This window comes from Kitasatospora sp. NBC_00374 (genome assembly GCF_041434935.1).
Classification (GTDB): Bacteria; Actinomycetota; Actinomycetes; order Streptomycetales; family Streptomycetaceae; genus Kitasatospora.
This window is the reverse complement of sequence record NZ_CP107964.1, coordinates 3,268,399-3,325,239: the sequence shown is the minus strand read 5'-3', so window position 1 is coordinate 3,325,239 and position 56,841 is coordinate 3,268,399. Positions and strand designations below refer to the sequence as shown.

Below are 56,841 nucleotides of genomic sequence, written 5' to 3'. Positions count from 1 at the left end.
GCCGGCCTGCTGCGCGACGGGGGCGGCGGGGGCGACGGGCGCGGCGGAGGCCGTCGGGGACGGCTCGTGGCTGTGCGTGGCACCGCTGCCCGGTGCGGGGGTGGGCGCCGAGCCGGCCGGTGCGCCGCTGCCGTCGAAGACCACGTCGGAGCAGGAGTAGAACGCCTCGGGGCTGTCGGAGCGCTGCCAGATCGCGTAGATCAGCTGGCGCCCCTTCTTGCCGGCCGGCACCTTGCCCGGCAGCACGTACTGGCCGTTGGAGACGGTCGGGTCGGTGACGGTCAGGAACGGCGCGGACTCCAGCGAGGACCAGGCGAGCGGCTTGGCCGGGTCGTAGCCGTCCTTGGTGATGAACAGCTGGAAGGTGCCCCGGTGCGGGGCGGTGACGTGGTACCGGAAGGTGAAGTCGGCCCCGGCGGTGAGGTTGGTGGCCGGCCAGTCGGCGCGGGCCAGGTCCAGCCCGGCGAACTCGGGGTCGGCGGCGCTGCACAGTTTGCCGTCCGGGATCAGCTCGTGGTGGCGGCCGGCCGCGGTGCCGATCCGCACGGCGTTCCAGTCGTACATCGCCTGGGTGCCGCCGGCGGCGATCGCGGCCGTGCAGGCGGCGGACTTCGGATGCTCGGGGCCCTCCAGGTAGCAGCCCTCGACCCGGCTGAGCGGGTTCTGCATCGAGCCGTGCGCCGAGGCGGTACCGGATCCGAGGGTGCCGGCGAGGGCGCAGCCGGCGAGGGCCACGGCGGTGGCCGTGAGGCGGCGGGCGGACATGGCGGTGCTCCTTCGGGTGGTCCGTCCGGGCCGGGTGCGCGGGAGCGGCCGGGACGGGGATGAGGGTGGGTGCAGGGAGTGGGGGTGCCCCGGGGACGAAGCTAGCCGGGCCGGGACGGGAAATGACGGCTGCTCAGCGGCGTTAGGGACGGCTTAATGGAGCCTTGAGGCAGCGGGCCGGCAGGCCGCCCTCGTCCGGTGGGCGGGCGGGTACTGCCGTCGGGCAGGTGTGCGGATTAGGGTGGTGCCGTTGGGGCAGCCAGCAGTGACCCGGCCGACCGGGTGCCCCGGGCGGCGGGGTGCAGTTTCCGTACGACCACCGCACGAGCTCTGGAGACACGCACGTGGCAGACCGCAAGCCCATCGAATCCTGGCTGACCGACATGGACGGCGTCCTCATCCACGAGGGCACCCCGATCCCCGGGGCGCAGGAGTTCCTCCGCCGGCTGCGGGAGTCCGGCAAGCCGTTCCTGGTGCTGACCAACAACTCCATCTACACGCCGCGCGACCTCAGTGCCCGCCTCGCCGGGATGGGCCTGGAGGTGCCGGAGGAGTGCATCTGGACCTCCGCGCTGGCGACCGCCAAGTTCCTCAAGGGCCAGCGCCCGGGCGGCACGGCGTACGTGATCGGCGAGGCCGGTCTGACCACCGCGCTCTACCAGGCCGGCTACGTGCTGACCGACAACAACCCGGACTACGTGGTGCTGGGCGAGACCCGCACCTACAGCTTCGAGGCGCTGACCAAGGCGATCCGTCTGATCAACGCCGGTGCCCGGTTCATCTGCACGAACCCGGACGAGACCGGCCCGTCCACCGAGGGCGTGCTGCCGGCCACCGGTTCGGTCGCGGCGCTGATCACCAAGGCCACCGGGGTGGACCCGTACTTCGTCGGCAAGCCCAACCCGCTGATGATGCGGGAGGCGCTGAACACGGCCGGTGCACACTCCGAGTCCGCCGTCATGATCGGTGACCGGATGGACACCGACATCGTGGCGGGCATGGAGGCCGGTATGGAGACCATCCTGGTGCTCACCGGTCTGACCGCCGAGAACGACGTCGAGCGGTTCCCGTACCGCCCGACCCGGGTGGTCAAGTCGATCGCCGACCTGATCGACCAGATCTGACCGACCGGGACCGACCGGTCGGTACCCGAAGCCCTGCCGCCCCTGCCCGGGGCGGCGGGGCTTCGTCGGTACGAGGGGGGAAATTCGTGGGCGAGCAACCGGTGGGGACCGGCGAGAAGCGGGTGACCTGGGCGGAGCTCTACTTCGACCTGGTCTTCGTGTTCGCCGTCACCCAGGTGTCGCAGCTGCTGCACCACCACCACGACTGGGCGGGGGTCGGCGAGGCGCTGGTCGCGTTCGTGCCCGTGTACTGGTGCTGGGTCGGGACGACGGTGCAGGCGAACATCCGGGACGTGGACGGTGTCGGCGGCCGGCTGGGGATCTTCGCGGTCGGCCTCGGCGGGCTGTTCATGGCACTGGCGCTGCCCGGGGCGTACGGCTCCCGCGGCGTGCTGTTCGGCGCGGCGTACTGGCTCTCGCGGCTGGTGCTGTTGGCGCAGGTGGGCCGGATCCGGGGTGCCTGGCAGGGCCCGTACGGGGTCGGCGCGCTGGTCAGCGGGCCGCTGATGGTGGCGGGCGGGCTGGTGGAGGACGGCCCGCGGGTGGCTCTGTGGGCGCTGGCGGCCTGCTGCGACCTGGCCGCCCCGCTGGCCTTCCGGAGCCGGCTGGCCAAGGTGCGGTACGACCCGGCGCACCTGCCGGAGCGGTTCGGCCTCTTCCTGCTGGTGGCGCTCGGCGAGTCGATCGTCGGGATCGGCGGCCCGGTCGCCCAGTCGCGGCTGCACCCGGCCCAACTGGTCTCGGTGGCGCTGGCCTTCGTGATCTCCTGTGGGCTGTGGTGGCTCTACTTCGGGTACGCCGCGGACGCGATGCGGTTCGCGCTGGAGCGGGCCGAGTCCCGGCGGGACCTGATCCGCTGGGTCTTCTCGTACGGTCACCTGGCCCTGATCGCCGGGGTGATCGCGGTCGCCGTCGGCTTCGGCGAGACGGTGGCCGAGCCGGGTGCGGCGCTGGGGGCGGGCCCGCTCGGGCTGCTGTACGGGGGCTGCGCGCTGTACCTGCTGAGTTTCTGCTACACCCGAAAGATGATGTTCGGGGTGGTCTCGCCGACCAGACTGGCGGCCGCGGCGCTGGTGCTGGTGCTGCTGCCGCTGATGGTCCGGCTGCCGGCCCTGGCGGCGCTGGGGGTGCTGGCGGCCGTGCTGGTCGGCCTCAACGCCTGGGAGCAGCTGCGGGTGCGGCGCTCCGCGCGGTCCGGGTCGGCGGGCGCGGCCGCGTAGTGTCGGTGGGGCTGTGTAGCGTTCTGTGTCGAAGGAAGTCGTGCGTCCGGGGCGGCCGTGCTGGTTCGCGTCCGGTGGTGGGAGGTTGATGTCGTGACGGATGTTGCCGAGGTGGCCGTGGGTACTGCGCTTCAGGTGCCCGAGTCCTGGCGCGAGGTGCTGGCGGACGAGCTGGACAAGCCGTACTTCGCCGAGCTGGACGCCTTCGTGGCCGCCCAGCGGGCCGAGCACGAGGTCTTCCCGCCGGCCGGGCAGGAGTTCTCCGCGCTGGAGGCGACGCCGTACGACAAGGTCCGGGTGCTGATCCTCGGCCAGGACCCGTACCACGACAACGGCCAGGCGCACGGCATGAGCTTCTCGGTGCTGCCCGGGGTCAGGACCCCGCCCTCGCTGCGCAACATGTTCAAGGAGCTGGACGCCGACCTCGGCGTCCCGGCCCCCGACAACGGCTACCTGATGCCCTGGGCCGAGCAGGGGGTGCTGCTGCTCAACGCGGTGCTCACGGTGCGGGCGCACGAGGCGAACTCGCACAAGGCCAAGGGCTGGGAGAAGTTCACCGACGCGGTGATCAGGGCGGTCAGCGCGCGCGAGGAGCCGGTCGTCTTCGTGCTCTGGGGCAACTACGCCAAGAAGAAGCTGCCGCTGATCGACACCGAGCGGCACGTGGTGGTGCAGGGGGCGCACCCCTCGCCGCTGTCGGCCAAGCTGTTCTTCGGCAGCCGCCCGTTCTCGCAGATCAACCAGGCGCTGGAGCAGTTCGGCAGCGAGCCGGTCGACTGGCAGGTGCCGAACCTCTCGGCCTGACGCCCGCCCTGGGGGCCACCGCCACGCACGGGGGAGCGGAGTGTGGGCCGCCCACACTCCGCTCGGCGGCACTCAGCCCGCGGCGCCCAGGAATCCGGCCCAGCCGCCGGCGGGCGCCTGGCCGACGCCCAGCGTGCGCAGCTTGCGGATCGTCGACTGGTCCTGGACCTCCAGCCACTCCACCAGCTGCCGGAACGACACCAGCCGGACGTCCGGCTTGGCGGCGATCGTCCTGATGGTCTCCTCGACGGCGTCCATGTAGATCCCGCCGTTCCACTGCTCGAAGTGGTTGCCGATGAACAGCGGCGCCCGGTTGGTGGTGTACGCGCGGTCGAAGCCGGCCAGGTACGCGTCGCGGGCCTGGGTGCGCCAGTCCGCGTACCGGGCGGGGTCGCCCTTGGTGCTGCCGCCGGACTGGTTGGCGAGGATGTTGTAGTCCATCGAGAGCACCTGGAAGTTGTGCCCGGGGAACGGCAGGCCCTGCAGCGGGAAGTCCCAGATCTTGCCGTCCTGGACCTTCTGCGGCCAGATCTGCAGGCCGCCCGGCGAGCTGGCGTCGTACTTCCAGCCGAGCTTCGCGGCGGTCGGCAGCAGCGCTTTCTGCCCCTCCAGACAGGGGGTGCGGGCGCCGATCAGCTCCTTGCGGTAGTCGAAGGGCAGCGGGTCGACGTCGGTGAAGCCGGTGTTGGTCCGCCACTTGGTGACGAAGGAGACGGCCTGCTCGATCTCGCTCTCCCAGTCCTCCGGCGTCCACTTGTTGACGCCGTTGCCGTCCGCGCGGGTCGAGCAGAAGTGTCCGTTGAAGTGGGTGCCTATCTCGTGGCCGGCCGACCAGGCCTGGCTGATCAGCTTGACGGTGTTCTTGACCGCGCCCGCCGAGAGGTAGGGGATGTCGGAGGCGCCGGCCGGGTGCTTGGGCGGCTGGTAGAGGCCGGACTTCTCCTTCGGCAGCGTGTAGATGCCGGACAGGAAGAAGGTCATCGCGGCCTTGTGGTCGGCGGCGACCTTGAGGAAGCGGGCGAACTGCCCGTCGTCGGTGGCGCCGGCGCCGTCCCAGGAGAACACCACGAACTGCGGGGGCGTCTCACCGGGCTTCAGCTTCTCGGGCTTGGGCTGGTTCGGCTGCGGACCGGTGTCGGAGGTGGAACCGTCGCCGATCGGGGTGCCCTTCGGGGACTCCTTCGCGGTGGCGGTGCCCGGTCCACCCGACCCCTTGCTGTCCGACCCGGGGAGCGAGGCCCGGCCGGACCCGCCGCCGGAACAGGCGGTGACCGCCCCGAGTGCCGCGGTGGCCGCCGTGGCACTCAGCACTGTCCTGCGCGAGATGCTGCTCATGTGGTCTCCCCTGCCGCGATGAGTCCGACTGCTCGGCGAACCTCCGGGGAACCCGCAGGCTCTCCGGAGGTCAAGTGATAGCAAAACTGGACATTTGATCCGTATTGGCATCCACAGGATGTCACGAGCGCCTGGGAGCGGTCAGCCTCGGGGTACCCGTCACCGGCTCACACGTACCGGACTCGGGCGCGGATTCGGCGGGCCCGTTTCTGTTGCGATTCCGGGACAGAACCGGAGCCCACGGAGCCGCCGCCACGGCCCGGGTGACGGCGGCTCGGGTGACGGCGGCTCGGGCCGCGCCGGGCGAGGGCCGGGAAGACGGGGGATCAGGTGCGCGAGGGCCGGGCGGGCGAGGGGCCGGGTCGACCGGGGGCGGGCCGGCGAGGGCTCAGACCGCGACCGCGACCCGGCGCCGCCGGGCCCAGCGGGCCACCACGGTGCTGACGGCGGTGGCCGCCGCGCACGACACGGCCAGGCTCAGCCACGCGGTGTCGAACCAGTGGCTGTTCAGCCACCCCAGGCTGACGATGTACGCGGCCCAGAGCAGCGCGGCCACGGCGGACCAGCGCAGGAAGCCGGACCGGTCGGGGGAGTGCCCCACCGCGAGGTCCAGCACCGTCCGCCCGGCGGGCACGAACCGGGCGATGATCACGATCGCGGCCGCCGTCCGGCTGGAGCGCCCGGCGAAGCTGCGCTGCATCCGTTCGACACTCGCCGCCAGCTTCGGGCGGTGCTCCAGGCGGCGCTGTACGGCGGGCGCGCCGCGCCGGGCCAGGTTCAGCAGCAGCAGGTCGCCGAGGAAGGACGCGACCGCCACCCCGGCCGCGAGCAGCAGGGGCGCTCCGTCGACCTGGGAGGTTCTCAGTACGGCGAGGATCACCAGGCTGCCACTGGGGATGAACGGCAGGAAGGCGTCGCCGAGCACGGCGCAGAGTGCCAAGGCGCAGATCCACGATGAGCCGATGACGGCGGCGGCGTCCAAGGTCGTACTCCCTCCAGACCGCCCCCAGGGGAGAGCAGCTGCGAGGGACAACGCTAGCGGGTCGACGTTTCATGCCATGAAGCACCCCCGGTGGCGCAGGTCACACCGCGACCTCGCGGCCGTCCGGACATGGCACGGCCCCTGGGTCGGGGTGTCCGTCCCAGGGGCCCGCATCGATCGGACGGCGCTGGTCCAGCCCGTCGATCTTGCGCATGAGCGCGGCACTGGATGAGTGGCCCGCACTGATCAACAAGGTTGCCCGACGATCCGCCCGCCCGCGACCCCCCGGGCCTGGCGACTTGCGGCCCTGGCGTGAAGTCGCCAGGCGTCGCCGCCCGCTGTCGGAGCGTCAGGAGACGGCGCGCCCGGGACACCGGGCCGGGGAACACCCGGGAGCCGCCGCCGGTTGTCTCCCCCATCGACACGACCGGCACGGAGAACGGCTCCCCGGCACCTGGAGGACGGACGGCATGACCACTGTGGAAGGCGACCCGATCCGCGGCCGCGCCCGAGGCACGGCGCCCGCGCCGCTGTCGATCCTCGACCTCGCCACCGTCGGCGTCGGCTCGACCCCCGGCCAGGCCCTCGCGGCCACCACCGAACTGGCCCGCAGCGCCGAGGAGTGGGGCTACCACCGCTTCTGGGTCGCGGAGCACCACGGCATGCCGGGCGTCGCCAGCTCCACCCCGGCCGTCCTGCTCGCCCACCTCGGTGCCCACACCCGCACGCTGCGGCTCGGCTCGGGCGGCGTGATGCTGCCCAACCACGCCCCGCTGGCCGTCGCCGAGCAGTTCGGCCTGCTGGAGGCCCTGCATCCGGGCCGGATCGACCTGGGCCTCGGCCGCGCCCCCGGTACCGACCAGGCCACCGCCCGGGCCCTGCGCCGGGGCACCGCGGACGGCGCCGACGACTTCCCGCAGCAACTCGCCGAGCTGACCCACTTCCTGGACGGCGACTTCCCGCCCGGCCACCCGTACGCCGGGCTGAGCGCCGTCCCCCGCAACGCCGGTCGCCCGCCGCTCTGGCTGCTCGGCTCCTCCGGGTTCAGCGCCCAGCTGGCCGGCCGGCTCGGCCTGCCGTTCGCGTTCGCGCACCACTTCAGTGCGGCCAACACCGTGCCGGCCCTGGACCTCTACCGGTCGAGCTTCCGGCCCTCCGCGGTGCTCGACGAGCCGTACGCGCTGATCGGCGTGAGCGCGGTGGCCGCCGACGACGCGGAGCGGGCCCGCTACCTCGCGCGCTCGGCCGGACTGGCGATGCTGCGGCTCCGGCAGGGCCGGCCGGGCCTGATCCCCACCCCCGAGGAGGCCGCGGACCACCCCTACAGCCCCGCCGAGGCCGACTTCCTCGACAGCTGGCTCGCCAACGTGGTGCTCGGCGCGCCGGGCGAGGTCGCGGACGGCCTGGAGCTGCTCCGCAAGCGGACCGGGGCGGACGAGCTGATGGTCACCTCCCACATCCACGGGCAGGAGCGCCGGCTGCGCTCGTACGGCCTGATCGCCGAGGCCTACGGCCTGACCGCGACCGGCTGACACGGCCGGGCCGGGGGCGCTCGCCGGGCCGGGGAGGGCGGCCGCCGGGGCGGGCGCGGGCCGGGATGTCTCAGGACGAGCGGCCCTCGCGCAGTATCGCCGCGACCACCCCGGCCTCGCCCGGCCGGGCGAAGTACCAGCCCTGCGCGGTGTCACAGCCGGTCAGCCGCAGGCGCTCGGCCTGGGCGGCGTTCTCGATGCCCTCGGCGGTGACCGTCAGGCCCAGGGCGTGGGCGAGCTGCACCATCGCGCCGACGATCTGCTCGTCCGCGGTGTCCCGGCGGGCCCGGCGCTCCGGGTCGTCCGCGAGCGGGTCGCCCTCGGCCCGGCCCGCCGACGGGCCGGTGGAGTCACGGAAGCCCTCGATGAAGGTGCCGTCCAGCTTGAGCACGTGCACCGGGAGACGGGAGAGGTAGGCGAGGTTGGAGTAGCCCGTCCCGAAGTCGTCGATGGCGATGCGCACGCCCATGTCGGCCAGCGCCTGCAGGGCCTGCAACGGGCGGCCGCCGGGGCCGAGCACCGCGCTCTCGGTGATCTCCAGCTGGAGCAGCCGGGCGGGCAGGCCGGTGGTCTCCAGCACCTGGGCGACGTCCGCGACGACGTCCGAGTCCCAGATCTGCCGGGCGGCCAGGTTGACGCTGACGAACGTCTCGGTGTCGGGGAACTCGGCCAGCCACTGCACGGCCTGCCGGCAGGACTCCTCCAGCACCCACCGGCCCAGCGGCACGATCGCCCCGGACTCCTCGGCGAGCGGGATGAAGCGGTCCGGCGAGAGCGTGCCGTACCGGGGATGCTGCCAGCGGACCAGCGCCTCGGCGCCGCGGACCGCGCCGTCCGAGAGGCCGACCAGCGGCTGGTACTCCACCGTGAACTCGCCGCGCTCCAGGGCCGGCCGCAGTGCGGAGGCCAGCCGCTGGCGGGTCAGCTGGTGGGCGCCGCGGTCCGGGTCGTAGAGCGTCCAGCGGGCCCGGCCGTCGGCCTTGGACCAGTACAGGGTGGAGTCCGCGTCCCGGAGCAGGTCGATCGGGGTGGTCTGGTCGACCGGCCGCTCGACCACGCCGACCGAGGCGGTCACCGTCAGCTGGTGGCCCGCCACCTCGAAGGGCTGCTCCAGGGCCTCGACCAGCTGGGCGGCCAGTTCGGTGAGCTGCTCGCTGCCACGGCTGCCGGTGATCAGCAGCGCGAACTCGTCGCCGCCGAGCCGGGCGAGCATGCGGTCCTCGCCCGGGGCCGCGTCCCGCTCCGCGCCCAGGGCGAAGCGGTTCTCCAGCCGTTCGGCGACGGCCACCAGCAGCTGGTCGCCGACGTGGTGCCCGAGCATCTCGTTGATCGCGGCGAACCCGTCCAGGTCCACGTAGCACAGGCCCATCCGCGGGCCGTCCCCGCCGGCCGCCGCCTGCTGGGCGGCCGCGGCCTGGAACGCGGTGTCCAGCCGTTCGAAGAAGAGGGCCCGGTTGGGCAGCCGGGTGAGCGGGTCGTGCAGGGTCTGGTAGGCGAGTCGGTCGCCGAGCAGGCGCTGCTCGGTGACGTCCTCGACCATGGCCAGGGTGTAGAGCGGCTGCCCGGAGCCGTCCCGGATCAGCGAGATGGTGACCTTGCTCCACACGGATCTGCCGTCGCGGTGCTTGAGCTGCTTCTCCACCCGCAGCCGGTCGGTCTCGCCGCGCAGCAGTTCGAGGTAGAGCCGCCGGGGAGTGTCCTCCGGGTCGATGATCTGGTGGATGTGCATCCGTACCAGTTCGCCGACCTCGCGACCGATCATGGCGGCGAAGGCCGGGTTGGCCTCGATGATGTGGTCGTCGGCGTCGATCAGCGCCATGCCGATCCCGGCGTCCGCGAACGCCGCCCGGAACCGGGACTCGCTCGCCCGCAGCGCCGACAGCAGCCGCTGGGTGCCCCCGCCCACCGGTGCGCCGCAGGTGGGACAGGTCGCCGGCGCGCTGTCGTACGACTGGTGCGGATCGGGCGCGGGGTGCGCCTCGTGCGCCCGGTGGCCGGCCTCGTGCCGCACGCCCAGGCGAGATCCGTCGGCCCCCTCGTTCCGGCCCGGCACGGCACGCTCCCGTCCGCTGCTCACGCTGATCCGGTCGGCTGCCCGTACCGGGGTGGACGGCTCCCGGAGCCGGCGGCGCCGCGGGCCCGGCCCGAGGTGATCGGGACGGCGTGCGGGGCGCACTCGGCGGCGAACAGGCCACTGCCGCTGATCATAGGCGGCGGGAAGAACCGGAGGCGACCGCCGCCAGGGTGATTCGCGGGATTCCCGCGAGGCGGCCCCCGGGAACGCGGCCGCCCCCGGGACGGACCGTCAGATGCGGTCCCGGGGGCGGTGCGAGGAGCCGACGGACGCTCAGGCGAGCTCGGCGGTCAGGGTGATGGTGGTGCCGGTCAGCGCCTGGCTCACCGGGCAGTTCGCCTTGGCGTCCTCGGCGGCCTTCACGAAGCCGGCCTCGTCGAGACCGGGCACCTCGCCCCTGACGGTGAGGTGGACGCCGGTGATCCCGGTCCCGGGCTGGAAGGTCACGTCGGCCTTGGTGGTCAGCTTGGTGGGCGGCGTGCCGGCCCCGGCCAGACCGTGCGAGAGCGCCATCGAGAAGCACGCGGAGTGCGCGGCGGCGATCAGCTCCTCCGGGCTGGTCTTCCCGTTCGCGGCCTCGGTGCGGGCCGGCCAGGAGACGGGGTACTGGCCGATGCCGGAGGAGTCGAACGTCACCAGGCCGTTGCCTTCGAGCAGGTTGCCTTCCCACTCGGTGTGCGCGGTGCGGGTGGTTGCCACGATCAGGTACCTCCTGTGCTGAGGGAACTGCTGGGTCGTCACTTCCGGTGGTGCGGGGACCAGCCTACGGGGCGACCGGGGGCGCCACGGCGCCTTGGGGCACGGGCCGCCGAAGACGTTCCACATGCCGGACGACCAGCGGGAAAACAGCGGCCCGCCGGGCGGCCCCTGTTAGATTTGGCCGGGGCCCGAGCCCGACCGTCCAGGGGTCGGCCGGGCGCCGACCAGCCCGCCAGCGCCACCCGCCAGACCCGGAGCCACCCGATGACGGATCAGCCCACGAACTCCTCCGCACCAGCCTCGGAGAAGGTCGACGAGGAAGTCTGGGCCGAGCTGACCAGCCTGCGCCAGAGCATCGACAACGTCGACGCCGCGGTGGTCCACATGCTGGCCGAGCGGTTCAAGGCGACCCAGCGGGTCGGCCGGCTCAAGGCCGAGCACCGGCTCCCGGCGGCCGACCCGGCCCGGGAGCGGGAGCAGATCACCCGCCTGCGCGAACTCGCGGCCGGGGCGCACCTGGACCCGGTGTTCGCGGAGAAGTTCCTCACCTTCATCATCGCCGAGGTGATCAGGCACCACGAGGCGATCGCCGGCGAACCGCTCGGCGACTGACCGGCCCGGGCCGTGTCGGCTCCGGATAAGGACGAGATTTCGTGGTGGATCCCGGTCGGCGTTAGCGTGCTGTTCTCCCACCCTCTCCCCGCAGGCGGCCCGATCCGTGACCCAGCCCGGCGCAGCAGCTGAACAGCAGTCCCCGGCATCCGCCCGACGACGACGGCCCTGGTGGGTGGAGATCCCCGGCATGGTCGCGGTCGGCCTGGTGGTCGCCCTGCTCATCAAGACCTGCCTGTTCCAGGTGTTCTCGATCCCCACCGGGTCGATGGAGAACACCCTGCGGGTGGGGGACCGGGTGGCGGTCAACAAGCTGGCCCCGCTGTTCGGCTGGGAGCCCGAGGACGGCGAGCCGGTGGTCTTCCGCGACCCCGGTGGCTGGCTGCCCCCGCAGCCGGAGGACGGCAACCCGGTCTCCGAGGCGGTCGGCGGCACCCTGAGCTTCGTCGGCCTCCTTCCGCCGAAGGACGACAACTACCTGGTCAAGCGGGTGATCGCGACGGCCGGGCAGACCGTCGGGTGCCACGGCACGACGCTCACGGTGGACGGCCGGGCGGTCAGCGAGCCCTACCTGCACGCCGGGGACGACTCATGCTCGGGCCTGGACTTCGGCCCGCTGACCGTCCCGGCGGGGCACCTCTGGGTCGAGGGCGACCACCGCAGCGACTCGGCCGACTCCCGGTACCACCGGGACGGCCCGGCCGGTGGCGCGGTGCCGGTGTCCGACGTGGTCGGACCGGCCTCGGCGGTGGTCTGGCCGCTCGGTCACCTGGACTGGTTCGGCTGGACCGGCCGCTGATCCCGCAGCTCGTCCGCGCCGGTGGGCGGTAGCGGGTCTGATCCGGTCACGGCCACGGCCTGGTCGAGGGCCCGCGCCGGGTCGTCCGCCGGCTTGCTGCTCTGGGCGGCGAACGCGCCCGCGAGGACCATCGCACCGCCCACCAGCTGCGGCAGCCCCAGATGCTCGCCGAGCAGCACCCAGGCGAGTACGGTGGCGACCACGGCCTCCAGGTTGGCGACCACCCCGGCCACCGGTGGGGACAGGTGCTGCACGGCCACCACCCCGGTCAGGTAGGCCAGGACGGTCGCCACCAGGACCATCCACGCGGCCGGCAGCAGGGCGGGCAGGTGGTGGCCGTTCATGGTCACCTGTCCGGCCAGCACCCCCCAGTCGGCCGTCCAGGGCCGGGTGAAGGCGGTCAGCACCACGGCGCCGATGAGCAGCCCGAACGCGCTGACGGCGAGCGGGTCGATCGGGCGCTCGCCCCGGCGGCCGGCGTCGGCCAGGACGAAGTAGCCGACCTGGCAGCAGGCGGCGCCCAGGGCGAACAGGACGCCGAGCGGGTCGAACCCCAGACCGTTCCAGACCTCGACCACGCAGGCCAGGCCGCCGACCGCGACGGCGGCGCCGACGGCCGCGCCGCGGGAGATCGGCCTGCGCTGGACGAACTTGACGTAGCCGAGCAGCAGGGGCGGCCCGAGGTACTCGATCAGCAGGGCGACGCCGACCGGGATGCGGGCGATCGCGGCGAAGTAGCAGGCCTGGACGCCGGCCACCGCGAGCAGGCCGAAGCCGATCAGCACCCCCGGCCGCTGCAGCACCGCCGCCCGGTGCCGCCAGGCCAGCGGCAGCAGCACCAGCGCCGCACCGGCGACCCGCAGCCAGACCACGTGCTGGGACGAGAGACCGGCCTCGATGAGGGGTTTCGCCGCCGTTCCCGAGCCGCCGAAGGCGAAGGCGGAGACGAGGGCGAGGGTCAGGCCGAGGGAGCGGGCCGAGCTGCGGGAGGAGGGTGTCGAGCTGTGCACCTGCGCATTGTGCCAGTCGGCACACGGTCTACGTAAGGTGCAATCCAGCGATTTGGTCCTGCCGCAGTCCTGCCGCAGCCCTGTCGCGGCCCTGCCTCGCGACCGCGGTGCCGACTACCCGGCCGGGACCGGACGGGTGGCCCGGCCGGTCGCGGTCGACTGGTCGGTGACGCTCCCGCTGTCCGTGCCCGGCGTGGCCGAGGCCCGTCCGGGCTTCACGGGGGCGCCGCTCGGCGAGCTGCCGGCCGAGGGTGAGCGGCCCGGGTTGCGGCCCGGCCCGGAGTTGCGGTCGGCGCCCCAGGAGGGCTGGTCCGACGGCGTGGGGGTCGGGGACGGGGTGTCCGCCGGGGCGGGCGGCTGGCTGCTGGGGGTCGACGGCGGGGTGACGGCCGGCGGCCTGCGGTCGGCGGCCGGCGTGGGGAAGGACCTGACCGGCTGACCGGCCAGCGCCGACTTCATGTACTGGGTCCAGATCTGCGCCGGGAACCGTCCGCCGGCGGCGCTGCCGGCCCCGCCGACGCCGTTCAGCGAGACCTGCGCGCCGTCCGCCGGGTCCTGGCCGAACAGGCCGACCGCCGTCACCAGCTCCGGCGTGTAGCCGACGAAGTACACCGACTTGGCGTCGTCCGTGGTGCCGGTCTTGCCCGCGGCCGGCCGGCCCAGCTCCTGCGCGCGGTAGCCGGTGCCGCCGGAGTCGGAGACCACGCCCTGCAGGATCGAGGTGACCGTCCGCGCGGTCTGCTTGCCGACCGCCTGGGTGACCTTGTGCTCCGGCAGGGCCATCTGCTCGCCGCCGTGCTCCAGTGAGCCCACCAGCCACGGGGTGATCTGCTGCCCGTCGTTGTCGAGCGTCGCGTAGACCCCGGCCATCTCCAGCGCGCTCGGCGAGGCCACGCCGAGCGGGATCGCGCCCTGGGCCTTCAGCCCCGGGGTGTCGGCGGGCAGCCCGAGGGCGACGGCGGTGGAGCGGACGGTCTCCAGACCGGCGTCCTGCGCCAGCTGGGCGTAGACCGAGTTCACCGACCAGTCGGTGGCCTGCTGGAGGGTGATCGGGCCGTAGCCGCGCTCGCCCTCGTTCTTCGGCGCGAACGGGACGCCCTGGCCGCCCTGGACCGGGCGGCGGTTGGCGCCGTCGTAGACCGTGTCGGCGGTGATCCGCTGGCCGGACTGCGTGCGGGCGCCGCTGTCGAGCGCGGCGGCCAGGGCGATCGGCTTGAAGGTCGAGCCGACCTGGTAGTCCTGCCGGGTGGCGTTGTTGATCCAGTGCTTGGTCGCGTCGGCGCCGCCGTAGAGCGCGACCACCGCGCCGGTCTTCGGGTCGACCGAGACGGCGCCCGCCTGCGCGGCGGCGTCCGGCTTGCGGGCGTCCGGCTTGAGGTTGGCGGTGAGCTGGTCGGCCACGGCGTCCTGCAGCTGCTGCTGGCGCTTGGGGTCGACACTCAGCCGGACGGTGTAGCCGCCCTGGGCGAGCTGCGCGTCGGTGACGATGTCGTGCGAGGTCAGGTAGTCGGTGGCGGCGGTCACCAGGTAGCCGGCCTGGCCGGAGAGGCCGGGGGCGCTGCGCGGCTTGAGCACCTCGGGGAAGGTGATCGCGGCGCGCTCCTCGGCGGACAGCCACTTCTCCTGGACCATGCCGTCCAGCACCCAGTTCCAGCGGTCGAGCGCGTTCTGCTTGCCTTGCGGAGTGGCGGTCGAGACGTCGTACGCGCTCGGCGCGTTCAGCAGCGCCGCCAGGTACGCGCCCTGGGCGGGGGTGAGCTGGGCGGCGTCGACCCCGAAGTAGGCCTGCGAGGCGGCCTGGATGCCGTAGGCGCCGCGCCCGTAGTACGAGGTGTTGAGGTAGCCCGCCAGCACCTCGTCCTTGCTCTGCGTCGCGTCGACCTTGATCGCGATGAAGACCTCCTTCACCTTGCGGCCGACGGTCTGCTTCTGGTTGAGGTAGGTGTTCTTGACGTACTGCTGGGTGATGGTCGAGCCGCCCTGGGTGCCGCCGCCGGACACCGTGGCCAGTGCGGCCCGGGTCATGCCCTTGAGGTTGACCGCGCCCTCGCTGTAGAAGCTCCGGTCCTCGGCGGCCAGCGCCGCGTGCTGGGCGGCGGGGGAGACCCGGTCGAGCCCGACGTTCTGGCGGTTGGTCTGGCCGGTCCGGGTGAGCAGCGAGCCGTCCTGGTAGAGCCAGGTGTTGCTCTGCGCGGTCGCCGCGGCGTGCGCGTCCGGCACCTTGACCAGGGTGATCCCCAGCACGAACAGCCCGACGCCGAGCAGCGTCGAGGCGACCAGCCCGGCCAGCGTCATCCGCCACGTCGGTATCAGCCGGCGCCAGCCGGTCCGGCGGGGGCGGCGGGTGGCACGCGGTCGGCGGCGGCCGGCCTGCTCGGTTGTTCGGGGCACCGGAGAACCTCCCTGCGAGCCCCGTGACGGTCGCTCACCCGGTTGACGATATGGACCGATCCATCCTGCCTGATCAACTTCGCAGGTGTTGGTGACCTATGTCCCAATTCTTCCCACTCGTGGGCAAAATCCCTGGTAGGCCCGCCCTCCGGCCCGGGTAAGGTGCCGGAACTCACCCGATCCAGCGCACCGGGAGCACCACCATGACCAGCCGGCCGAGCCTCCTGTACGTCACCGACCTCAGCTACCCGGCGCGCGGCCGGCGCTACGGCGACGAGGACGTCTACCTCTCGGACCGGCTGCGCGAGGAGTTCGCCGTCGCCCTCTGCCACCCCCGGGACGCCGTCGCCCTGATGGACTCCTTCGACGCGGTGCTGGTCCGCAACAGCGGCCCGGTGATCCACTACCAGGCCGAGTACCAGGCCTTCCGCGCCGCCGCCCTGGAGCGCGGCACGCTCGTCCACAACCCGCTCACCGGCCGCGGCGACATGGCCGGCAAGCAGTACCTGCTGGACCTCACGGCCGAGGGCCACCCGGTGATACCGACCGTCGACCGCCACGACCACCTCGACCGGCTGCCGACCGTCCCCGAGTACGTGGTCAAGCCGGTGCTCGGCGCGGACTCGGTCGGGCTCGCCTTCGTCCCCCGGGAGCAGCTGGCGGCGGCCGACCTCACCGGCGCGCTCGTCCAGCCGCGGATCCCGTTCCGCTACGAGGTCTCGTTCTACTTCGTCGACCGGGTCTTCCAGTACGCCCTGTACGCCCCAGACCCGGACCGCCGATGGGAGCTGGCCGTCCACCGGCCGACCGACGCGGATCTCGCCTTCGCCCAGCGGTTCGCCGACTGGAACACCCTCGACCACGGCATCCAGCGCGTCGACGCCTGCCGCACCCCGGAGGGCGGGCTGCTGCTGGTGGAGCTGGAGGACCTCAACCCGTACCTCTCCCTCGACCTGCTGGAACCGGCCGTCCGTGAGGCCTTCGTCGCCGCGCTCAAGGCCTCGCTCGCACGCTCGCTGAAGCGGTAGGGGCCCGCGCGGCCCGGGCCGGGCGGCCGTCGTTACCGAACAGCGACCGGGTCGGACGGCGTGTGGAGCGGATAAGGCCGCCGTGTCGGACGACACTGTCGGGCACCCGAGCGAGGGCACCGATCCGGATTCGGCCGAGGAGCCACCATGCTGAGACGCAAGAGCCGCGAGCACCGCACGGCCGAGCCGCTGGCCGCGCTCGTCGCCGACGCCGTCCGGCTGGACTACGGCGGCGGCTACGCCCGGCAGGGGGGCGTGGAGTACGGCGCGGAAACGGACCGGCGCGCCGCGTCCCGACCCGAGCAGCCCCGGGTCTCGCCCGCCGCCGAGCGCTACCTGCCGGGCTGAGCCGGGTCGTGGACGCCGCCGCGGGAACGCCGAAGGCCCCCTCGCTCTCGCGAGGGGGCCTTCGACCGTCGGTGCGCCGCCAGGGACTCGAACCCCGGACCCGCTGATTAAGAGTCAGCTGCTCTAACCAACTGAGCTAGCGGCGCGTGCTGACGGGGAAAACAATACACGGTTCGCGGGGATGGTCGGGACGGGGTGTCCGGCGACCGGTCCGGGACGAGCGCATTCCGGCCGTTTAGGCTGCGGAGGTGCCCCTCGACGAACCCTGCCGCCCGGAACGCGAGGCGACCCGGTGATCCTGCGGATCGGCGGCCTGCCGCTGCACGTCCTGCGGGAGGGGCGCGGGCCGGTCTGTGTGCTGAGCAGCGGCCTCGGCGGCTGCTGGTTCGACTGGGACCTGGTGGTGCCGCTGCTCGCCCCGCACCGCACGGTGGTCCGGTTCGACCGGCCCGGGTACGGGCTGAGCGCGCCCTCGGCCGAGCCGCCGAACCTCGCGGGCGAGGCCGACCGGATCGCGCAGGTCCTGACGGCCCTGGGGCTGACCGGCCCCTGCACGGTGGTCGGCCACTCGCTCGCGGCCTTCCACGTCGAGGCCTTCGCCCGGCTCTACCCGGAACGGACGGCGGGCCTGGTCCTGCTGGACGCCAGCGTGGAGAGCCGGCCGCGGCCCGCCCCGGCGCGGGAGCTGCGGGACCGGGCCGCCCGCGCTGCCGCCGCCGTGCTGACCGCCGCGGCCCTCCCGTACCTGTGCGGCCCCGTGACCCGGCGGGCGGCGGTGCGGGTGGCCTCCGTCCGTGGCCGGGAGGCCGTTGCGGCCGCGCTGGTGCGGCGCTGCTACCGGCCGGGCCGGGTGCTGCGCTCGGTGCTCCGCGAGAACACCGCCTACCTCGACACCGCGGCCGAGCTGGTCGCCCTGCGCGCGCGGCGGCCGCTGCCGGACACCCGGGTCGCGGTGGTGGCCGCCGACCGGCGCGGCGCGGCAGCCGGCCCGGCCCGGCAGCGGGAGCTGGCCGCCCTGCTGGGCGGGGAGTTCCGCACCGCCGGGCCGGCCGGCCATCTGCTGATGCTCGACCGGCCCGCGGAGGTGGCCGCCGCGATCCTCGGCGAGCCGGCCGACCGCTGAGCCCGGCGCCCGCAGCGGCCGGCCGGGTCGGGGTGCGACAACGCGAGAGGCCGCCCTTCCCGAAGGAAGGACGGCCTCTCGCGTCTGTCTTGCTGTGCGCCGCCAGGGACTCGAACCCCGGACCCGCTGATTAAGAGTCAGCTGCTCTAACCAACTGAGCTAGCGGCGCCTGCTGACCTGCGGAACATTACACGCCGCCGGTCGCCCGGCTCAACTCGGGAGGGAACCTCCGGCCCCTCCCGGGCGTACCCCCGGTGCGGGGGCGTGTACGGCGACCGGAGGCGAGCACACGGGTGGTCATCGCAGACTGCGGACACCGAGCCGGGCCAGGGTGGCCCTGCTCACGACCGCGGCCGCCGGGACGGCGGTGCTCTCGGCTGCGGCTGACCCGTAGCGGTTATCGGCCCTCGGGGTAGTGGCAGGCCGCGACGTGGTCGAGGCCGGGCCCGGCCTCGACGGCGGGTGGGGAGTCCTGCTCGCAGCGGGTGCGCCGGCCGGCGTCCAGCGTCGCGTACACCGGGCACCGGGCGCGGAACCGGCAGCCCTGCCGGCGGGTGGTGGGCGACGGCGGGTCGCCTGCCAGCAGCACCTTGGTGCGGGCCCGCTCGGCCGCCGGGTCGGGCAGTGGGACGGCCGACAGCAGTGCGCGGGTGTACGGGTGCCGGGGGCGTTCGAAGACTTCCGCGACCGCGCCGGTCTCGACCGTGCGGCCGAGGTACATCACGCTGACCCGGTCGGCCAGGTGCCGGATCACCGAGAGGTCGTGCGAGACGAACAGGTAGGCCAGGCCGAGTTCGGCCTTGAGCCGCTGGAGCAGGTTGAGCACGCCGGCCTGGATGGAGACGTCCAGCGCGGAGACCGGCTCGTCCAGGACCAGCAGTTCGGGCTGGACGGCCAGGGCCCGGGCGATCGAGATCCGCTGGCGCTGGCCGCCGGAGAACTGGTGCGGGTAGCGGTTGGCGTGCGCGGGGTCGAGGCCGACCTGGCGCAGCAGCTCGGGGATCCGGCGGGCGGTGAGGTCGCGGGGGGCGGCCTGGGCGTGCAGGGGTTCGGCGATGATGTCGCCGATCGGCATCCGGGGGTCGAGGCTGGCCATCGGGTCCTGGAAGACGATCTGCAGCTTCGACCGGAGCCGGTGGGCGGCGGCCCGGTCGAGTCCGGCGGTGTCCTGGCCGAGCAGTTCGATCCGGCCGGCTTCCGGCCGGGTCAGCCTAAGCAGCTCGTAGAGGGTGGTGGACTTGCCGGAGCCGGACTCGCCGACCAGGCCGAGGGTCTCGCCGCGCCGGATGTCCAGGTCGACCCCGTCCACCGCGTAGACCTCACCCACCTTGCGCTTGAAGACGGCGCCCTTGAGCTGCGGGAACGTCTTGGTCAGCCCGCTGACGGCGAGCACCGGTCCGCGTTCGGCGCGTGGGACGGCCGGCCCGGGGGCGGGCAGCTCGGGCAGCGGGTACACCTCGCCGGGGGCCGGCGCGCGCTCGGCCAGCTCGGCGGCGCGTACGCAGGCGGCCCGGTGGCCGTCGTCGCCCGCGAGCGGGGGTTCGGCGGTGCGGCAGCGCTCCTCGACCAGCGGGCAGCGGGCCGCGAACGGGCAGCCGGGGCCGCCCTCGCCGGGAGCCGGCGGGTGGCCGGGGATCGGGACCAGCGGGCCGCCGCGGCCGTCGAGCCTGGGGACGGCGCCGATCAGGCCCAGGGTGTACGGGTGCCGGGGCCGGGCGAACAGCTCGTCCACGGGCGCGGTCTCCACCACCCGGCCCGCGTACATCACGGCGACCCGGTCGGCCATTCCGGCGATCACCCCGAGGTCGTGGCTGACCAGGACGAGGGCGGCGCCGGTCTCGCGCTGGGCGGTGCGCAGCACCTCCAGGACCTGGGCCTGGATGGTGACGTCCAGGGCGGTGGTGGGTTCGTCGGCGAGCAGGATGTCGGGGTCGTTGGCGATCGCCATCGCGATCATGGCGCGCTGGCGCATCCCGCCGGAGAACTCGTGCGGGAAGCTGTCCAGCGCCCGGCCGGGGTCGGGGATGCCGACCAGGTCGAGCAGTTCGGCGGCGCGCCTGCGGGCGGCCGGGCGGTCCAGCGGCTGGTGGATCCGGACGGCCTCGGCGATCTGGTCGCCGATCCGGTACACCGGGGTGAAGGCGGAGAGCGGGTCCTGGAAGACCATGGCGACCTTGCGGCCGCGGATCCGGGCCAGCTCCCGGCTTGCCAGCCCGACCAGTTCGCGGCCCTCCAGCCGGACCGAGCCGCCGACCCGGGCGGTGCCGGGCAGCAGTCCGAGCACCGCGAGCGCGGTGACGGACTTGCCGGAGCCGGACTCGCCGACGATGCCGAGGGTCTCGCCGCGCCGGAGCTCCAGGTCGACTCCGCGGACGGCGGGGGACGGGCCGAAGTCGACCGTGAGGTCCTGGACGGTGAGCAGGGCGGGGGTCACGGGTTTCTCCGGCGCAGACGACGAGAGGTACGGGCGGGGCGGGCCGCGTCGGCGGTGGGGTCGAGTGCGTCGCGCAGCCCGTCCCCGACCAGGTTGACGGCGAGCACGAACAGCACGAGCAGGGCGGCGGCGAAGTAGAACAGCCAGGGGAACACGGGGGCGTCGCCGGTGCCGGCCGCGAGCAGGGTGCCGAGCGAGACGTCGGGCGCGCGGACGCCGAAGCCGAAGTAGGAGAGCGCGGCCTCGCTCATCACCGCGCCGCCGACCGCGATGGTGGCGTCGATGATCAGGAACGAGGAGACGTTCGGGAGGATGTGCCGCAGGATGATCCTGAACGGCTTCACCCCCATGAACTGGGCGGCCCGGACGAACTCGCGCTCCTTCAGGGAGAGAGTCATCGAGCGGATCACCCGGGCGGTGATCATCCAGTTGAACAGCGCGAGCAGCAGGACGAAGGCCAGCCAGCCGGTGCCGCGCAGCTTGGGCGAGACGATCGCGATGATCAGAAAGCTGGGGAAGATCAGCATCAGGTCGACCAGGAACATCAGCGCCCGGTCCGCCCAGCCGCCGAAGTAGCCGGCGCAGGCCCCGACCAGGGAGGCCAGCACGGTGGAGAACAACGCCACCAGCAGGCCGATGACCAGCGACTTCTGCAGCCCCCGCACGGTCTGCGCGAAGACGTCCTGGCCGATCCCGTTGGTGCCGAACCAGTGCTCGGCGGACGGGGGTTGACGGATTGCCGTGTAGTTGGGCGTGGCGTAGTCCCAGGGCGTCAGGTACGGGCCGAGGAAGGCGAGCAGGAAGAGCAGCAGCACGATCGCGGCGCCGACCAGCACGCCGCGGGCCCCGCTCAGCCGGGTGAGCACCAGCCGTATCCGCCCGGTGGGGGCGGTCTCCTCGGCCGGTGCGGGGGCGGTGTCGGTGAGCACGGTGGTGGCCATCAGTACCTGACCCGGGGATCGAGGGCGGCGTGCAGGGCGTCGGCGAGGAAGCCGGCGGCGAGGATCACCACGGCGGCGAACAGGTTGACCGCGACCACCGCGTTGATGTCCTGCTCGTTGATCGCCTGGATGAACCACTCGCCCATGCCGTGCCAGCCGAAGATGGTCTCGGTGAAGGCGGCGCCGGTGAAGATGCCCAGGAAGCTGTACGCGAACATGGTCGACATCGGGATCACGGCGGTGCGCAGACCGTGCTTGAGCAGCGCCCTGCTCCTGGTCAGGCCCTTGGCCTCGGCGGTGCGCAGGTAGTCGGAGCCGAGCACGTCCAGCATGGTGGAGCGCTGGTAGCGGCTGTAGGTGGCGAGCCCGCCGAGGGCCAGCGACAGGGTGGGCAGCAGCAGGTGCAGCGCCCAGTCGCCGAGGTGCGCCCCGAGCCCGCCGGCGAGGTTGGGCGTCTCGTACCCGGTGAACGGGATCACCTCGTGGCCGGCCGCGTCCTTGGCGGCGATCGCGCCGTTCTTGAGGAAGAGCGCGACCAGGAAGACCGGGGTGGAGAGCATGACGAAGGAGAACAGCGTCAGCGCCCGGTCGGAGAGCCGGTACTGCTTGACCGCGCTCCACGCGCCGCCGGCGACCCCGAGCACCATGCCCAGCAGGCTGCCGACCAGCAGCAGCCGCAGCGAGACCCAGATCCGGCGGCCGAACTCCTCGTTGACCGAGGTGTTGTGGATGGTCCGGCCGAGGTCGGCGTGGAACACCAGGCCGTCCGCCCAGGTGGCGAATCGTTCCACCACCGGGGTGCGGTCGTTGATGTTCAGCGCGGTGAGCTGTCGGTCGACCGCGGCGGCCGAGGGCCGGGGCTGCTTGGCCTCGAAGTAGGCGCGGGGGCCGAGCGCGGTGCAGGACAGCGCGTAGGCGAGGAAGACCGCGACGACCAGCAGAACGGCGTAGTAGCCGATCCGTTTCGCCAGATAGCGGATCACGGCCGGCCGCCGAAGCGGTTCGCACACCTGGTGAACATGATCGTTCGCCTTCGCTCAAGGGGTGGTTGCAGCAGGTTCGCGCAGCAGTTGTACGGCACGGCGGGTCCGTCGTCCAGGGGTGCGTCGCGGGGCGGTCCGACCGGTCCGGCGAACGCCCAGGTCACAGTCGATCAGACGGGTACGGACAGGATGTTGCGGCAGTGTTGCGGCCCGTTTCCTTTCGATCAGATCTGAACACCGCCCCCTGGTAGTCGACTTGATCCGCTGTTACGTTCTGCCTGTCGGCACCGACTTGGCTGCCCACGTTCAAGCGTCGCCACACCTGGCGGCCGTCGACTCTTCGAGACCCCCGGGGAACTTCCTGATGGACGCATCGCTCGCCACCCGCAGACTCGGCCGCGCCGCGGCCGCCGCCATCGCCGTGGTGCTCGCCGCCACCGCCTGCAGCAGTTCGGCCGGCGGCTCGGCGAACGACGTGGCCAAGACGGTGGCGCCGACCCAGGACGCGGAGGACAACAACCCGCAGCCGCTGGAGAAGATCAAGGACGGCGGGGAGCTGCGCGAGCCGCTCCAGCAGTGGATCACCCAGTGGAACCCGTACCAGGTCGACGGCACGTACGGCGACGCCGTCGAGATCATGGGCTACGTCGAGGCGCGGATCTTCCGCTCGGACGCCAAGGGCGTCTACCACCCGGTGCCGGAGTACCTGGAGTCCGCGAAGGTCACCTCCACCTCGCCCCAGGTGGTCACCTACAAGATCAACCCCAAGGCCAAGTGGTCGGACGGCAAGCAGCTGGGCTACCAGGACTTCAAGGCGGTCTGGCAGGCCTCCAACGGCAAGGACCCGGCGTACAACCTCGCGGACTCCTCGGGCTACGAGCAGATCTCCAACGTCGAGCAGGGGGCGGACGCGAGCGAGGTGAAGGTCACCTTCAGCGAGCCCTACGCGGACTGGCAGAGCCTGTTCAACCCGCTGCTGCCGGCCTCCGGGATCGCCACCCCGCAGGCGTTCAACGAGGGCTGGATCGAGCAGGTCCCGGTCTACGGCGGCCCGTTCAAGATCGCCAACGCGGACAAGGCCGCGCAGACCATCACCCTGGTGCCGAACCCGGACTGGTGGGGCCCCAGGCCCAAGCTCGACAAGATCACCTACCGGGTGCTGGACGGTGCGGCGATCACCCAGGCCTTCCTCAACAACGAGGTGGACTTCGCCTCGGCGGGCACCGCCACCGCGTACGGCCAGCTCAAGGACGCCAAGGACGCGGCGATCCGCACCGGAACGCCCTGGGACGAGGTGCACATCTCCTTCGGCGGCAACGGCGCGCTCGCCGACCAGGGCGTCCGCCAGGCGCTCGGCAAGGCGCTGGACCGGGCCTCGTTGATCAAGATCGTCAACCAGGGTGTCCCGGTCGAGTTCAAGCCGCTCGACAACCACCTGTTCATGACCAACCAGAGCGGCTACCAGGCCAACTCCGGGGACTGGGTGAAGTACGACCCGGCCGCCGCCAGGCAACTGCTGGACACCGCGGGCTGGAAGGACGCCGGCGGCGTGCGCAGCAAGGACGGCAAGCCGCTGGAGCTGCACTACGTGATGAGCGACGGCTCCACCCAGGCGCAGGCCGACCTGGCCGCCGCCGTGCAGAGCATGCTCCAGCAGGTCGGCGTGAAGCTCTCGGTGGACAAGGTGCCGAGCAAGGAGTACTTCTCCAAGTACATCAACGAGGGCAAGTTCGACCTGGCGAGCTGGCGCAACACCGGCTCCTTCCCGCTCTCGCGGACCGTGCCGATCTACCGCGCCCCGCAGGGCGACAACGTGTTCGGCAACTACTCGAAGCTGAGCACCCCGGAGATCGACACCCTGCTGCGCAAGGCCGCCGCCACCCTGGACCCGGCCGAGGCCGCCAAGCTCTACAACCAGGCCGACGTGAAGATCTGGGAGCTCGCCCACACCGTCGAGCTCTACCAGCGGCCGAGCATCGTCGCGGTCCGCAAGGGCCTGGCCAACTTCGGTGCCGGCAGCCTCGCCGACACCGTCATCACCTCGGTCGGCTGGGAGAAGTAGCCCCTGTCGCGGGGCTCCGGCCCGGCGATCCGCCCGGGCGGTCCGCTCAGCCGATCCGCGCGGGCGATCCGGTCGGGCGGGCGACCGGCGGCGCTGGCGAGCAGCGCGGTGATCACGAGGCGTTCAGGCGTGGACACGGGAACCGGCGAAGCCGCCCCCGTGTCCACGCCATCCGCCTTGACCTTCCGCGTTGCCCGCAGACCGCCCGTGTCGTCGTTCCACTTGGCGTGGAATCTATCGGCCCGACCGGGATGGACGGGACACCTTCCACAGGGCGCGCCCGGGAGCCGTCGAGCTGTCACCCGGTTCGCGCACTGCACCGTCAACTGTGCCTGACGACTACCCAGAACGGGTGCAGGCGGGCCGATCGGCGTGCCGCGCGGATGCGTGCGCACGGCGGGCGCCGCTGCCAGGATCGCGGGGTACCGCCCCTGACGAAAGCGACCGCGATGACCAGCGAATCCGCCCTGCCCGAGCCGCACTCCGCCGACCCGGGCAAGGCGGACTCCCGGCCCGTCCGGCGGATGGTGCCCCGCAGCCGGGACGAACCCCACCGCGCCGCCACGCCGTTGGAACTCTTCTTCGACCTCTGTTTCGTGGTCGCCGTCGCCCAGGCGAGCGGCCAGCTCGCCCACTCCGTCGCCGACGACCACCCGGGCACCGGCCTGGTCGGCTACTGCTTCGCCTTCTTCGCGATCTGGTGGGCCTGGATGAACTTCACCTGGTTCGCCTCCGCCTACGACGTGGACGACGTGCCGTACCGGATCACCACCCTGGTCCAGATCACCGGCGTGCTGATCCTGGCCGCCGGCGTCCCCCGGATGTTCGGCGACCAGGACCTCACGCTCTCGGTGGTCGGCTACGTGGTGATGCGCCTCGCGATGGTCGCCCAGTGGCTGCGCGCCGCGCGGTGCGAGACCGGTGGCGCCCGCACCATGGCGCTGCGCTACGCGGCCGGCATCACCGTCTGCCAGATCGGCTGGGCACTGGTGCTGCTGGTGCCGGAGAGCGCCCGCCCGTACGTCATCCCGCTGGGAATCCTGGCCGAGCTCTCCGTCCCGGTGTTCGCCGAACTGCACACCCAGAGCACCTGGCACCCGCACCACATCGCCGAGCGCTACGGCCTGTTCACCCTGATCGTGCTCGGTGAGACGGTCTCCGCCGCCACCATCGCCATCCAGGCCGCCCTGGACGAGCACGAGGCACTGGGTGAGCTGCTGCCGCTCGCCGCCGGCGGGATCCTGCTCTGCTTCGCCGCCTGGTGGATCTACTTCGCCCGGCCGGTCCACGACCATCTGCGCTCGAACCGGCAGGCCTTCCTCTGGGGCTACGGCCACTACCTGGTGCTCGGGGCGGCCGCCGCCATCGGCGCCGGCCTGGAGGTCGCGGTCGAGTACGCCGTCGGCCAGGCGCACATCTCCGCCGACGCGGCCACCGCGGCGGTCACCGTGCCCGCGGCGGTCTACCTGTTCACGGTCTGGCTGCTGCACTCCCGGCACACCAAGCGGGGCGCCGGCCAGGCCGTCCTGCCGGTGGCCGCCGTGGCGATGCTGGCCTGCACCTTCGCCGGCGGGTCCGGGGTCCTGCTGGCGGGTCTGGTGGCGGCCGCGACGGTCGCCGTCGGGCTGGCGCTGCACGCCCGGGAGGGCTGACGGTCGGGGCCTCGTGCGGCCGGCCCGCGCTGTGTCGCCGTGCGGTCGCCGCCGGGCTGTCGGTACCGGCTGGGACGATGGCCGGGCCCGCCGTCGTCGACCCGGAACGAGCCGCCATGCCCGCCGTCCCCAACGTTCCCGAAGAGCTCGCCCAACTGCCCTACGCCCACCTGCTGCAGCCGCACAGCGGCCCGCTGCGGGCCGACCAGCGCTACGACACCGTGCACTTCGACGGCACCGAGCACGGTGGCGCGGCCGGCGGCGCGGGCTTCCTGGAGTGCGCCTTCACCGGGGTCCACTTCGACGGCGCCGGGCTTCGGCGGGCCTCCTTCAACGAGGCCTGGGTGCACGGCAGCCGCCTGGTCGCCACCGACCTCGCCGAGAGCGAGTGGCAGGACAGCGCCGTGCTCGGCTCGGTGCTCGCCGGCATCGCCTGGTACGGCTGCGCGCTGCGCCGGGTGGTCCTGCGCCAGTGCAAGCTGGAGTCCGTCAACCTGCGCGGCGCCACCCTGCGGGACGTGGTGTTCGAGGACTGCCTGCTGCGCGACGTCGACTTCGGCGAGGCCAGGATGACCGAGGTCGCGTTCCCCGGCTCCACCCTGGAGGAGGTCCGGCTCGGCGGCGCGAAGCTCAGCAAGGTCGACCTCCGCGGAGCCGTCCGGCTCGGCCTGGCCGACGGCCACCTGGGACTTCGTGGGGCGGTCATCTCCACGCACCAACTCTTCGAGCTGGCGCCGCAGTTCGCCCAGGCGCTGGGAATTGTTGTGAAGGACGGCTGAGGCGTCCGTTCACCGCGAGGTCGCCGGACGACGCGCGGACGAACAGTCCAACAAGCCTTCATGGAAAGTCATGGCCTTCCGCGCCGGGCTGGGCCAGGATGCACCGCGTTCGGTGAGTGCCAGACCTGTGTGCACAACTCCTGAGAGGGCGGCGGTTCGGATGGCTGAGCTGAGTCGTAGGAAGTTCATGGCGCTGTCGGCGAGTGCGGCGGCCGGAGCGGCGGTGGCGGGCGGGACGGTCGCGGCCACCACCGCGTCGGCCGAGGCCGCCGCCCTGAGCGCCACCGGCACCATCGTGGACGCCCGGCACATCGTGATCCTGATGCAGGAGAACCGCAGCTTCGACCACTACTTCGGCATGCTCAAGGGCGTCCGCGGGTTCGCCGACCGCAGCGCCATCCAGATCGCCAACGGCTACAGCGTCTTCAACCAGCCCAACGGCCTCGGCCGCCAGTACCCCTGGCAGTTCAGCGCCACCAAGCCGGCCGGTGGCGCCGACCCCGAGCGGCTCGCCCAGTGCAACGGCGACCTGGCGCACGGCTGGTCCGACCAGCACAAGGCCTGGAACGGCGGCAGGATGGACTCCTGGGTCGCCGCGAAGGGCAACGTCCGCGCCCTCGGCCACCTGACCCGGGCCGACATCCCGTTCCACTACGCCCTCGCCGACAACTGGACCATCTGCGACGCGTACTTCTGTTCGGTGCTCAGCGCCACCGGCCCCAACCGCACCTACCACTGGAGCGGCCAGATCGACCCGGCCGGCACCGCCGGCGGCCCCGCCTACGACGGCGGCGACGAGTCCAACCTGCGCTGGGAGACGTACGCCGAGGCGCTGGAGCGCGCCGGCGTCAGCTGGAAGGTCTACCAGAACGCGAGCGACAACTACGGCGACAACGCGCTGGCCTACTTCAACACCTTCTCCGGTGCCCCGGCCGGCAGCCCGCTCGCGGTCAAGGGCATGGGCTCGGTGCCCAAGGTCACCGGCAAGACCCCCAACGACATCGCCGCCGCGATCCGCGCCGACGTGCTGGACGGCACCCTCCCGCAGGTCTCCTGGGTGGTCGCCGACGAGGCCTCCTCCGAGCACCCGTACGCCACGCCGACCGACGGCGCGCACTTCGTGCACATGGTGATGGACGCCCTCAACGCCGACCCGGACGTCTTCAACTCCTCCGTCATGTTCCTCAACTACGACGAGAACGACGGTTTCTTCGACCACGTCCCGCCGCCCACCGCCCCGGCCGGCACCCCCGGCGAGTTCTACAACGGCACCAACATCGGCCTCGGCTTCCGCGTCCCGCTGATCGCCATCTCCCCGTGGACCCGCGGCGGCTGGGTCAACTCCGAGGTCTTCGACCACACCTCGGTGCTGCGATTCCTGGAGAAGTGGACCGCCGCGATCGGCAAGCCCGCCACCACCCCCAACATCAGTGCCTGGCGCCGCAAGGTCTGCGGGGACCTCACCAGCGTCTTCGACTTCGCCAACCCGGTGTACGGCATGCCCGCGCTGCCCAACACCGACGCCACCATCGGCCTGTCCGCCTGCGGCCCGCTGCCCAACCCGGCACCGGTCACCAACGCCCTCCCGCTGCAGGAGTCCGGCACCCGCCCGGCCCGCGCCCTGCCGTACCAGCCGAACGCCAACCTCGACCACCTGGAGTTCGCCTCCGGCAACGTCATGAAGGTCTGGCTGAGGATGGAGAACAAGGGCACGGCGGCCACCAGCGCCGCGCACTTCGCGGCCTACGCCAACGCCTACCGCGGTGGCGGCCCCTGGCAGTACACGGTCGACGCGGGCACCGACCAGAGCGACTTCTTCAACTGCGGCGCGAACTTCGGCAACGGCCCCTACGACCTCGGCGTGGTCGGCCCCAACCGCTTCCTGCGCCGCTTCAAGGGCGACGCCACCAAGGCCGGCAAGAGCGTCGCGGCGACGGCCTCCTACGCGAACGCCCCGACCACCGGCAGGCTCGCCGTCTGGTTCAGGCTCGCCAACGCCGGCACCGCCCCGGTCACCTTCACCATCACCTCGAACAACTACCGCACCGACGGCCCCTGGACGTACACCGTCCCGGCCGGCGGCAACACCAGCGACTACTTCAACGCGGTCGCGTACCAGAACGGCTGGTACGACTTCACGGTCACCGTCAGCACCGACACCACCTGGTCCCAGCGCTTCACCGGCCACCTGGAGACCGGCACCCCCAGCATCAGCGGCTGACCCCACCACCGGGCCGGGCCCCGCGCCGCGCGGGGCCCGGCCCGGCGGCGTTCCGGGGTGTGGCGTTCCGGGGTGCGGGGATCCCGGGGTGCGGCGGCGCGGGGCCGGTGCCAGATTGGGCCGGAGCAGGTCGTCCGTACACACCCGAGGAGGGATCATGGGTATCGGTGACAGGTTCCGGGACAAGAGGCAGGAGCCCGGCCGGGAGGCCGGGAAGGCCGAGGAGGGCATGCCCGGGGGGCCCGCGGAGGCCGAGCAGCGGGCTCAGGACGCGAAGGACGCCGAGGACACGACGGCCGAGGAGACGATGATGGAGCCCGGCGACGACGGCCCCGACGAGATCCAGGGCCCGTGGTGACCCGCTGACGGCCTCGCGGGGGCAGCCCGCCCGGGCCGCGCCCCCGGTGGCATACGGGGCGGCGCGGTGTGAGAGTGGCGGTGTGAGAGTGAGGGGGAGGTCCGCCGTCCGAGTAGCCGGAGGAGCAGAGAGCGATGGGTATCTTCGACAGGTTCCGGTCCAAGGCGCACGAGATGGTCAGCCCCAGCGAGCGCGGGGCGGTCGCCCACGACGAGGCCGCCGACGCGTTCGGTGACCGCGCGGAGCGGGCCAGGCAGCAGGCGATGCAGGCCGAGGAGGACCGCCGCGCCGCCGCCGACATGACCGCCGAGGGCGACCCCCTCGACTGAGACGAGGGCACCGGCAGCGGAGGCCTGAGCATCCGCACCGAGATCGCGGCACCGAGATCGCGCCCCCGCCGGCTCCTGCCGGCGGGGGCCGCACCGTCCGGTCAGCGCGGCGGCAGCGGCGGGCGCCGCAGATCCGGCCGGGGCACGTCGGACGGTGGCGGGGCCGCCGCCGGCCGCTCGGCCAGCCGCTCCAGCGCCAGCCGCACGGCCTCCACCAGCTCGGTGTGCTCGCCGCGGGCCCAGTCGTGCGGGCTGCGCACCACCTCGACGTCCGGGTCCACGCCGTGGTTCTCCACCGAGAAACCGATCCCCTCGGTGAACCAGGACGCGTTCTTCGGCACCGAGATCTGGGTGCCGTCGCCCAGCGGGTGCCGGCCGGTCATCCCGACCACCCCGCCCCAGGTGCGGGTGCCCACCACGGGCCCGAGACCCAGCAGCCGGATCGCCGTGATGATCACGTCGCCGTCCGAGCTGGTGGCGTGGTCGGCCAGGGCCACCAGCGGACCGCGCGGTGCGTCCCTGGGCCAGCGGACGGGGTGCCGGCCGCGGGTGAAGTCCCACGCCAGCACCCGGCGGTGGAGCTTCTCCAGCACCAGCTCGGAGACGTTCCCGCCGGCGTTGCCGCGGACGTCCAGCACCACGGCGGGCTTGGCGAGTTCGCTGCGCAGGTCGCGGTTGAACTGGGCCCAGCCGGAGCCGCCGAGGTCCGGGATGTGCAGGTAGCCGCACCGGCCGTCGCTGAACTCCCGGACCAGCCTGCGGCGTTTGGTCACCCAGTCCTGGTACCGGATCGGCCGCTCGTCGGTCAGCGGGGTGACCGCGACCCGCCGCAGCGTCTCGCCGCGGCGCAGGGTGAGCTCGACGGTGGTGCCGCCGGTGCCGGACAGCAGCGGGGCCGGGCCGCGCACCGGATCGGGCGGCCGGCCGTCCACGGCCACCAGCTCGTCCCCGTCCTCGACGCCGTAGCCGGCCAGCGGGGCGCGGGCCCTCGGGTCGGAGGACTCGCCGAGCAGGATCCGGTCCAGCAGCCAGCGGCCGTCCGGCGTGCGGTGCGCGTTGGCGGCCAGCAGTCCGAGCTGCTGCTGGGCCGGCGCCGGCCCCTCGCCGCGCCGCGCGGGCGTGACGTACGCGTGCGAGGTGCCGAGCTCGCCGAGCAGCTCGCGCAGCAGGTCGGCGAAGTCGTCGGGCGAGGCGATCCGGTCCAGCAGCGGTTCGTACTGGGCCACCAGCTGCGGCCAGTCGAGGCCGCACATGTCGGCGTCCCAGAACTGGTCGCGGACGATCCGGGCCGCCTCGTGGTACGACTGGCGCCACTCGTCCGCCGGGTGGACGGTGTGGGTGATCCGCCGCAGGTCCACCGTGACCGGGGAGTTCGGGGTGGCCAACGGGTGCAGCTTGAGCGAGCCCGCCGAGAACACCGAGACCGCGCTGCCGTCGCCGGAGACCGCGAAGCCGTCCAGCTTGTCGACCACGGTGCTGCGGGTGCCGTGGGCCAGGTCGAAGTACTCCAGCGACGGCCGCCCCGAGGTGTCCGCGGGGTTGGCGAAGGTCTGGCCGAGCGCGCCCGAGATGGGCCAGCGCAGCCAGAGCACGCCGCCGCGCACCGGGGCCGTGGCCGAGTACTTGGAGGCGATCACCGGGAACGGCACCAGGCGCTTGGACAGGCCCGGCTCGTCCACCCGGACCGTCCCGTCCCCGGTCGCCTCCTCCGGGTCCAGGCCGACCGGCGGCCGGCCCTGGACCGGTGCGGCGAACGGCGAGGGGGTGTCGGCCGCCAGCGGGACGAGGTACGGGCGGCAGCCGAGCGGGAAGGAGAGGTCGCCGGTGTGCACGTCGTGCACCGGGTCGAAGCCCCGCCAGGAGAGGAAGACCAGGAACCGGCCGTCCCGGGTGAAGACCGGGTGCTCGTCCTCGAACCGCCCGCCGGTCACGTCGATCGTCCGGTCCGGGGCGTCCACCCGGGCCAGCTGGATCGAGCGCAGCGAGCGCCCCGCCACCGGCTGCGACCAGGTCAGCCACTGCGAGTCGGGGGAGAAGGCGGGGCTGCTCACCGGGCCGAAGGCACAGGCCACCACCTCCCGGACGGTGCCGTCATCCACCGTGACCAGCAGTAGCCGGCCGTCCGAGGCGGCCACCGCCAGGGTCCGGCCGTCCGGGCTGGCGGTGAGCTCCAGCACCCGGCCGAGCAGCCCGGCGGCGATCCGGCGCGGCGCCGCCACCGGGGTGCCGTCCCGGCCGGGCAGCGTGGCCACCTCGACGGCGTCCGCGCCCTGCGCGTCGCTCACCCAGGCGGCCCGGCCGGAGTGCCCGAGCACGACCGGCAGCCGGGCCCGCACCCCGGGGGTGTCGGCGAGGACCCGGGCCGGGCCGTCCCGGTGGGTCAGCCAGTACAGGCTGCCGCGGACGGTGAGCACCCCGGCCCGGCCGGTGGCGTCACAGGCCAGGTCCTTGACGTGGGTGGCGGCGAGCACCTGGTAGGGCCGCCGGCCCGCCCGCGCGCCGCCCAGCGGTACCGCCAGCCGGCGGGGCGCGGGCGCGTCCAGGCCGTCCAGCAGCCAGAGGTCGCCCGCGTGCTGGTAGACGATCCGGGTGCCGTCGGTGGCGGCCTCCCGGGCGTAGTACGAGGCGTGATCGGTGTGCCGGCGCAGGTCGGTGCCGTCGGGGCGGCAGGAGTAGAGGTTGCCGATGCCCTCGTGGTCGGAGAGGAAGGCGATCCGGCCGGACACCGGCATCGGCGAGGCCAGGTGGCCGGTGTGGCCGGGCAGCAGCGGGCCGTGGTCCAGCCAGAGCCGGCCGGTCGCGCCGCCGCGGTAGCGCTTCCAGGCGGCGGGCTCGTGCGGCGCCGCGGCGGTCAGCAGCACGGTGTGCTCGGCGCTCATCTGGGCGTCGGCGACCGGGCCCCAGGGCAGCCGGCGGCCCGGCGAGCCGTCCGGCGGCAGCGCGTACGCCCAGGTGTAGTGGGCGAACGGCTCACGGTAGGAGGTGACCGCCAGTACCTCGCCGTCCGGCAGCCAGCCGCGCACCCGGGTGTCGACGCTGCCCCAGTACGTCAGCCGGACCGCCTCGCCGCCGGCCGCGGGGGCGGTCCACACCTCGGGCGTGAGCGTCAGCCAGCTGGTCCAGGCGATCACCGTGCCGTCGGGGGAGAGCCGGGGGTGGCTGACCCTGGTCCGGTCGCAGCTGATCCGCCAGGCCCGGCCCACCTCGCCGTCGGTGCCCAGCGGGGCCGCCCAGACATCGTCCTCGGCGGTGAACGTCAGCAGGTCGCCGCGCAGGTGGGGGTGGCGCAGGTATCCGGGCACCCCTCCATGGTTCGGCCGGTGCCGATCACCCGCAACCGGGCTGCCCGCTCATGCACCGTCAGCGGGGCCCGGGCCCCCTCACGCCGTCCACCGGGGCCCGCCCCGCAGTCGAGAGGCGCTCTAGCACCTGCGCTGATCCTGACCCCCACGGGGCGGGCCGCCGGTGCTCGGCGCAGGCCGGAGGAGCCGCGCCGGACACCACGGCCAGGGGAGGGAAGCGATGTCGGAGAACGAGACCTTCACCGACGTACTGCTGCGGCATGCCGAGCAGGACGCGGAGAAGGATGCCTTGGTGTTCCTGCGGGAGGAGCCGACCGGCTCGGCCGGGGGGCTGCAGGTGCGGCTGCCCGCCCTGGCCGTCCCGGCGGGGATCGACCACCCGGCGCCCGCCCGGCGCGACCACCGGCTGTGCGAGCGCCGGATGGACTACGCGGAGCTGGACACCGCGGCCCGCCGCCTGGCGGCCTGGCTGCAGGACAGACGCCTCACCGGGGAGCGGGTACTGATCCTCCAGGCGGACGCCGAACGGTTCGCCGTCTCCTTTCTGGCCTGCCTGTACGCCGGTGTGGTCGCCGTGCCGGGACCGGCGCCCAACGGCCGCCGCGGCAACGACGAGCGCACCCTCGGAATGATCAAGGATGCGGCGCCGCGGCTGATCCTGACGGACCGTCGCTCCGCCCCCGACATCTCGCTGATGGCGGCCGTGGCCGGCCACGGCGACCTCGCCTGCCTGGCCCTGGACGGCGCCGCGCTGCCCGCCGCCGAGGACTGGCGCCGCACCGCGGCCCGCGCCGACGACCTGGCCATGCTGCAGTACACCTCCGGCTCGACCAGGGACCCGCGCGGGGTGATGGTCACCCACCGCAACCTGCTCGCCAACCAGCGGGCGATCGCCGACCTGCTGGGCACCGGCCCCACCTCCCGGGTCGGCGGCTGGCTGCCGTACCACCACGACATGGGACTGGTCGGCCAGCTGCTGCACCCGCTCTGGCTGGGCGGCACCGGCGTCCTGCTGCCCACGGACCTGCTCATCCGGCGCCCGATCCGCTGGCTGGAGGCGATCAGCCGGTACGGGATCAACGTCAGCGGCGGCCCGGACCTGGGCTACGAACTCTGTGTCCGCCGGATCTCCGACCGGCATCTGGAGGGCCTCGACCTGTCCGGCTGGACGACCGCGGTCAGCGGCGCCGAGCAGGTCAGGTCCGAGACCCTGCGGGCCTTCGCCCAGCGCTTCGCCCAGGTCGGCTTCCGGGCCTCGGCCTTCGTCCCCGCCTACGGGCTGGCCGAGGCCACCCTGCTGGCCACCGCCCGGCCGGTCGGCCCCACGAGTGCGCCCGGCCAGCGGGTGGTCGACGCGGCCTCGCTGGAGAAGCACCAGTTCGTCCAGCCGGTGCCCGGACGCACCGCGCGCACCCTGGTCAGCTGCGGCAGACCCGCGCCCGACGCGCTCGCCCTGCGGATCGTCGACCCGAAGAGCCGCCGGGTGCTGCCGGAGGGCAAGGTCGGTGAGATCTGGCTGCGCGGCGAGGGCATCGCCCGCGGCTACTGGAAGCGCCCGCTGGAGACCGCCGAGACCTTCAAGGCGGTCACCGCCGACGGCGACGAGGGCTATCTGCGCACCGGCGACCTCGGCGTGCTGCGGGACGGCGAGCTGTTCGTCACCGGGCGGATCAAGGAGCTGCTGGTGGTGGCCGGCCGCAACCTCTACCCCCAGGACATCGAACGCGCGGTGCAGCAGCTCAGCAGCTCCTTCGGCCCGGGCGTGGTGTTCGAGGTGGAGCCGGGCCGGCCGCACATGGTGGTGGTGCAGGAGGTCAGGACCGCCGGCCGGTTCGACCTCGACCTGGCCCAGCTGACCATGAGCGTCCGCCAGTGCGTCTCCCGGGAGTTCGAGGTCCGGGCGGGCAACGTCCTGCTGGTGCGCCCCGGCACCGTCCGGCGCACCACCAGCGGCAAGCTCGAACGCGGCACCATGCGGCGGCTGTTCCTCTCCGGCCGGCTGAAGGCCCTGCACCAGGTGGTCGAACCGGCCGTCGCCGAGCTGGTAGCGGGCGGACCGGCGGGGACGGAGGTCGGACGATGACGGCCGGCACCGCCACCGGCTCCGGCACCGGCATCCTCGGCCCCGGCCGTTCGGTGGAGACCGAGGCCGCCCGCCGGATCACCGAACTGGAGACCGCCCTCGGCGACCCCTGGGACCCGGCCAACCCGTACGGCCACCGGGCCGTCCTGGAGGCCGACGACCGGGCCGAACTGCCCGACGAGTCGGTCCGGCTGCTGCACACGCTCGGGCTCGGCGCGGAGTTCGTCCCGGAGCGGCTCGGCGGCCGCTTCGAACGGGTGGACGTGCTCGCCCGGATGCTCCGGCCGGTGTTCCGTCGCGACCCCTCGCTCGGCGTCGGCTTCGGCGCGGGCTCCTTCCTCGCGGCGGTCTCGGTCTGGGCGGCCGGCACCGAGGCCCAGCAGCGCCGCACCGCCGACCTGCTGCTGGCCGGCGGCCGGGTGGCCGTCGCCTACCGCGACCTGGCGCACGGAAACGCCTTCCTGCGCGACGAGTTCAGCCTCAGCGACGAGGACGGCGGGCTGCGCCTGGACGGCGCCAAGCGGGTCATCGTCAACGCCGAGCACGCGGCCGCGCTGGTGGTCTTCTGCCGCACCGACGACCGGCCGGGCAGCCGAAGCCACTCCGCCGTCCTGCTCGAACGGTCCGCCCTGCCCGCCGACCGGGTGCGCGACCTCGACCGCTTCCCCACCGTCGGCCTGCGCGGCTGCTCGATGAGCGGGCTGGCCTTCACCGACTGCCCCGTCCCGCGCGAGGCGCTGCTCGGCGACTGGGGCGACGGCGTCCGGATCGCCCTCAGCTCCTTCCAGCTGACCCGTAGCGTGCTGCCCTCGATGGTGCTGGCGGGAGTGGACACCGCACTGCGCACCGCACTGCGGTTCGCGCTGGACCGCGGGGTGCACGGCCGGCCGGTGCTGCGCAACCCGCAGGCCAGGGCCAGCCTGGCCGGCGCCTTCACCGACCTGCTGGTCTCCGACGCCCTGGCCCTCACCAGCACCCGCGCCGTGCACCTGTACCCGGAGGCCACCGGGGTGTACGCGGCCGCCACCAAGTACCTGCTGCCGATCCTGCTCAGTGACACCGTCTACGACCTGTCGGTGCTGCTCGGCTCCAGCCTGTACGAGCGTTCCGGCGCGTACGGGATCTTCCAGAAGCAGGTCCGGGACCTCCCGATCACCAGCCTGGGCCACTCCGGTACCGCGGCCTGCCAGTCCACCGTGATCCCCCGGCTGCCGGTGCTCGCCGAGTACGCCTGGACGGCCGGCGGCGCCCCCGACCCGGCCCTGTTCCGGCTGCGGGACGACCTGCCCGCCCTGGACACCGGCCGGCTCGGCAGCGTCGGCGCCGAGGACCCGCTGCTCGCCGAACTCGCGGACCTGGCCGCCGGATCGGCCGCCGTGGCCGGCGCCGGGGAGTACCGCGAGGTGCTGGAGACGCTGGTGCGCACCCTCGCCGCCGAGCTGCACGAACTGCGCGCCGCCGCCCTGGCCCTGGCCGGCCGCCGCCGCGACGACCTGGCCGACCCGCGCAGCTACGCCCTGATGGACCGGTACGCGCTGCTGCTGGCCGCGGCCTCCGCCCTGGGCGTGTGGCGCCACCAGCGCGGCGGCCCGGACGCGTTCCTCGCCCGTCCGGCCTGGGTGGTGCTCGCCCTGCTCCGGATCTGCCGCCGGCTGGGCCTCGGGCTGCCCGGCCGCCCCGCCCCGGCGGCCGAGGGCGAGGTGCTGGAGGAGCTGCTGCGGCGCCACCGCTGCGGCGGCAGCTTCGACCTCTACGACGACCCGATCGCCGCCGCGCCCGTCGACTGACGGCGGGCGACGGCGACATGACCGACCGACAGACAGGGAGTACAGGATGAGTGCGGTGCTGGAGCGGCCGGCCCGGCTGCTGGGCGAGCTCGCCGAGGAGGCCGCGGCGGTGCTGGGCGGCGGCCGGCCGGCCGTCCCGGTGGATGCCCGCTTCTACGACGACCTCGGCTTCGACTCGGTGATGCTGATGCAGCTCAAGTACCGGATCGAGCTGCGCTTCCCGGAGCTGGGCGAGCTGTCGCTGGCCGAGATGGTGGACAGCCTGGTGAACTGCTCGACCCTGGCCGAGTACCTGACCGAGCTGGCCGCCGAGGTGCGGCCGTGAGGCCGGCCCGCGACCCGGGGGCGGCGCTCGGCGGGCCGATCCCGGTGTACCGCGGGCCGGGCGGCGGCTGGGACGAGGTGCGGGAGTCGCTCACCCGGCGCGGCAGCGCCGTCCTGGTGGCCGGCCTCGGCGACTGGGTGCCGCGGGAGCGGCCGCCCGCCGACGGGCCGGGCGGGGAGTACCCCGGCGACCGTGCCGTGCTCGGCCGGGACTGGGCCAGGTACCAGGCGATGTCCCACGAGCAGGTCAGGGAGCGCTTCCTGGCTTCGCGGCTGCTGCTGAAGACGGCGGCCGGCGCGGCGCTGCAGGCACCCCCGGAGACGGTCGACCTGGCGTACAAGCTCGGCGGCCGGCCGTACCTGAGGGGCTGCGACCAGGTCGACATCAGCCTCAGCCACACCGAGGACCTGCTGGTGGTGGGGCTGACCCGGTGCGGCTGGATCGGGGTGGACGCCGAGGTGGCGGACCGCACCCTGCTCGGCACCGGTGCGGAGCGGCAGATCTGCACGCCGTACGAGGCCGCGCAGCTCGAACTGCTGGAGCCGGGGCGGCGCAACCCGGCGCTGGTGCGGCTGTGGACCCTCAAGGAGGCGTACAGCAAGGCGATCGGACAGGGACTGCGGTTCCGCTTCACCGAGTTCGGCTTCGCGACCGGCGCGGAGCGGGTCCAGGTGCTGCGGCCGGACGGCTCACCCGGGACCGGGGGCGAGTGGAGCTTCGGGACCTGGGCGGTCACCGGTTACACGGTGAGCGTCGCCCTGTTCGACGCCGGTTTCGACGAGACCGCGGACATCGCGGCCCGGACGATGCTCGACGACGGCCTCGTCGACGCGCTCATCGGCCCGGAACGGGCCTTAGCCTCCGGAGTGTGATCGTAAGGTTGCATGCCGCGATCTCCTGGCTAGAATCGCACCTCTGGCGGTCACGAAGCCAGACCGATTCGAAGCGGTACCGGCGTCGAGGCAGACGTCTGCGAGCCGGTGCGCGGACGGGGGACCGGGGCCAAGTGATTCGGATACTGCTTGCCGAGGACATGAACATGGTCCGGGGCGCGCTGGTGGCGCTGCTGGGGATGGAGCCGGACATCGAGGTGGTCTCCGAGGTGGACCACGGTGACCAGATCCTGCCGCAGGCGCTCGCGCACCGGCCGGACATCGCGGTGCTCGACATCGACCTGCCCGGGGTGGACGGCCTGACGGCGGCGGGTCTGCTGCGGGACCAACTGCCGTCCTGCCGGGCGCTGATCCTGACCAGCCTGGGCCGGCCCGGGACGCTCCGGCGGGCGATGGCCGCGAAGGTCTCCGGGTTCATCCTCAAGGACGCGCCGCCGGAGGAGCTGGCCAGGGCGATCCGCAAGATCGCCGCCGGGGACCGGGTGATCGACCCCCAACTCGCCATGGCGGCCTGGGACTCGGCCGACTGCCCGCTGACCAACCGCGAGGTGCAGGTGCTGCGGATGGCCGCCCAGGGCGCCGAGGTGGTGGAGATCGCCGCCGGACTCTTCCTGTCGGCGGGCACCGTGCGCAACTACCTGACCAACGTCGTCACCAAGCTGAACGCCCGCAACCGGGTGGACGCGATCCGCAAGGCGGACGAGGCGGGCTGGCTGAGCTGACCGGCCGGGCGGCGGGGCGGCCTGCGGGCGGGCCCGCGGGCGCTCAGGAGACGCTGCGCAGGTCGGTCTGCTGGGCCAGCGGCACCAGGGCGACCACCTGGAAGGTGCCGTCCGGCTGGATGCCCGCGGCCAGGCTGCCGCCGATCGCGGCCAGCCGGGTCTCCAGGTTGCCCAGCCCGCTGCCGCCCTCCTCCCAGGAGGTCCGGGCGCCGGGCAGCTGGCCGACGCCCCTGGCGGCCGCACGCCGGCGCTCGGGCACGCCGTCGTTGACGATCCGCAGCCGGATGTCCGGGCCCTGTTCGCCGACCTCGATGCGGCAGTGCTCGACCTTGCTGTGGCGGAGCATGTTGGTCACCGCCTCGCGCAGCACGGTGGCCAGCGTGGTGTCCACCACGCCGGGCAGTTCGGAGGTCTCGATCCGGGTCTCGACCGCGATGTCGGCGGCCTCCAGCATGCCGCGGGCCGACTCGGCCTCGCCGGCCAGCGACATGTCGCGGTAGCCCCGGGCCACCGCCCGGACGTCGGCGAGGGCCTGGCGCGAGATGCTCAGGACGGAGGTCAGCTCCTCGGCGGCCCGGGCCGGATGGCTGTGCACCAGGCGGATCGCCACCTCGCTCTTGAGGGTGATCGCGGAGAGGCTGTAGCCGAGCAGGTCGTGCAGGTCGCGGGCGAACCGCAGCCGTTCCTGGGCGACCGCGAGCCGGGCCAGCTGGCCGCGCGCCCGGTGGAGTTCGACCACCAGCTGGACCAGTCGGCTCAGGCCGTACATCATCAGTCCGCTCAGCAGGGTGGAGATCGCGACGTACACCACGTCCTGCGGTCTGGCATCGTAGAGCACGGCGACACCGGTCATGGAGAGCACGACGCCGCCGTACCAGATCCAGGCCCAGGCGCCCTCCAGCAGCATCAGCCCGGAAGCGGCCAGGAACCCTCCGGCGGCTCCCCAGATCGCCCCGAAGAGCAGGATGGGCAGGTAGGTCAGCAGCGTCTGGACGGCCAGGGTCAGCCGGCCGAATCTTCGCCGGACCAGCTTGGCCTGCGGCAGGCAGTGGACCAGCTGGCAGCCGCAGATCACCACGAAGGCGGCGATGCCCAGCAGCAGGCCGGGACTGCCCGGCCGGATCGCGATCAGGTTGACCGAGACCTGCACCAGGTAGGCGAGCAGCGCCGCATAGAGGATGCCGAGCGCGAACACCGGTGCGGGCTCGTGCCGCAGGCCCTCGTCGCCGGCCGTTTCGTCTCTCGCCACTGGTCCGGATCCTCCGATCAGACACATCCGAGGACCGAGCGTACGGGGTGATCGACGGTCAGACACCATGGTTCCAGGGATGGTACGGACTTGGCGGCCCGTCCGGGAGGGCCGCGGCCGGGCCGAGCACCAACTGCCCCACCGGGGACTCGGCCCGCCAGTCGGCGCCGCTGACACGGGCCCCCGCCGCGATGTCGGTGGCGCCCAGCGGTACGGCCGCCAGGCCCATCGCCGACGCCGTCAGTTCGAGGGTCTGCAGGGCGGCCCCGGTGTCGCGCAGCACCAGGGCGTAGCTCTGTCCGCTGAACTTCCAGGCCGTCCGGGCGAACCGGGCGGTGAGCGTGATCACCAGCGGCGGCGGGCCGGGCAGACCGGCCGCGACCCGGCTGCAGGTCAGGACGGCGTCCAGGATCCCGCGGTCCTCGTTGAGCAGGGTGAGCCGGTGCTGTTCGGGGTCGTAGTGGAACACCCCGGCCGGCAGGCCGTGGCACCGCTTCACCGAGACGTAGAGCTCCAGCGGATGGGTGCGGCCGAAGCTGGTGTACGGGCGCTCGCTGACCTCGTACCCGGGTGGGCCCGAGGGGTCCTCGGCGACCGCGCGGACGCGGGCCGCGCGGTACAGCAGCACGCCGAGGTGGTCCACGGTCAGCCGGTCGGCGGTGTCCGCGCAGTCGACGGCCGCCGCCGCCCGCTCCAGCACGGCGGCGAACGGCGGGTCGTCCGGGCCGGCCGGCGGGGGCAGCGGCAGCGGGAAGCGGGGACCGTCCGGCGCGGTGCGGACGGCCGGTTCGGGGCTCAGCCGGTCCGCGTGGGCGTAGGTCGCCCCGAAGTCGTTGTCGTGCCGGCCGGCCGTGCTGCGGGTGTGGAACAGCAGATCCACCGGTGACCAGGTGGACAGCACCGGGTCGGCGTCCTCGGCGAACGCCGCGCCGCCGTCCGCCGTCCGCCCGGCGGCGACCGCGAGGCCGGCGGCGAGCAGGTGCCCGACCGCCTCGCGGACAGCGGCGGACGGGAACGGGAGCAGCGAGTCCAGCTCGGCCAGGGTGGTGCTCCACCCGAGGGCGCCGAGCAGGGCGGCCGCGGTGGGGCGGTGCGTGACCACCCGGAACAGCGAGAGCGGCGACTCCAGGGTCAGGCCGCGCCCGGCACCGGACAGGACGGCGAACCGGGAGAGCCGGACCGGCTGGTCCGGGCCCAGCCCGACCGGCTCCAGGACGGCCTGCGGGGACATCGGGACGACCGACAGGAGCGGCAGCTCGCTGTCGGTCAGCCCGACCGAACGGATCGTCAGGTGCGGGATCATGCCCAGCAGTTCGTCGAGCCTGGCCCGGGCGCCGCTCTCCGCCCCGTCCAGCACGTTGCCCAGCGAGATCGGCCCGAAGGTCATCCTGCGCAGGGCCTCGCGGCCGGCCCGGTCGGGCCGGGCCAGCCGCACGGTGGACCAGCGGTTGCGCAGCAGGGCGTCCCCGTCCGGCCCCTCGAACTCGACGTCGACGTCCTCGCGGAGCGACCAGAGGCGCTGGAGCTCCGGCGTCGATCCTCCGGCCGCTGCGTCCATGGCGCTCTCCAGGGTAGGCAGTGTGCGAATGGCCCACTATCGGGGACGCCGGTCGAGCACCACTTGAGTCTCACACGAACAGCGGGACGGGGTTGAGCCGCTCGTACGGGGTCGGCTCGTCGAGCCGGCCGAGTCGCACCGGCACGTCGTACAGGCGGCCGGGGGCGAAGCGGGCCCAGAAGTGCCGCAGGCCGGGCACGATCACCCGGACCACCGGGAGCCCGATGTCCGCCCTGGTCTGGTCGAGCACCAGCAGTTCCATGCCGTGCCGGCGCACCAGCTCACCGGCGGTCTCCACGTCGGAGCGCGTCCCGGTGCCGGCCGGCGACGGGCGGTCCGACGGACGGACGGCCCGCTGCTCGGGGTCGGGGAGCAGGTACGGGTGGCGGTCGACGGTCGCCGTCCGCCACCAGTGCAGGGCCGCCGGATCCTGGAGCGAGTAGCGCGGCGGGCCGCCCGGGCCGGCCGGGGCCACCGCCGGGAGCAGCTGGTTGACCTCGGCGACGGCGCGGCGGACGGCCTCCGGGAAGGCGAAGTGGGCGCCGAAGCCGAACAGGATGTCCTCGGTGGGCCCCTGACGCCTGCGGGAGAGCACGGCCACCACCGGGACGCCGAGATCCGCGGTGAGGTCGAGGGCCCACAGTTCGCGGCCCTGCCCGCGGTGCAATCGGGCCACCTCGTCGATCCACGGGTCGCCCAGCGCCGACAGGTCCACGGCCGGCTGGCGGGTCCGGTTGTACCACCACAGGGCGACGGCGTCCCGTTCGACCAGCTCCAGGAAGCCCCGCAGGACGGCGTCCTCCAGGGTGCCCCCGGCGGCGCAGCCGTTGGAGTCGGCCCGGGCGTACCGGGCGTCGTCGCCGGGCTGGTGCGAGCCGTAGAACAGCATCGCCGTCGGCAGCAGCCGCTGCCGGCCGCCGGTGAGCGACCAGACCGGCGTCCAGTCGAGCGGGGTGCGCTCGTCCAGCGGTTCGCAGATCCTCTGGTAGCTGCCGTGCGCGATGTTCCACTGGGCGCGGTCGCGGTACTGCCGCTCGTGGTACAGCTGGCAGCTGTTGGGAGGCAGTGCGGCCTCGCCGAGCCCGCGCAGGGTGTCCCGGATCCGCGGCTCGTCCCCGTGCAGCCGGCCGGACTCGCGCTCCAGCGCCTCGCACAGGGCGCTGACCCGGGCGTCGAGTTCGGTGGCGCCCTTGCCGCCGCTCTCCCTTCGCAGCGGGGCCCGGCCCTCCGGCGCGGTGCAGGTGCGGGCGGTGAAGGAGTGCAGCGGCGCCGGGGCCTGCGCCCGGGTGATCTCCTGGACGACCCCGCAGATCGGGCTCACCAGGTGGCCGTAGCGGTCCAGCACCTGCTGCGCCGTCGGGGGCCGCCGGCCACGGCCGTGGCCGGCCGGCGGATCGCGCCGGGCCGGGCGCAGCACGACCGGCTCCAGCATCCGGGCCGCCCCGGCCGCCGGGGTGCCGCAGGTGGGGCACTGCGGGCGGCGGACCACCGTGTGCCGGCCGGCCCGCAGGCTCAGGGTGTCCAGGGTGTGGATCTCCGGCCGCTCCGAACGGGGCTGTCCGGCGAGCCACTTGGCGGCCTGCAGGGCGGCGAGCTGGAGGCCGAGGGCGCGGGTGGCGCCGAGCGAGGCCTCCGGGCCGAGCGGTGGCTCGGACAGGCCCAGGGCGTGCTGGACGGTGAGTTCGTGCACCCGGTTCGCCCGCAGGCGGTGCGCCAGGCACTGCCAGCAGGCGCCCTCGTCGGCCGAGAGGACCGGGCCGGACCACACCACCGAGCCGGTGGGCTTGGCGATCAGCCAGGGCCGGCCGGCGGCCCGCTGGGCGAGGTCGATCCGGCGCAGCACCGGGGCGAGATAGTCGTCGCACACCACCACGGTCAGCTCTGCGGCGTCCGGCGAGTCGGACGTGACGCAGCGCAGGCCGGCGGCCTCGAAGGCCGGGCGGACACTGGCCTCGTCGTCCCGGCCGACGGCGAGGATCCGGACCTGGGCGGCGGTGACCCGGGCGGAGGAGCTGCTGCCGTCGAGGCCGGCCAGCTCCCAGAAGGCCTCGGCCCGGGGGTCCCGTCCGCTCTGGTCGGCGGGGCGGTAGCTGACCAGCCCGGCCGCGGACAGCGAGCCGAGCAGCTCGCCGATCTCCGCGGCCGAGACGCGGTCCCCGGCCTCCCGGAGCAGCGAGGGCAGGTCCCTGGTGCCGTCCAGCAGCGGCGCGACCGCCTCCACGTGCGCGCCGCGCAGGCGGGTGGTGCCCCGCTCGGAGATCAAGTACGCACCCTCGCCCGCGATGACTTCGGCCCGCAGGTGGCGTCGGAACGCCAGTACCCGCGGGCCGGTCGTGGAGAGGGCTCTGAGCTCCGAGTCAGAGCTCACTGTCAGCGGTGCAGAAGGTGAATCCGGCGAGGACGGTGCCTTGGTCCAGGTCCTCGATCGTCAGCCGGCCGCCCGTGGCGGGGGCGAGGGCCGGCGCCGGGGCGCCGAGGGGCAGGGCGATGCCGAACTCGGCCAGCACCGGTGCGGGTTCGTCGGTGTAGCGGGTGCGCAGGACCGGGTCGAGATGGGCCGCGATGACCAGTTCGGCGAAACGCCAGTCGCGCTCAAGGCCGGTGCTGGACGGTGCGGCTGGAATGGCGAGTGCGCTCACGGGGGCAACTCCGTTGCTAGGGACGGCCTGTGCTCACAGTGGTACGGCACGGAAGTCTGTGTGATCCGACCCCGCCATGGACAGTGGATCCGTCATGTGCGCGGCGTGAGAATCCCATGGTGGCCGTGTGTGGTGATTCCCGTCCGATCCGTGAGGATCTCACTGTTGCCGCCCGCCTCCCGCGTGCGAGGCTCTGGGGAGCGAATCCCCGGTGCTGTCCAGTAGTGGAAGGGAGGCGGATCCATGCAGATCAACCTTCTGGGCCCGTTCGTCGCACAGGAGCAGGAGACATCCTTCGCACCAAGCGCTGCCAAGCCGCGGCAGATCCTGGCGCTGCTGGCGCTCCAGGCCAACCAGGTGGTCACGGTGCCCACCCTGATGGAGGAGATCTGGGGCGACCAGCCTCCCCGCAGCGCCGCCACCACCCTCCAGACGTACATCCTGCAGCTTCGCCGCAAGCTCGGGACCGCCTTCCACGCCGAGCAGCCCTCGACGGCCAAGGAGATCCTGGTCACCCGGTACGGCGGCTATCTGCTGGACGTCCAGCCCGGTGAGGTGGACAGCGCGGAGTTCGAGCGACTGCTGGGCCTCGGGCGGGCGGCGCTCGCCGCGCACGACGACGTCGCCGCCTCCAGGCTGCTCGGCCAGGCGCTCGCGCTGTGGCGCGGGCCGGCGCTGGTGGACATCCAGGTCGGCCGGGTGCTGGAGATCGAGGTGCTGCAGCTGGAGGAGGCCAGGCTCGGCGCGCTGGAGAGCCGGATCGCGGCCGACCTGCGGCTGGGCCGGCACGCCGTGCTGCTCAGCGAGCTGACCATGCTGTCCGCCCAGCGGCCGATGCACGAGGGCCTGCACGCCCAGCTGATCCTGGCGCAGTACCGCTCCGGCCGCTCGTGGCAGGCCCTGGAGACGTACCAGCGGCTGCGCAACACCCTGGTCGGCGAGCTGGGCATCGAGCCCTCGGCGCGGCTGCAGCGCCTGCACGCCGCGGTGCTCGCCGCCGACACCCGGCTCGACCTGGCGGGTGCGGAGCTCTCGATGGAGCTTCACCACGTGGTCGGCTGACACCTTCCGTCCCCGTTCCCGCCTTCCTGTCCGTGGTTTCCGACGCTCGGAGCGAGCCGGTCTCCACCGGGCGTCGAGGGTGGCACGAGTGCCGCGCGAGATGCCCTTCCTACCGTCCGCGGCATGGACATCATCGAGGAGCCGCTGCCCGCCCCCGCCCACGCGCGGGGGCGGGCGCTCGTCGTTGTCGAACGCGGTCGGCCGACCGGCGAGGAGCTCGCGGTGCTGGTGGTGGTGCTCGCCGCCGTGTCGGCCGCCCGGGCCGCGGCCGAGGCCGCCTCGCCGGCGGGCCGGGCCGGGACCCGGCTGCGGCCGGTGGGTGCCGCCTACCTGTCGCCGCGCAGCTGGCGGACGGCGGCCTGAGCCCTCGCGCCCGGCAGATCCAGATCGGTTCTAGTCGCTCTTGAGGGAGGGAGTGCACCCTGCGGCGAGACGCCACTGCGAAGGAGTATCTGATGACAGTCCAGGGATCGATTCACCTTGAGCAGGTGGAGCAGGACATCCGCGATTGGCTGGTCGAGCGGCTCAGCAGCTACCTCTCCCGCCCGGAGAGCGAGATCAACACCGAGATGCCGTTCGCGGAGTTCGGCATGGACTCGGTGGCCGCGCTGAGCCTGTTCGGGGACATCGAGGAGAAGTTCGAGCTCTACCTGGAGCCCGCGGTGGCGTACGAGCACCCCACGGTCACGGCCATGGCGGCGTTCCTCGCCGAGGAGGCGCGCGTCGCCTGACACTCCCGTGACAGTGCGGCCCCGGGGCCCGGTTCCCGTCCCACCGTGAGGTGGCGCGGGAGACCGGGCCCCGGGGCCGTTGCGGCTTCAGTGCAGGATCAACCGGACGAGCAGCGCGCCGAGTTGGTACACCGGCAGCGCGATGGCCAGCACGAGACCGGCGTCGGCGACGGCCCGCAGGGCCCGGCCAGGGGCGGGCGGGGGCACCGGCGGCCGGCGGGGGGCCGGCCGGACCACGCGCAGGCGCACGGGCGATGCGGGCGGCGCGGACGGCCGGGGATGTGCTGCGGACACGGCGGGCTCCTCGGGGCTCGGGGCTCGGGGCGTTCGGCGGGAGCGGGGAGGCGGACGGCGGGGAGGCGGACGGCGCGGCGCCGAAGGCCTGCCGGGACTCGGGACAGGGCTTCGGCGCCGCGCCGTCGGGTGCGCTGGGCTGCGGTGCGGTGCGGTGCGGTGCGTGCGAGGGGTCGTGCTCAGCCGGCGGCGGCCTCGGCGAGCAGCCGGGCGTCCAGGGCGCGGACCGCGTCGTCCGCGGCGCGGGCGGTCTCCAGGTCGTCCGGGGCCCCGATGATGGCCATGAACGACTCCACGACCGACTGCTTCAGCGCGTCGGTGGAGGGATCCTGCTGGGTCATGAGTGCTCTCCTCTGGTGGTCCCGGGCGGGGCCGGTGGTCTCGGGGGTCGGGTCAGAAGGCGTTGCAGGCGCGGAAGATGTGCGCGAACGAGGCCAGCGAGGCCGGGCCCCGGAACGCCACGTACTCGGGCAGCAGCACGTCCGGGGCCCACTTCTCCTTGTAGGCGAGCTGGGTCTGCGCCGGGTAGATCGCCGCGCCCTCGGCCCACAGGAAGTGCATCAGCCACTGGAACGACGGGCTGTAGCCGGGCAGTTCGTACTCCTGGCCGAGCCCGGTGAACGGGGTGAAGCCGAAGTGCAGCCACTCCACGCCCTCGCTGCGGAACACCTCGATGGCGGTGGAGTTGATCGCCTCCATCAGGCCGGGGGAGCCGCCCGGGATGCGGCGGCTCAGGTCGTGCATCCAGCCGGCCCGGGCGCCGTACACCGGGGAGTAGGAGATGTAGCCGACCGGGGCGCCGTCGATGGTGCCGACGAACAGCCGGCGGTGCTCCTGCGCCGGGCCGCCGATCTGGCCGACCAGGAACTCCAGCTGGCGGGCGTGGTCGCCCTTGGAGCCGAGCCAGGCGTTGTCGATCTCCGCGATGCCGTCCTGCCAGTCCTCGGCCGCTACCTCCGTGACCTGCAGGCCGTTGCGGAAGGCCCGGGAGATCTTGTTCCGTAGCTGCATGAAGCGGGTGCCGCGCAGCGCGAAGTCCGGCAGGTGGACGGCCCAGGAGGCGCCGATCTGGTTGACGGTGAAGCCGTGCGCGGCGTAGCGCTCGGCGTCGGAGCGCTGCAACTGGACGGCGACCAGCTGGAGTTGCTCCTCCTCGGCGTGGTCGACCAGGCCGTCGAGGAGCAGGTCGTAGGTCTCCGGCGCGACGAACGGGCCGCCGAACTGGACGAGGTGCCGGCCGGTGCGGCGGTAGACGGCGACCCCGTCCGCGCCGGGGGTGGTGAAGACGCTGTTGCCGGAGTTGAGGGCGAGGAAGGAGCTCGGGTTCTCCGACCGGGTGTGGGTGCGGATGGCCGACAGGACCGGGCTCGCGGTCGCGGTCGCGGCGGACGGTGACATCTGGATTTCCCTTCGCGGATGGGTGGCGGTGCAGTAAGTACAGCACTCGGAAATGTCGCGGGAAAGGGCTGGAGAAACTCTGCGGTGCGGCGTCAGGAAGGCGTCAGCGGGCCGTCAGAAAAGGCTGGCAGTGTTGTTCCCGTGAACGGCGCGGGGGACCGGGCCGGGAACACGGAGAGGTGCCCGGAGTGGTTGATCGGGGGCCGGGGCCTCGGCTCCGGCCGGGTGGTTCAGCCCGCCTTCGCAGGTTCGAATCCTGCCCTCTCCGCACGGAGTTCCGATGCCCGGCCGCCTTCCTCGGCGGCCGGGCATCGGGCGTTCCCGGGCCGGACCGGCCCGGTGGGCGGCATCAGTTCCGCGTCAGGCGCGGGTCAGACCCCCTTGTCACCATCAAGTCGATTCGGACATGGACCGTGCCTTCGGAAAGGCCAGATGATGCTTCTTGACGAAACGGCGTCGGGGATTCTTCCCGGCAATTCCGGCGGCCGGGAAAAGCCGCTGAGCAGCTACCCGCTGTACATCGCCGGAAAGGACGTGGAGGGCGACGGCTGGGTCTACACCGTGAGCGCCCGGTCGCTGCTGGAGGACGTGTTCACCAGCGTCAGCCTGAAGCGCGCACTGGAGCAGGACCCGGACTCGGACGCCGCCCAGCACCCCTACGTGGTGGGCCGCTGCGCGATCGCCAGTGACGCCGCGATCGACCTCGCGACCGAGGCCGCCGCCGCCGCGGCGCCCGGCTGGGCGGCCGTCCCGCTGGAGCGACGGCTGCGCCTGGGCACCCTGTTCCGCGAGGAACTGCTGCGCCGCCAGGACGAGTTCGTCGACATGCTGGTCTCCGAGGCGCACCCGGTGAAGCTCGCCCGCTGGGAGCTCAGCTGCCTGCTGCAGGTGTACAGCGAGGAGAGCATCGACTGGTACCGCCAGCGGATGCACACCGAGTTCGACCACGCCGGGCGTCGCCTGATCGTCCGCCGGCAGCCCGACGGGGTGGTGGCCTTCAACCCGCCGCAGAACGCCCCGGCGCCCAGCGCCGCGCTGGCGGTGCTCGCACTGATGGCGGGCAACGCGGTGATCGTCCGCGCCCCGCGCTCCATCGCGCTGTCCACCATGTGGGTGCTGCGCGACGTGGTGGCCCCGCTGCTGGACGAGGTCGGCGCCCCGCCCGGGGTGCTGAACGCGGTGTGCAGCAACCCGAAGCAGACGCTGGACCGCTGGGTGCGCAGCCCGCTGGTCGACGACATCTTCTACATCGGCGGCAGCCAGGAGGGCCTGCGCTTCCAGGAGCAGTGCGTCGCGCACGGCAAGAAGCCGATCCTGGAGCTGGCCGGCAACGACGGCATCATCATCTGGGAGGGTGCGGACCTCACCTACGCGGCCGAGGCGATCCGGGAGTCCTTCTACGGCTCCGGCCAGATCTGCATGGTGCCCAACTACGTGCTGGTGCACCCCTCGATCGCCGACGAGCTGATCGAGGAGGTCAAGAAGCAGGTCGCCACCGTCCGCCCGGGCTACCCGGAGGACCCGGAGGTGCTGCTCTCCCCGGTCCGCCGCAGCGAAAAGTTCTTCGGGCTGCTGAAGCAGACCCTGGACCTGGGGGCCGAACTGGTCACCGGCGGCCGCCGCACCGAGGTCGACGGCACGCCGTCCGAGACCGGCGTCTTCCTGCAGCCCACCGTGGTCCGGGTGAACGGCCTGGCCGGTGCCCGCGAGCACGACGTCGTCCGGCACGAGACCTTCTTCCCGCTGCTGCCGATCGTGGTGCCCGAGCCGGCCCCCAACGACCAGTTGCTGGACAGCTTCATCGACTTCGTCAACAGCAACGAGTACGGCCTGCGCAACTCGCTCTGGGCGAAGTCCGCGCGGGTGATCAACGCCTTCGTCCAGCGGGTCACCAACGGCGGCCTGCTGAAGATCAACGACTCGCACATCGGCTTCCTGCCGTACCTGCCCAGCCACGGCGGCACCGGCCTGACCGGCGGCGTCTACGGCGAGGCCAACTACCCGATGCTCAAGACCTCGCACATCCAGGGGGTCAGCGTCGCCCGCGACGTCAGCCCGATCGAGGCCGTCTTCGGCACCTTCGACGCCTGAGCCGCCCGACCCCGCCCCGCGCGACCCCCGTCCCGTCAGATCCCGGTCCGTCCCCCCCCGCTGGAGGTTGTCCTGCCATGCGCTCCCTCGAAACCGCTCGCGCGACCGGTGAGCGGTACCACCCCGGGCTGGTGAAGGCCCTCGCCGACATCCCGTACGCCGAGCGGGAGGCCGCCGACAGCCCGGTGATCGACCTGTTCCGGGCGCACGACGGCGTCGCACTGCTGGTCCCGGTCGCCTACGGCGGCCACGGGGCCGACCCGCTGGACGCCGTCCGGGTGCAGCGGGCGCTCGGCGCGCTGTCGCCCTCGCTGGCCGCCGCGGTGACGATGCACCACTTCACCGCAGCGATGCTGTACGCCCTGGCCGACGAGACCGGGCGGCTGACCGGACGGCAGCTGTCGCTGCTGCACAGCGTCGTCCCCGAGCAGCGGCTGATGGCCTCCGGCTGGGCCGAGGGCCGCACCCAGCAGAACATCCTGACCCCGGCGGTGACCGCCGCCGTCACCGTGGGCGGCTACCGGCTGAACGGCTCCAAGAAGCCCTGCAGCCTGGCCGGCTCGATGAACCTGCTGACCGCCTCGATCGCGGTGCCGGGTGCCGACGGCTCGCCGGAGCTCGCGCTCGCCCTGATCCCCGCCGACTCGCCCGGCCTCAGCGTGCACCCGTTCTGGGGCAACGAGGTGCTGGCCGCCGCCGAGAGCGACGAGGTGCAGCTGGCCGACGTGTTCGTGCCCGAGGAGCTGGTGATCCGCACCTCCGAGGAGGACCCGCACCGGATCGAGGACCTGCAGAACGCGGGCTTCGTCTGGTTCGAGCTGCTGATCTCGGCCGGCTACCTGGGCGCGGCCTCCGCCCTGGTCGAGGAGGTGCTGCGGCGCGAGCGCGGCAGCGCCGGCGACCGGGCGGACGCGGCGATCCGGGTCGAGGCCGCGGCCGGCCTGCTGGAGGGAACCGCCCGCGCGGTGCGCGACGGGATCGGCGGCGAGGAGGCGGTCGCCCAGGTGCTGGTCGCCCGGTTCGCCGCCCAGGAGGCGCTGAACCGCGCCAGCGACCAGGCCCTGGAACTGCTCGGCGGGCTGGACTTCATCCGCTCCGGCGACCACTCCCGGCAGGCCACCGCCGTGCGCCCGCTGGCCTTCCACCCGCCGTCCCGGGCCAGTGCCGCCGGAGCGCTGCTGGCGTACTTCAACGGCGACCCGCTCGACCTGTCCTGACCCGCAGCCACTTGGCGAAGGAGCTCGGAAAAGTGACCCTGATCGACGACGACATCCGGATCGACCTGCCGCCGGCGGACACCGAGGGCGAGATCCTCGACCTGTACCGCGCGCACCTCAGCAAGGGCCGGGCGACCCTCGCCGAGCTGTTCGGCAGCCACATGGAGGTGGAGTCCTCCGGTGCCTGGCTGACCACCAGCGACGGCGAGCGCTTCCTGAACGCGGGCGGCTACGGGGTGTTCATCATGGGCGCCCGCCACCCGCTGGTCATCGAGGCCGTCACCCGCCAGCTGAACACCCACCCGGTGGCCACCCGCATCCTGCTGGAGCCCACCGTCGCCCGGGCCGCCGAGGCGCTGACCTCGATCACGCCCGCCGGCCTGGACCGGGTGCACTTCGCCCTGTCCGGCGCCGAGGCGGTGGAGACCGGCCTCAAGCTGGCCCGGGCGAACGGGCGCAAGCGCACCGTCTCGTTCACCGGCGGCTACCACGGCAAGACCCTGGGCGCCCTGTCGGCCACCGCCAAGGAGGTCTACCAGGCGCCGTTCCGCCCGCTGATCCCGGACGTCACGCACCTGCCGTACGGCGACGAGGACGCGCTGCGCGCGGAGCTGGCCGCCCACCCGGGCGAGGTCTGCGTGATCATCGAGCCGGTGCAGGGCGAGGGCGGTGTGATCATCCCGCCCAAGGGCTACCTCAAGCGGGTCGAGGAGCTGGTCCGCGAGTTCGACGGCTTCCTGATCCTGGACGAGGTGCAGACCGGCTTCGGCCGGCTCGGCGAGTGGTGGGGCGCCGACGTCGAGGGCGTCCAGCCGGACGTGCTGCTGGCCGGCAAGGCGCTCGGCGGCGGGGTGGTGCCGGTGTCGGCGGCCATCGCCACCCGGCAGGCCTTCAAGCCCTTCGACAAGGACCCGTACATCCACACCGCCACCTTCTCCGGCCAGCCGCTGCTGATGGCGGCCGTCCAGGGCGCCGTCCAGGCGATCAAGGAGGAGCGGCTGGTCACCCGCTCGCAGGACCTCGGCGCCCGGCTGCTGCCGGCGATCGCCGAGATCGCCCACCGCAACATCCCCGACCTGGTGGTGGACGTCCGCGGCCAGGGCCTGCTGATCGGCGTCGAGCTGGTCGAGGCCGGGCTGGCCGGCGAGCTGCTGATCGAGCTCTTCAACCACGGCGTGGTCGCCAACCACTCGATGAACGGCAGCTCGGTGGTGCGCTTCACGCCGCCGGCCATCCTCAGCGACACCGACGTCGAGTACCTGCTCGACGCGTTCCACAAGGCCACCCTCGACCTGATCGCGGGCTCGGCCACGATGCCGGAAGGCGGTAACTGACCCATGCGACACGTCGAACTCGACGCCGTGGTGAGCTCCGAGCGCGCCGAGGACGTCTACGCGGCCGTCCTGCGCTGGGAGCGCTACCCGGAGCTGGCCCCGCACGTGCGGGCCACCACCGTGCACTCCACCCTCCCCGAGCCGGTCGGCAGCTCCAGCTGGGAGCTGCACTTCCGCAGCGGCCTGCTGCGCTGGACCGAGACCGACACCTTCCTGCCGGACGAGCTGACGGTCAGGTTCGAGCAGACCGACGGCGACTTCGACAGCTTCACCGGCAGCTGGCGCCTCGGGCAGGACGGCGCCGACGTCACGGTGCACTTCGAGGCCGACTTCGACTTCGGCATCCCCAGCCTGGAGGGCATCCTCGACCCGATCGCCGAGCGGGTCATCCGGGAGACCGTCGCCTGGGCCGTCACCGGCCTGTTCGCCGGCACCCGGATCGTCGGCGACGCCGAGCTCATCACCCCGGCCCCGGCCGCCCGCTGACCGCCCGTCCCTCCAGGAGCTGAAGCCATGGACCAGGCAAACCCCTTCGAGACCCCGAGAACCTACTCGCTGCACCGCGCCGAGTACCTGGTGGCGTTCGCGGTGACCACCGGCCTGATCGTCGCCCACCTCGGCGACATCCGGTGGCTCCCGGCGGTGGGACTGTTCCTCTACATCGACCTGATCGGCTACATCCCGGGCGCGATCGCCTTCAAGAAGGCCGGCGGGCGGCCGATCGCCAAGGGCTACTACGTCGCCTACAACGTCATGCACAGCCTGATCACCCAGGGCGCGGTCGCCGCCCTCTGGTGCTGGCTGGTCAGGCCCGAGTGGGCGCTGCTGGTGATCCCGTTCCACCTGTTCGGCGACCGCGGCCTGTTCGGCAACTTCATGAAGTCCTTCGCCCTGCCCTTCGAGCCCGTCCGGCAGAGCGGCTACCTGAGACTGCTGGACGACCTGGGCCTCGCCCACCCCAAGCCGCTCGGCCACACCTTCGACCCGGTGCCGGTCGGCCACGTCCGGCCCGTCCGCCGGCCGGCCGTCCGGGGAGAGGCCGCACCGGAGCCGGTCCTGCCGGGAGTGTCCCGGTGACCAGCGCCGTCGAGACCGCCCCGAGCCCGGCCCAGCTGCGCCGCCGCGCGCTGCGCCATCTCGCCTCGCCGGTGTCCGTCCTGACGGTCAGCCACGACGGACGCCTGCACGGCACGACGGTGTCCACCGTGACCACCGTCTCGCTCACCCCGCTGATCCTCGGCGCCTGTCTGAAGGCCGGCTCGGTGCTCGCCGAACTCGCCGTCGCCGAGGGCAGGTTCGCGGTCAACGTGCTCGGCGGCGGGCAGGGCGGGGTGGCCCGCTGGTTCGCCGACAGCTCCCGTCCGGACGGTGCCCGGCAGTTCGACGGGCTGCCGTGGAGCTCCGCCCCGTACGCGGACGCCCCGCTGCTCGACGGCGCCCTGGCGCACTACGCCTGCCGGGTCACCGAGTGTGTCCGGGTCGGCGACCACGAGGTGCTGCTCGGCCAGGTGGTGCACGCGGCCACCGGCGAGGGTGCTCCGCTGCTCAGCTTCGCCGGCGGACTGTTCGCCGGCGCCCTCCAGCCGGCCCCGGGCGCCTGATCCCCACGTCACCCCTAGCGAGGAGTACGAACATGACCGGTTCAGTGGCACCCGAGGCGGACTGGGACAGGGCTCCCGGACTGCTGGACGGAGCCAAGGAGCTCGCGCTCGGCCCCGAGCAGTGCAACCTGGCCTACTGGATCACCGAGGTCGCGCAGGGCACCCTCCGCGAGCGCGGTGTCACCGGGCACCACGAGAGCGCCCTGGTACCCGCGTTCCTGAAGCGCCCCGGCCCGCTGCGCGAGGCGCTGACCCTGGAGTTCGGCTTCCGGGGCCTGTCCGAGGAGATCGCCACCCGGCTGCTGTCGTACTACGTGGCGATCGCCCCGGGCATCCCGGAGCTGGAGTTCTACGCCACCCAGCTGCTCGACGAGGCCCGGCACGCCCGGGTGTTCCGCAACCACCTGGTCGAACTCGGCCTGCCCGAGGCGACCCTGCTGCGGGACATCGAGGCGATGGCGGCCGAGTACCGGCGCACGGTGCTGCAGCCGGTCGAGGACTTCACCCTGGACATCGTCCGCGACCAGGGCGACTTCATCGGCGGGGTGGCCGTCTTCGCGATCGTGATCGAGGGCGTGCTCGCCCCGGCCGCCGAGCTGAGCGAGCGCAAGTGGACCCCGCTCTCCCCGGCCACCGGCGAGATCTCCCGCGGCACCGCGATCGACGAGATCCGTCACCTGACCGTCGCCAGCACCATCCTGCGCGACCACGTCGCCGCCCACCCGGAGTACCGGCCGCGGCTGCTGGAGATCCTGCGGGCCGGGGTGAAGCTCTGGGACGAGATCCCGGACAAGCCGTTCGTGATCCACCGCGAGGAGCTCTTCCAGCAGGGCATGGCCGACCACGCGGACCTGATCGGCGACTACGAGGTCTGGCCCGGCGTCCGGCTGCTCGACACCACCCCCGAGCAGCGCTACGCGATGGCCGAGCGGTGGACCGACGAGATGGCCGAGGCCCGGATGGCGTACATGGGCCTGCCGGTCGAGGTGCTCTCCGGCGACCGGGGGGACGCGGTATGACCGCGGCGGCCCCGCCCCCGGGACGCGCCGCGGTGGTCGCCGGGGTGGGCGCGTACGTCCCGCCGGACCTGGTGACCAACGGGGACCTGGTCACCCGGCTGGACACCTCGGACGAGTGGATCCGCACCCGGACCGGCATCGCCACCCGGCACATGGTCGCCCCCGGCACCGCCACCTCGGACCTCGCGGTGGAGGCCGGCCGCCGGGCCCTGAAGTCGGCCGACGACTCCCAGGTCGACGCCGTCGTCCTGGCCACCACCACCCCCGACCACCTGTGCCCGGCCACCGCCCCGGCGGTCGCCGCCCGGCTGGGCCTCGGCGGGGTGGCCGCCTTCGACGTCTCGGCGGTCTGCACCGGCTTCCTCTACGGGCTGGCGACCGCCGCCGGCCTGATCGCCTCCGGTATGGCCGAGCGGGTGCTGCTGATCGCCGCCGACGCGTTCACCACCATCATCGACCCCGCCGACCGCTCCACCGCGGTGATCTTCGCCGACGGCGCCGGCGCCGTGGTGCTGCGGGCCGGCACGGCGGACGAGCCCGGCGCGATCGGCCCGATCGTCCTGGGCAGCGACGGCGACAACGCCGAGCTGATCACCGTCCCCGGCGGCGGCTCGCGCCACCGGTCCGACCGGCGGGCGGCCCAGCCCGGCGACGAGTACTTCCAGATGGCCGGCCGGGCCACCTACCGGCACGCCGTGGAACGGATGACCGAGGCCTCCCGCCAGGCCGTCGGCACGGCCGGCTGGGAGATCGGCCAGCTCGACCGCTTCGCCGCGCACCAGGCCAACGCCCGGATCCTGCAGGCGGTGGCCGAACGGCTCGACATCCCGGTCGAGCGCCGCCTGTCCAACATCGAGCGGGTCGGGAACACCGGCGCCGCGTCCATCCCGCTGCTGCTCGCCCAGGCCGCCGAACGCGGCGAACTGCGGCCCGGCCACCGGGTGCTGCTCACCGCCTTCGGCGGCGGGCTGGCCTGGGGGGCCACCACCGTCACCTGGCCCGACCTCTCGCACTGACCCACGTCCCACGTCCCGCGTGCCACGTCCCGGAAGGACAGCCCGATGTTCGAAACGCTCAAGGAAATCCTGGTCAGCAAGCTCAAGGTGACGCCGGAGCAGGTCACCCCGGAAGCCACCAAGGAGGACGTGGAGCTCGACTCTCTCGCCGTCGTCGAGCTCTCCCTCGTCCTGGAGAAGGAACTCGGCATCGAGATCAGCGACGACGAGCTGCTGGACGCCGAGACCATCGGCGAGATGGCGCTCCTGATCGAAGAGCGGAGCGCACGGGTCTGATGGCCGGCATCGACGTCGCCGTGACCGGGCTCGGCCTGGTCACCCCGGCCGGGATCGGGACCGCCGCGAGCTGGGCGGCGGTCCTGGCCGGACGCCCGACCGCCGCGCTCGACCCGGCGCTGGACGGGAACCCGGTGCGGATCTCCTGCCGGGTGCCCGACTGGGACGCCGGGCAGCTGCTGGGCGGCCGCCGGGCCCACCGGCTGGACCGCTTCACCCAGTTCGCCCTGGTCGCGGCCCGCGAGGCGATCGCCGATGCCGGGCTGGACCCGCAGACCTGGGACGGCGCGCGGGTCGGCGTGGTGCTGGGCTGTGCCGACGGCGGCCCCGGGACGGTGGAGACCCAGCACCGGGTGCTGGTCGAGGAGTCCCCCGCCCGGGTCTCCCCGCTGCTGCTGCCGATGCAGCTGCCCAACATGCTGGCCGGGCAGACCGCCATCGAGTTCGGCGCCACCGGCCCCAACCTGGTGGTCGCCACCGCCTGCGCCTCCGGGGCCACCGCCGTCGGCACCGCCCGTGACCTGCTCCTGCTGGACCGCTGCGACATCGTCGTGGCCGGGGGGAGCGAGGCCATGATCACCCCACTGGTCATGGCCGGCTTCGCCCAGATGGGAGCCCTCTCCCGCCGTGAGGACGACC

51 protein-coding genes and 3 tRNA genes (2 of these 54 cut by a window edge) are annotated in these 56,841 nt (G+C 73.3%); 34 read left to right on the top strand and 20 right to left on the bottom strand.

Going from position 1 to position 56,841, the window contains the following annotated elements:
* Positions 1-765 carry the 5' portion of a lytic polysaccharide monooxygenase gene (locus OG871_RS14805; RefSeq protein ID WP_371497233.1) on the bottom strand. 195 nt of this gene lie to the left of the window's left edge, so 765 of the gene's 960 nt are visible here — the first part of the coding sequence; it begins with the start codon at positions 763-765; its stop codon lies beyond the left edge, outside the window.
* A gap of 344 nt (positions 766-1,109) precedes the next feature.
* Between OG871_RS14805 and OG871_RS14800 the strand changes: the two genes are divergently transcribed.
* From OG871_RS14800 to OG871_RS14790, 3 genes are all read left to right on the top strand, one after another.
* Positions 1,110-1,889, top strand: a complete 780-nt coding sequence (locus OG871_RS14800; RefSeq protein ID WP_371497232.1) for an HAD-IIA family hydrolase — start codon at positions 1,110-1,112, stop codon at positions 1,887-1,889.
* Between the two features lie 86 nt (positions 1,890-1,975).
* The gene (locus tag OG871_RS14795; RefSeq protein ID WP_371497231.1) at positions 1,976-3,109 is read left to right on the top strand and encodes a low temperature requirement protein A; all 1,134 of its coding nucleotides are present in this window, start codon (positions 1,976-1,978) and stop codon (positions 3,107-3,109) included.
* Between the two features lie 93 nt (positions 3,110-3,202).
* Positions 3,203-3,913: a uracil-DNA glycosylase gene (locus tag OG871_RS14790; protein WP_371497230.1), complete on the top strand. Its 711-nt coding sequence runs from the start codon at positions 3,203-3,205 to the stop codon at positions 3,911-3,913.
* A gap of 72 nt (positions 3,914-3,985) precedes the next feature.
* Here the strand turns inward: OG871_RS14790 and OG871_RS14785 are convergent, their stop codons facing one another.
* Positions 3,986-5,248 carry a hypothetical protein gene (locus OG871_RS14785; RefSeq protein WP_371497229.1) on the bottom strand — a complete coding sequence of 421 codons (1,263 nt, stop codon included), beginning with the start codon at positions 5,246-5,248 and terminating at the stop codon, positions 3,986-3,988.
* A gap of 388 nt (positions 5,249-5,636) precedes the next feature.
* Complete coding sequence (locus OG871_RS14780) at positions 5,637-6,230, bottom strand: DedA family protein (RefSeq protein ID WP_371497228.1); 594 nt, start codon at positions 6,228-6,230, stop codon at positions 5,637-5,639.
* 470 nt (positions 6,231-6,700) lie between these two features.
* Between OG871_RS14780 and OG871_RS14775 the strand changes: the two genes are divergently transcribed.
* Positions 6,701-7,762 carry an LLM class flavin-dependent oxidoreductase gene (locus OG871_RS14775; protein WP_371497227.1) on the top strand — a complete coding sequence of 354 codons (1,062 nt, stop codon included), beginning with the start codon at positions 6,701-6,703 and terminating at the stop codon, positions 7,760-7,762.
* Between the two features lie 70 nt (positions 7,763-7,832).
* On the opposite strand, the gene OG871_RS14770 is transcribed toward OG871_RS14775, so the two are convergent.
* Together OG871_RS14770 and OG871_RS14765 are read right to left on the bottom strand one after the other, a co-directional pair.
* Positions 7,833-9,773: a putative bifunctional diguanylate cyclase/phosphodiesterase gene (locus tag OG871_RS14770; protein ID WP_371497226.1), complete on the bottom strand. Its 1,941-nt coding sequence runs from the start codon at positions 9,771-9,773 to the stop codon at positions 7,833-7,835.
* Positions 9,774-10,109: 336 nt separating this feature from the next.
* Positions 10,110-10,535 carry an OsmC family protein gene (locus tag OG871_RS14765; protein ID WP_371497225.1) on the bottom strand — a complete coding sequence of 142 codons (426 nt, stop codon included), beginning with the start codon at positions 10,533-10,535 and terminating at the stop codon, positions 10,110-10,112.
* Between the two features lie 264 nt (positions 10,536-10,799).
* Here OG871_RS14765 and OG871_RS14760 point away from each other — a divergent pair, with 264 nt between their 5' ends.
* Both OG871_RS14760 and lepB read left to right on the top strand, forming a co-directional pair.
* Positions 10,800-11,147, top strand: coding sequence for a chorismate mutase (locus OG871_RS14760; RefSeq protein ID WP_371497224.1), 348 nt, complete (start codon positions 10,800-10,802; stop codon positions 11,145-11,147).
* A gap of 106 nt (positions 11,148-11,253) precedes the next feature.
* Positions 11,254-11,946, top strand: a complete 693-nt coding sequence (gene lepB, locus OG871_RS14755) for a signal peptidase I (RefSeq protein WP_371497223.1) — start codon at positions 11,254-11,256, stop codon at positions 11,944-11,946.
* On the opposite strand, the gene OG871_RS14750 is transcribed toward lepB, so the two are convergent.
* Positions 11,913-12,956, bottom strand: coding sequence for a DMT family transporter (locus OG871_RS14750; protein WP_371497221.1), 1,044 nt, complete (start codon positions 12,954-12,956; stop codon positions 11,913-11,915). The two genes, lepB and OG871_RS14750, sit on opposite strands and share 34 nt — an antisense overlap.
* A 114-nt stretch (positions 12,957-13,070) precedes the next feature.
* Positions 13,071-15,347 carry a transglycosylase domain-containing protein gene (locus tag OG871_RS14745; protein WP_371497220.1) on the bottom strand — a complete coding sequence of 759 codons (2,277 nt, stop codon included), beginning with the start codon at positions 15,345-15,347 and terminating at the stop codon, positions 13,071-13,073.
* A gap of 203 nt (positions 15,348-15,550) precedes the next feature.
* Here OG871_RS14745 and OG871_RS14740 point away from each other — a divergent pair, with 203 nt between their 5' ends.
* Positions 15,551-16,375 (top strand): hypothetical protein, encoded by an 825-nt coding sequence (locus OG871_RS14740; protein ID WP_371497219.1) that lies wholly within the window; start codon positions 15,551-15,553, stop codon positions 16,373-16,375.
* A 147-nt stretch (positions 16,376-16,522) separates the two neighbouring features.
* Positions 16,523-16,723 (top strand): hypothetical protein, encoded by a 201-nt coding sequence (locus tag OG871_RS14735; RefSeq protein ID WP_371497218.1) that lies wholly within the window; start codon positions 16,523-16,525, stop codon positions 16,721-16,723.
* A 72-nt stretch (positions 16,724-16,795) separates the two neighbouring features.
* Here the strand turns inward: OG871_RS14735 and OG871_RS14730 are convergent.
* Positions 16,796-16,869, bottom strand: a tRNA-Lys gene (locus OG871_RS14730).
* Between the two features lie 146 nt (positions 16,870-17,015).
* Here OG871_RS14730 and OG871_RS14725 point away from each other — a divergent pair.
* The gene (locus OG871_RS14725; RefSeq protein ID WP_371497217.1) at positions 17,016-17,846 is read left to right on the top strand and encodes an alpha/beta fold hydrolase; all 831 of its coding nucleotides are present in this window, start codon (positions 17,016-17,018) and stop codon (positions 17,844-17,846) included.
* Positions 17,847-17,941: 95 nt separating this feature from the next.
* On the opposite strand, the gene OG871_RS14720 is transcribed toward OG871_RS14725, so the two are convergent.
* From OG871_RS14720 to OG871_RS14705, 4 genes are all read right to left on the bottom strand, one after another.
* Positions 17,942-18,015: transfer RNA gene (locus OG871_RS14720), tRNA-Lys, on the bottom strand.
* A gap of 228 nt (positions 18,016-18,243) precedes the next feature.
* Entirely contained in the window at positions 18,244-20,280 is a 2,037-nt protein-coding gene (locus tag OG871_RS14715) for a dipeptide ABC transporter ATP-binding protein (protein WP_371497216.1), read from the bottom strand.
* Entirely contained in the window at positions 20,277-21,221 is a 945-nt protein-coding gene (locus OG871_RS14710) for an ABC transporter permease (RefSeq protein ID WP_371497215.1), read from the bottom strand. The genes OG871_RS14715 and OG871_RS14710 overlap by 4 nt, the downstream gene beginning before the upstream one ends.
* Entirely contained in the window at positions 21,221-22,204 is a 984-nt protein-coding gene (locus OG871_RS14705; RefSeq protein WP_371503311.1) for an ABC transporter permease, read from the bottom strand. Before OG871_RS14705 ends, OG871_RS14710 begins: the two co-directional genes overlap by 1 nt.
* 364 nt (positions 22,205-22,568) lie before the next feature.
* Between OG871_RS14705 and OG871_RS14700 the strand changes: the two genes are divergently transcribed.
* The 6 genes from OG871_RS14700 (at position 22,569) to OG871_RS14675 (ending at position 29,605) form a co-directional block, all read left to right on the top strand.
* Positions 22,569-24,266 (top strand): ABC transporter family substrate-binding protein, encoded by a 1,698-nt coding sequence (locus OG871_RS14700; protein WP_371497214.1) that lies wholly within the window; start codon positions 22,569-22,571, stop codon positions 24,264-24,266.
* A gap of 449 nt (positions 24,267-24,715) precedes the next feature.
* Positions 24,716-25,918 (top strand): low temperature requirement protein A, encoded by a 1,203-nt coding sequence (locus OG871_RS14695; RefSeq protein WP_371497213.1) that lies wholly within the window; start codon positions 24,716-24,718, stop codon positions 25,916-25,918.
* Between the two features lie 77 nt (positions 25,919-25,995).
* On the top strand, positions 25,996-26,697 hold the full coding sequence (locus tag OG871_RS14690) for a pentapeptide repeat-containing protein (RefSeq protein ID WP_371497212.1): 702 nt from the start codon (positions 25,996-25,998) through the stop codon (positions 26,695-26,697).
* Positions 26,698-26,857: 160 nt separating this feature from the next.
* A complete protein-coding gene (locus OG871_RS14685) occupies positions 26,858-28,918 on the top strand; it encodes a phosphocholine-specific phospholipase C (protein ID WP_371497211.1) in 2,061 nt (686 codons plus the stop codon).
* A gap of 157 nt (positions 28,919-29,075) precedes the next feature.
* Positions 29,076-29,276: a hypothetical protein gene (locus OG871_RS14680; RefSeq protein WP_371497210.1), complete on the top strand. Its 201-nt coding sequence runs from the start codon at positions 29,076-29,078 to the stop codon at positions 29,274-29,276.
* Positions 29,277-29,410: 134 nt separating this feature from the next.
* Complete coding sequence (locus OG871_RS14675; protein ID WP_371497209.1) at positions 29,411-29,605, top strand: hypothetical protein; 195 nt, start codon at positions 29,411-29,413, stop codon at positions 29,603-29,605.
* A gap of 101 nt (positions 29,606-29,706) precedes the next feature.
* Here the strand turns inward: OG871_RS14675 and OG871_RS14670 are convergent, their stop codons facing one another.
* Complete coding sequence (locus tag OG871_RS14670; protein WP_371497208.1) at positions 29,707-32,907, bottom strand: S41 family peptidase; 3,201 nt, start codon at positions 32,905-32,907, stop codon at positions 29,707-29,709.
* Positions 32,908-33,127: 220 nt separating this feature from the next.
* On the opposite strand from OG871_RS14670, the gene OG871_RS14665 reads away from it, so the two are divergent.
* The 5 genes from OG871_RS14665 to OG871_RS14645 all read left to right on the top strand — a co-directional run bounded on the left by OG871_RS14665 (position 33,128) and on the right by OG871_RS14645 (position 38,717).
* A complete protein-coding gene (locus OG871_RS14665) occupies positions 33,128-34,990 on the top strand; it encodes a fatty acyl-AMP ligase (RefSeq protein ID WP_371497207.1) in 1,863 nt (620 codons plus the stop codon).
* Entirely contained in the window at positions 34,987-36,777 is a 1,791-nt protein-coding gene (locus OG871_RS14660; protein ID WP_371497206.1) for an acyl-CoA dehydrogenase, read from the top strand. The genes OG871_RS14665 and OG871_RS14660 overlap by 4 nt, the downstream gene beginning before the upstream one ends.
* A gap of 46 nt (positions 36,778-36,823) precedes the next feature.
* Positions 36,824-37,102 (top strand): acyl carrier protein, encoded by a 279-nt coding sequence (locus OG871_RS14655; RefSeq protein WP_371497205.1) that lies wholly within the window; start codon positions 36,824-36,826, stop codon positions 37,100-37,102.
* Positions 37,099-37,974, top strand: a complete 876-nt coding sequence (locus OG871_RS14650; RefSeq protein ID WP_371497204.1) for a 4'-phosphopantetheinyl transferase superfamily protein — start codon at positions 37,099-37,101, stop codon at positions 37,972-37,974. The genes OG871_RS14655 and OG871_RS14650 overlap by 4 nt, the downstream gene beginning before the upstream one ends.
* Before the next feature lie 134 nt (positions 37,975-38,108).
* Entirely contained in the window at positions 38,109-38,717 is a 609-nt protein-coding gene (locus OG871_RS14645) for a DNA-binding response regulator (protein ID WP_371497203.1), read from the top strand.
* A gap of 43 nt (positions 38,718-38,760) precedes the next feature.
* Here OG871_RS14645 and OG871_RS14640 read toward each other — a convergent pair whose 3' ends face one another.
* The 4 genes from OG871_RS14640 to OG871_RS14625 all read right to left on the bottom strand — a co-directional run bounded on the left by OG871_RS14640 (position 38,761) and on the right by OG871_RS14625 (position 44,163).
* On the bottom strand, positions 38,761-39,966 hold the full coding sequence (locus OG871_RS14640; protein WP_371497202.1) for a sensor histidine kinase: 1,206 nt from the start codon (positions 39,964-39,966) through the stop codon (positions 38,761-38,763).
* Between the two features lie 58 nt (positions 39,967-40,024).
* Positions 40,025-41,524 (bottom strand): SagB family peptide dehydrogenase, encoded by a 1,500-nt coding sequence (locus tag OG871_RS14635; protein ID WP_371497201.1) that lies wholly within the window; start codon positions 41,522-41,524, stop codon positions 40,025-40,027.
* 70 nt (positions 41,525-41,594) lie between these two features.
* Positions 41,595-43,892: a TOMM precursor leader peptide-binding protein gene (locus OG871_RS14630; protein ID WP_371497200.1), complete on the bottom strand. Its 2,298-nt coding sequence runs from the start codon at positions 43,890-43,892 to the stop codon at positions 41,595-41,597.
* Complete coding sequence (locus OG871_RS14625; protein WP_371497199.1) at positions 43,882-44,163, bottom strand: hypothetical protein; 282 nt, start codon at positions 44,161-44,163, stop codon at positions 43,882-43,884. Before OG871_RS14625 ends, OG871_RS14630 begins: the two co-directional genes overlap by 11 nt.
* Before the next feature lie 243 nt (positions 44,164-44,406).
* Between OG871_RS14625 and OG871_RS14620 the strand changes: the two genes are divergently transcribed.
* The 3 genes from OG871_RS14620 (at position 44,407) to OG871_RS14610 (ending at position 45,956) form a co-directional block, all read left to right on the top strand.
* On the top strand, positions 44,407-45,225 hold the full coding sequence (locus tag OG871_RS14620) for a BTAD domain-containing putative transcriptional regulator (RefSeq protein WP_371497198.1): 819 nt from the start codon (positions 44,407-44,409) through the stop codon (positions 45,223-45,225).
* A gap of 123 nt (positions 45,226-45,348) precedes the next feature.
* Entirely contained in the window at positions 45,349-45,588 is a 240-nt protein-coding gene (locus OG871_RS14615; protein WP_371497197.1) for an acyl-CoA carboxylase epsilon subunit, read from the top strand.
* 92 nt (positions 45,589-45,680) lie between these two features.
* On the top strand, positions 45,681-45,956 hold the full coding sequence (locus OG871_RS14610) for an acyl carrier protein (RefSeq protein ID WP_371497196.1): 276 nt from the start codon (positions 45,681-45,683) through the stop codon (positions 45,954-45,956).
* 87 nt (positions 45,957-46,043) lie between these two features.
* Here the strand turns inward: OG871_RS14610 and OG871_RS14605 are convergent, their stop codons facing one another.
* The 3 genes from OG871_RS14605 to OG871_RS14595 form a co-directional block, all read right to left on the bottom strand.
* The gene (locus OG871_RS14605) at positions 46,044-46,250 is read right to left on the bottom strand and encodes a hypothetical protein (protein WP_371497195.1); all 207 of its coding nucleotides are present in this window, start codon (positions 46,248-46,250) and stop codon (positions 46,044-46,046) included.
* A 179-nt stretch (positions 46,251-46,429) separates the two neighbouring features.
* Positions 46,430-46,591, bottom strand: a complete 162-nt coding sequence (locus OG871_RS14600; RefSeq protein WP_371497194.1) for a hypothetical protein — start codon at positions 46,589-46,591, stop codon at positions 46,430-46,432.
* Between the two features lie 52 nt (positions 46,592-46,643).
* A complete protein-coding gene (locus OG871_RS14595; RefSeq protein WP_371497193.1) occupies positions 46,644-47,648 on the bottom strand; it encodes a DUF2156 domain-containing protein in 1,005 nt (334 codons plus the stop codon).
* Positions 47,649-47,821: 173 nt separating this feature from the next.
* Here OG871_RS14595 and OG871_RS14590 point away from each other — a divergent pair.
* From OG871_RS14590 to OG871_RS14540, 11 genes are all read left to right on the top strand, one after another.
* Positions 47,822-47,916 (top strand) — tRNA-OTHER (locus OG871_RS14590).
* A gap of 164 nt (positions 47,917-48,080) precedes the next feature.
* A complete protein-coding gene (locus tag OG871_RS14585) occupies positions 48,081-49,739 on the top strand; it encodes an aldehyde dehydrogenase (protein WP_371497192.1) in 1,659 nt (552 codons plus the stop codon).
* 77 nt (positions 49,740-49,816) lie between these two features.
* On the top strand, positions 49,817-50,956 hold the full coding sequence (locus OG871_RS14580; protein WP_371497191.1) for an acyl-CoA dehydrogenase: 1,140 nt from the start codon (positions 49,817-49,819) through the stop codon (positions 50,954-50,956).
* A gap of 32 nt (positions 50,957-50,988) precedes the next feature.
* Positions 50,989-52,290: an aspartate aminotransferase family protein gene (locus OG871_RS14575; RefSeq protein ID WP_371497190.1), complete on the top strand. Its 1,302-nt coding sequence runs from the start codon at positions 50,989-50,991 to the stop codon at positions 52,288-52,290.
* 3 nt (positions 52,291-52,293) lie between these two features.
* Positions 52,294-52,776, top strand: coding sequence for a type II toxin-antitoxin system RatA family toxin (locus OG871_RS14570; RefSeq protein ID WP_371497189.1), 483 nt, complete (start codon positions 52,294-52,296; stop codon positions 52,774-52,776).
* A 27-nt stretch (positions 52,777-52,803) separates the two neighbouring features.
* Positions 52,804-53,367 (top strand): hypothetical protein, encoded by a 564-nt coding sequence (locus tag OG871_RS14565; protein WP_371497188.1) that lies wholly within the window; start codon positions 52,804-52,806, stop codon positions 53,365-53,367.
* Positions 53,364-53,891 carry a flavin reductase family protein gene (locus tag OG871_RS14560; protein WP_371497187.1) on the top strand — a complete coding sequence of 176 codons (528 nt, stop codon included), beginning with the start codon at positions 53,364-53,366 and terminating at the stop codon, positions 53,889-53,891. The genes OG871_RS14565 and OG871_RS14560 overlap by 4 nt, the downstream gene beginning before the upstream one ends.
* 32 nt (positions 53,892-53,923) lie before the next feature.
* Positions 53,924-54,910, top strand: a complete 987-nt coding sequence (locus tag OG871_RS14555; protein ID WP_371497186.1) for a VlmB-like protein — start codon at positions 53,924-53,926, stop codon at positions 54,908-54,910.
* Entirely contained in the window at positions 54,907-55,926 is a 1,020-nt protein-coding gene (locus tag OG871_RS14550) for a beta-ketoacyl-ACP synthase III (protein WP_371497185.1), read from the top strand. Before OG871_RS14555 ends, OG871_RS14550 begins: the two co-directional genes overlap by 4 nt.
* A 45-nt stretch (positions 55,927-55,971) precedes the next feature.
* Entirely contained in the window at positions 55,972-56,202 is a 231-nt protein-coding gene (locus OG871_RS14545; RefSeq protein WP_371497184.1) for an acyl carrier protein, read from the top strand.
* Positions 56,202-56,841, top strand: the 5' portion of a protein-coding gene (locus tag OG871_RS14540; protein WP_371497183.1) for a beta-ketoacyl synthase. It continues 581 nt past the right edge of the window; only the first 640 of its 1,221 coding nucleotides appear in the window; it begins with the start codon at positions 56,202-56,204; the stop codon falls past the right edge of the window. The genes OG871_RS14545 and OG871_RS14540 overlap by 1 nt, the downstream gene beginning before the upstream one ends.

Coding starts and splice junctions, on each gene's coding strand:
- OG871_RS14785 (WP_371497229.1), bottom strand. CDS start 5,248: ATGAGCAGCATCTCGCGCAGGACAGTGCTGAGTGCCACGGCGGCCACC.
- OG871_RS14775 (WP_371497227.1), top strand. CDS start 6,701: ATGACCACTGTGGAAGGCGACCCGATCCGCGGCCGCGCCCGAGGCACG.
- OG871_RS14760 (WP_371497224.1), top strand. CDS start 10,800: ATGACGGATCAGCCCACGAACTCCTCCGCACCAGCCTCGGAGAAGGTC.
- OG871_RS14740 (WP_371497219.1), top strand. CDS start 15,551: ATGACCAGCCGGCCGAGCCTCCTGTACGTCACCGACCTCAGCTACCCG.
- OG871_RS14735 (WP_371497218.1), top strand. CDS start 16,523: ATGCTGAGACGCAAGAGCCGCGAGCACCGCACGGCCGAGCCGCTGGCC.
- OG871_RS14710 (WP_371497215.1), bottom strand. CDS start 21,221: ATGGCCACCACCGTGCTCACCGACACCGCCCCCGCACCGGCCGAGGAG.
- OG871_RS14700 (WP_371497214.1), top strand. CDS start 22,569: ATGGACGCATCGCTCGCCACCCGCAGACTCGGCCGCGCCGCGGCCGCC.
- OG871_RS14695 (WP_371497213.1), top strand. CDS start 24,716: ATGACCAGCGAATCCGCCCTGCCCGAGCCGCACTCCGCCGACCCGGGC.
- OG871_RS14690 (WP_371497212.1), top strand. CDS start 25,996: ATGGCCGGGCCCGCCGTCGTCGACCCGGAACGAGCCGCCATGCCCGCC.
- OG871_RS14685 (WP_371497211.1), top strand. CDS start 26,858: ATGGCTGAGCTGAGTCGTAGGAAGTTCATGGCGCTGTCGGCGAGTGCG.
- OG871_RS14680 (WP_371497210.1), top strand. CDS start 29,076: ATGGGTATCGGTGACAGGTTCCGGGACAAGAGGCAGGAGCCCGGCCGG.
- OG871_RS14675 (WP_371497209.1), top strand. CDS start 29,411: ATGGGTATCTTCGACAGGTTCCGGTCCAAGGCGCACGAGATGGTCAGC.
- OG871_RS14665 (WP_371497207.1), top strand. CDS start 33,128: ATGTCGGAGAACGAGACCTTCACCGACGTACTGCTGCGGCATGCCGAG.
- OG871_RS14660 (WP_371497206.1), top strand. CDS start 34,987: ATGACGGCCGGCACCGCCACCGGCTCCGGCACCGGCATCCTCGGCCCC.
- OG871_RS14655 (WP_371497205.1), top strand. CDS start 36,824: ATGAGTGCGGTGCTGGAGCGGCCGGCCCGGCTGCTGGGCGAGCTCGCC.
- OG871_RS14635 (WP_371497201.1), bottom strand. CDS start 41,524: ATGGACGCAGCGGCCGGAGGATCGACGCCGGAGCTCCAGCGCCTCTGG.
- OG871_RS14620 (WP_371497198.1), top strand. CDS start 44,407: ATGCAGATCAACCTTCTGGGCCCGTTCGTCGCACAGGAGCAGGAGACA.
- OG871_RS14615 (WP_371497197.1), top strand. CDS start 45,349: ATGGACATCATCGAGGAGCCGCTGCCCGCCCCCGCCCACGCGCGGGGG.
- OG871_RS14610 (WP_371497196.1), top strand. CDS start 45,681: ATGACAGTCCAGGGATCGATTCACCTTGAGCAGGTGGAGCAGGACATC.
- OG871_RS14600 (WP_371497194.1), bottom strand. CDS start 46,591: ATGACCCAGCAGGATCCCTCCACCGACGCGCTGAAGCAGTCGGTCGTG.
- OG871_RS14595 (WP_371497193.1), bottom strand. CDS start 47,648: ATGTCACCGTCCGCCGCGACCGCGACCGCGAGCCCGGTCCTGTCGGCC.
- OG871_RS14585 (WP_371497192.1), top strand. CDS start 48,081: ATGATGCTTCTTGACGAAACGGCGTCGGGGATTCTTCCCGGCAATTCC.
- OG871_RS14580 (WP_371497191.1), top strand. CDS start 49,817: ATGCGCTCCCTCGAAACCGCTCGCGCGACCGGTGAGCGGTACCACCCC.
- OG871_RS14570 (WP_371497189.1), top strand. CDS start 52,294: ATGCGACACGTCGAACTCGACGCCGTGGTGAGCTCCGAGCGCGCCGAG.
- OG871_RS14565 (WP_371497188.1), top strand. CDS start 52,804: ATGGACCAGGCAAACCCCTTCGAGACCCCGAGAACCTACTCGCTGCAC.
- OG871_RS14555 (WP_371497186.1), top strand. CDS start 53,924: ATGACCGGTTCAGTGGCACCCGAGGCGGACTGGGACAGGGCTCCCGGA.
- OG871_RS14550 (WP_371497185.1), top strand. CDS start 54,907: ATGACCGCGGCGGCCCCGCCCCCGGGACGCGCCGCGGTGGTCGCCGGG.
- OG871_RS14545 (WP_371497184.1), top strand. CDS start 55,972: ATGTTCGAAACGCTCAAGGAAATCCTGGTCAGCAAGCTCAAGGTGACG.